52 protein-coding genes and 4 tRNA genes (2 of these 56 running past the window's edge) are annotated in these 57,671 nt (G+C 39.6%); 34 read left to right on the plus strand and 22 right to left on the minus strand.

Annotated elements, in window-relative coordinates:
* The 3 genes in view from NH454_RS07945 to NH454_RS07955 are tightly spaced (at most 20 nt apart) and all read right to left on the minus strand, a layout consistent with a single transcriptional unit that may run on beyond the window.
* A protein-coding gene (locus NH454_RS07945; protein WP_235382394.1) for an alpha-hydroxy acid oxidase crosses the window boundary here: on the minus strand, positions 1-1,100 show its 5' portion. The gene continues 49 nt to the left of window position 1, outside the view; only the first 1,100 of its 1,149 coding nucleotides appear in the window; it begins with the start codon at positions 1,098-1,100; the stop codon falls past the left edge of the window.
* A 20-nt stretch (positions 1,101-1,120) separates the two neighbouring features.
* Positions 1,121-2,305, minus strand: coding sequence for a UxaA family hydrolase (locus tag NH454_RS07950; protein WP_138558462.1), 1,185 nt, complete (start codon positions 2,303-2,305; stop codon positions 1,121-1,123).
* A 1-nt stretch (position 2,306) separates the two neighbouring features.
* Positions 2,307-2,606: a UxaA family hydrolase gene (locus NH454_RS07955; protein WP_135924360.1), complete on the minus strand. Its 300-nt coding sequence runs from the start codon at positions 2,604-2,606 to the stop codon at positions 2,307-2,309.
* A gap of 317 nt (positions 2,607-2,923) precedes the next feature.
* On the opposite strand from NH454_RS07955, the gene fucP reads away from it, so the two are divergent.
* The 3 genes from fucP to NH454_RS22435 all read left to right on the plus strand — a co-directional run bounded on the left by fucP (position 2,924) and on the right by NH454_RS22435 (position 5,590).
* Positions 2,924-4,339 carry an L-fucose:H+ symporter permease gene (fucP, locus tag NH454_RS07960; protein WP_235382395.1) on the plus strand — a complete coding sequence of 472 codons (1,416 nt, stop codon included), beginning with the start codon at positions 2,924-2,926 and terminating at the stop codon, positions 4,337-4,339.
* Between the two features lies 1 nt (position 4,340).
* On the plus strand, positions 4,341-4,694 hold the full coding sequence (locus NH454_RS07965) for an L-rhamnose mutarotase (protein ID WP_235382396.1): 354 nt from the start codon (positions 4,341-4,343) through the stop codon (positions 4,692-4,694).
* Positions 4,695-4,804: 110 nt separating this feature from the next.
* A complete protein-coding gene (locus NH454_RS22435; protein WP_235382397.1) occupies positions 4,805-5,590 on the plus strand; it encodes an IclR family transcriptional regulator C-terminal domain-containing protein in 786 nt (261 codons plus the stop codon).
* A gap of 266 nt (positions 5,591-5,856) precedes the next feature.
* Here the strand turns inward: NH454_RS22435 and NH454_RS07975 are convergent.
* The 5 genes from NH454_RS07975 to NH454_RS07995 all read right to left on the minus strand — a co-directional run bounded on the left by NH454_RS07975 (position 5,857) and on the right by NH454_RS07995 (position 9,004).
* Positions 5,857-5,930 (minus strand) — tRNA-Val (locus NH454_RS07975).
* Positions 5,931-6,186: 256 nt separating this feature from the next.
* Positions 6,187-6,263: transfer RNA gene (locus tag NH454_RS07980), tRNA-Val, on the minus strand.
* Positions 6,264-6,461: 198 nt separating this feature from the next.
* A tRNA-Val gene (locus NH454_RS07985) sits at positions 6,462-6,538 on the minus strand.
* Between the two features lie 113 nt (positions 6,539-6,651).
* Positions 6,652-7,671, minus strand: coding sequence for a DUF3080 family protein (locus tag NH454_RS07990; RefSeq protein ID WP_235382398.1), 1,020 nt, complete (start codon positions 7,669-7,671; stop codon positions 6,652-6,654).
* The gene (locus NH454_RS07995; protein WP_253038682.1) at positions 7,646-9,004 is read right to left on the minus strand and encodes an MATE family efflux transporter; all 1,359 of its coding nucleotides are present in this window, start codon (positions 9,002-9,004) and stop codon (positions 7,646-7,648) included. Before NH454_RS07995 ends, NH454_RS07990 begins: the two co-directional genes overlap by 26 nt.
* Positions 9,005-9,102: 98 nt before the next feature.
* Between NH454_RS07995 and NH454_RS08000 the strand changes: the two genes are divergently transcribed.
* Entirely contained in the window at positions 9,103-9,744 is a 642-nt protein-coding gene (locus NH454_RS08000) for a riboflavin synthase subunit alpha (protein WP_253038684.1), read from the plus strand.
* Here NH454_RS08000 and NH454_RS08005 read toward each other — a convergent pair.
* Positions 9,741-9,944: a CPXCG motif-containing cysteine-rich protein gene (locus NH454_RS08005; RefSeq protein ID WP_135924367.1), complete on the minus strand. Its 204-nt coding sequence runs from the start codon at positions 9,942-9,944 to the stop codon at positions 9,741-9,743. The genes NH454_RS08000 and NH454_RS08005 overlap by 4 nt on opposite strands.
* Positions 9,945-10,153: 209 nt before the next feature.
* Positions 10,154-11,014: a fructosamine kinase family protein gene (locus NH454_RS08010; protein ID WP_135924368.1), complete on the minus strand. Its 861-nt coding sequence runs from the start codon at positions 11,012-11,014 to the stop codon at positions 10,154-10,156.
* A 112-nt stretch (positions 11,015-11,126) separates the two neighbouring features.
* On the opposite strand from NH454_RS08010, the gene NH454_RS08015 reads away from it, so the two are divergent.
* Positions 11,127-11,822 carry a DUF445 domain-containing protein gene (locus NH454_RS08015; protein WP_199526560.1) on the plus strand — a complete coding sequence of 232 codons (696 nt, stop codon included), beginning with the start codon at positions 11,127-11,129 and terminating at the stop codon, positions 11,820-11,822.
* Between the two features lie 56 nt (positions 11,823-11,878).
* Here NH454_RS08015 and NH454_RS08020 read toward each other — a convergent pair whose 3' ends face one another.
* A complete protein-coding gene (locus NH454_RS08020; protein WP_135924370.1) occupies positions 11,879-12,241 on the minus strand; it encodes a DUF3718 domain-containing protein in 363 nt (120 codons plus the stop codon).
* A gap of 355 nt (positions 12,242-12,596) precedes the next feature.
* On the opposite strand from NH454_RS08020, the gene NH454_RS08025 reads away from it, so the two are divergent.
* From NH454_RS08025 to NH454_RS08035, 3 genes are all read left to right on the plus strand, one after another.
* Entirely contained in the window at positions 12,597-13,382 is a 786-nt protein-coding gene (locus NH454_RS08025; protein ID WP_235382180.1) for a hypothetical protein, read from the plus strand.
* A gap of 112 nt (positions 13,383-13,494) precedes the next feature.
* Entirely contained in the window at positions 13,495-14,877 is a 1,383-nt protein-coding gene (locus NH454_RS08030; protein WP_135924372.1) for an amidohydrolase, read from the plus strand.
* A gap of 11 nt (positions 14,878-14,888) precedes the next feature.
* Positions 14,889-16,127 (plus strand): amidohydrolase family protein, encoded by a 1,239-nt coding sequence (locus NH454_RS08035; protein WP_135924373.1) that lies wholly within the window; start codon positions 14,889-14,891, stop codon positions 16,125-16,127.
* 57 nt (positions 16,128-16,184) lie between these two features.
* Here NH454_RS08035 and NH454_RS08040 read toward each other — a convergent pair whose 3' ends face one another.
* Positions 16,185-17,384 carry an Nramp family divalent metal transporter gene (locus NH454_RS08040; protein WP_235382179.1) on the minus strand — a complete coding sequence of 400 codons (1,200 nt, stop codon included), beginning with the start codon at positions 17,382-17,384 and terminating at the stop codon, positions 16,185-16,187.
* Between the two features lie 294 nt (positions 17,385-17,678).
* Between NH454_RS08040 and NH454_RS08045 the strand changes: the two genes are divergently transcribed.
* Positions 17,679-18,095: an MAPEG family protein gene (locus tag NH454_RS08045; protein ID WP_135924375.1), complete on the plus strand. Its 417-nt coding sequence runs from the start codon at positions 17,679-17,681 to the stop codon at positions 18,093-18,095.
* A 62-nt stretch (positions 18,096-18,157) separates the two neighbouring features.
* On the opposite strand, the gene NH454_RS08050 is transcribed toward NH454_RS08045, so the two are convergent.
* The 3 genes from NH454_RS08050 to NH454_RS08060 form a co-directional block, all read right to left on the minus strand.
* The gene (locus NH454_RS08050; protein WP_235382177.1) at positions 18,158-19,450 is read right to left on the minus strand and encodes an Ig-like domain-containing protein; all 1,293 of its coding nucleotides are present in this window, start codon (positions 19,448-19,450) and stop codon (positions 18,158-18,160) included.
* A 22-nt stretch (positions 19,451-19,472) separates the two neighbouring features.
* Positions 19,473-19,985: a porin family protein gene (locus tag NH454_RS08055; protein ID WP_235382176.1), complete on the minus strand. Its 513-nt coding sequence runs from the start codon at positions 19,983-19,985 to the stop codon at positions 19,473-19,475.
* Positions 19,986-20,156: 171 nt separating this feature from the next.
* The gene (locus NH454_RS08060; RefSeq protein ID WP_138556876.1) at positions 20,157-22,004 is read right to left on the minus strand and encodes an ABC transporter ATP-binding protein; all 1,848 of its coding nucleotides are present in this window, start codon (positions 22,002-22,004) and stop codon (positions 20,157-20,159) included.
* Positions 22,005-22,163: 159 nt separating this feature from the next.
* Here NH454_RS08060 and NH454_RS08065 point away from each other — a divergent pair, with 159 nt between their 5' ends.
* From NH454_RS08065 to NH454_RS08080, 4 genes are all read left to right on the plus strand, one after another.
* Positions 22,164-22,994: an alpha/beta hydrolase family protein gene (locus NH454_RS08065; protein WP_135924379.1), complete on the plus strand. Its 831-nt coding sequence runs from the start codon at positions 22,164-22,166 to the stop codon at positions 22,992-22,994.
* Between the two features lies 1 nt (position 22,995).
* The gene (locus NH454_RS08070; protein WP_328247073.1) at positions 22,996-23,394 is read left to right on the plus strand and encodes a VanZ family protein; all 399 of its coding nucleotides are present in this window, start codon (positions 22,996-22,998) and stop codon (positions 23,392-23,394) included.
* Between the two features lie 61 nt (positions 23,395-23,455).
* Positions 23,456-24,358 (plus strand): GGDEF domain-containing protein, encoded by a 903-nt coding sequence (locus tag NH454_RS08075; protein ID WP_135924380.1) that lies wholly within the window; start codon positions 23,456-23,458, stop codon positions 24,356-24,358.
* A gap of 182 nt (positions 24,359-24,540) precedes the next feature.
* Positions 24,541-25,938, plus strand: a complete 1,398-nt coding sequence (locus NH454_RS08080) for a M28 family peptidase (protein WP_135924381.1) — start codon at positions 24,541-24,543, stop codon at positions 25,936-25,938.
* Here NH454_RS08080 and NH454_RS08085 read toward each other — a convergent pair.
* Positions 25,931-28,087 carry an ATP-binding protein gene (locus NH454_RS08085; protein ID WP_138556879.1) on the minus strand — a complete coding sequence of 719 codons (2,157 nt, stop codon included), beginning with the start codon at positions 28,085-28,087 and terminating at the stop codon, positions 25,931-25,933. The two genes, NH454_RS08080 and NH454_RS08085, sit on opposite strands and share 8 nt — an antisense overlap.
* 224 nt (positions 28,088-28,311) lie before the next feature.
* Between NH454_RS08085 and NH454_RS08090 the strand changes: the two genes are divergently transcribed.
* The 3 genes from NH454_RS08090 to gdhA all read left to right on the plus strand — a co-directional run bounded on the left by NH454_RS08090 (position 28,312) and on the right by gdhA (position 32,420).
* Positions 28,312-30,501, plus strand: a complete 2,190-nt coding sequence (locus NH454_RS08090; protein ID WP_253038686.1) for an LruC domain-containing protein — start codon at positions 28,312-28,314, stop codon at positions 30,499-30,501.
* A 2-nt stretch (positions 30,502-30,503) separates the two neighbouring features.
* Positions 30,504-30,986: a hypothetical protein gene (locus tag NH454_RS08095; RefSeq protein WP_199526550.1), complete on the plus strand. Its 483-nt coding sequence runs from the start codon at positions 30,504-30,506 to the stop codon at positions 30,984-30,986.
* Positions 30,987-31,067: 81 nt separating this feature from the next.
* Complete coding sequence (gene gdhA, locus NH454_RS08100) at positions 31,068-32,420, plus strand: NADP-specific glutamate dehydrogenase (RefSeq protein ID WP_235382174.1); 1,353 nt, start codon at positions 31,068-31,070, stop codon at positions 32,418-32,420.
* A 150-nt stretch (positions 32,421-32,570) separates the two neighbouring features.
* On the opposite strand, the gene NH454_RS08105 is transcribed toward gdhA, so the two are convergent.
* From NH454_RS08105 to NH454_RS08115, 3 genes are all read right to left on the minus strand, one after another.
* Positions 32,571-34,286, minus strand: a complete 1,716-nt coding sequence (locus tag NH454_RS08105) for an AMP-binding protein (protein ID WP_235382173.1) — start codon at positions 34,284-34,286, stop codon at positions 32,571-32,573.
* 214 nt (positions 34,287-34,500) lie between these two features.
* Positions 34,501-34,947, minus strand: coding sequence for a DUF3010 family protein (locus tag NH454_RS08110; protein WP_135924387.1), 447 nt, complete (start codon positions 34,945-34,947; stop codon positions 34,501-34,503).
* Between the two features lie 64 nt (positions 34,948-35,011).
* Positions 35,012-36,025: an endonuclease/exonuclease/phosphatase family protein gene (locus NH454_RS08115; protein WP_235382172.1), complete on the minus strand. Its 1,014-nt coding sequence runs from the start codon at positions 36,023-36,025 to the stop codon at positions 35,012-35,014.
* A 247-nt stretch (positions 36,026-36,272) separates the two neighbouring features.
* Here NH454_RS08115 and thrS point away from each other — a divergent pair, with 247 nt between their 5' ends.
* From thrS to NH454_RS08165, 10 genes are all read left to right on the plus strand, one after another.
* Complete coding sequence (thrS, locus tag NH454_RS08120) at positions 36,273-38,183, plus strand: threonine--tRNA ligase (protein ID WP_135924389.1); 1,911 nt, start codon at positions 36,273-36,275, stop codon at positions 38,181-38,183.
* Between the two features lie 57 nt (positions 38,184-38,240).
* Positions 38,241-38,804, plus strand: coding sequence for a translation initiation factor IF-3 (gene infC / locus NH454_RS08125; RefSeq protein WP_082389338.1), 564 nt, complete (start codon positions 38,241-38,243; stop codon positions 38,802-38,804).
* Between the two features lie 211 nt (positions 38,805-39,015).
* Entirely contained in the window at positions 39,016-39,216 is a 201-nt protein-coding gene (gene rpmI / locus NH454_RS08130; protein WP_054554888.1) for a 50S ribosomal protein L35, read from the plus strand.
* A gap of 15 nt (positions 39,217-39,231) precedes the next feature.
* Positions 39,232-39,591 carry a 50S ribosomal protein L20 gene (rplT, locus tag NH454_RS08135; protein WP_036968189.1) on the plus strand — a complete coding sequence of 120 codons (360 nt, stop codon included), beginning with the start codon at positions 39,232-39,234 and terminating at the stop codon, positions 39,589-39,591.
* 198 nt (positions 39,592-39,789) lie between these two features.
* Positions 39,790-41,586, plus strand: a complete 1,797-nt coding sequence (locus tag NH454_RS08140) for a M14 family metallopeptidase (RefSeq protein WP_235382171.1) — start codon at positions 39,790-39,792, stop codon at positions 41,584-41,586.
* Position 41,587: 1 nt separating this feature from the next.
* Entirely contained in the window at positions 41,588-42,229 is a 642-nt protein-coding gene (locus NH454_RS08145; protein WP_235382170.1) for an MBL fold metallo-hydrolase, read from the plus strand.
* A 97-nt stretch (positions 42,230-42,326) separates the two neighbouring features.
* Positions 42,327-42,785, plus strand: a complete 459-nt coding sequence (locus NH454_RS08150) for an Lrp/AsnC family transcriptional regulator (RefSeq protein ID WP_036968198.1) — start codon at positions 42,327-42,329, stop codon at positions 42,783-42,785.
* A 145-nt stretch (positions 42,786-42,930) separates the two neighbouring features.
* Complete coding sequence (locus NH454_RS08155) at positions 42,931-44,487, plus strand: SulP family inorganic anion transporter (protein WP_235382169.1); 1,557 nt, start codon at positions 42,931-42,933, stop codon at positions 44,485-44,487.
* 155 nt (positions 44,488-44,642) lie between these two features.
* The gene (locus NH454_RS08160) at positions 44,643-45,716 is read left to right on the plus strand and encodes a histidine kinase (RefSeq protein WP_135924393.1); all 1,074 of its coding nucleotides are present in this window, start codon (positions 44,643-44,645) and stop codon (positions 45,714-45,716) included.
* A complete protein-coding gene (locus tag NH454_RS08165) occupies positions 45,713-46,537 on the plus strand; it encodes a LytTR family DNA-binding domain-containing protein (RefSeq protein WP_135924394.1) in 825 nt (274 codons plus the stop codon). Before NH454_RS08160 ends, NH454_RS08165 begins: the two co-directional genes overlap by 4 nt.
* A gap of 74 nt (positions 46,538-46,611) precedes the next feature.
* On the opposite strand, the gene pyk is transcribed toward NH454_RS08165, so the two are convergent.
* Entirely contained in the window at positions 46,612-48,045 is a 1,434-nt protein-coding gene (gene pyk / locus NH454_RS08170; protein ID WP_135924395.1) for a pyruvate kinase, read from the minus strand.
* Between the two features lie 425 nt (positions 48,046-48,470).
* On the opposite strand from pyk, the gene gndA reads away from it, so the two are divergent.
* The gene (gndA, locus tag NH454_RS08175) at positions 48,471-49,844 is read left to right on the plus strand and encodes an NADP-dependent phosphogluconate dehydrogenase (protein ID WP_054553937.1); all 1,374 of its coding nucleotides are present in this window, start codon (positions 48,471-48,473) and stop codon (positions 49,842-49,844) included.
* 40 nt (positions 49,845-49,884) lie between these two features.
* Here gndA and ansA read toward each other — a convergent pair whose 3' ends face one another.
* Together ansA and sppA are read right to left on the minus strand one after the other, a co-directional pair.
* Positions 49,885-50,895 (minus strand): asparaginase, encoded by a 1,011-nt coding sequence (gene ansA, locus NH454_RS08180; RefSeq protein ID WP_135924396.1) that lies wholly within the window; start codon positions 50,893-50,895, stop codon positions 49,885-49,887.
* A 59-nt stretch (positions 50,896-50,954) separates the two neighbouring features.
* Positions 50,955-52,820, minus strand: a complete 1,866-nt coding sequence (gene sppA / locus NH454_RS08185; RefSeq protein ID WP_253038688.1) for a signal peptide peptidase SppA — start codon at positions 52,818-52,820, stop codon at positions 50,955-50,957.
* 198 nt (positions 52,821-53,018) lie between these two features.
* On the opposite strand from sppA, the gene NH454_RS08190 reads away from it, so the two are divergent.
* The 7 genes from NH454_RS08190 to NH454_RS08220 all read left to right on the plus strand — a co-directional run.
* A complete protein-coding gene (locus tag NH454_RS08190) occupies positions 53,019-54,980 on the plus strand; it encodes an NADPH-dependent 2,4-dienoyl-CoA reductase (RefSeq protein ID WP_135924398.1) in 1,962 nt (653 codons plus the stop codon).
* A gap of 61 nt (positions 54,981-55,041) precedes the next feature.
* On the plus strand, positions 55,042-55,752 hold the full coding sequence (locus tag NH454_RS08195; protein WP_235382167.1) for a DoxX family protein: 711 nt from the start codon (positions 55,042-55,044) through the stop codon (positions 55,750-55,752).
* A 63-nt stretch (positions 55,753-55,815) separates the two neighbouring features.
* Positions 55,816-56,364, plus strand: a complete 549-nt coding sequence (locus NH454_RS08200) for an NAD(P)H nitroreductase (RefSeq protein WP_235382166.1) — start codon at positions 55,816-55,818, stop codon at positions 56,362-56,364.
* Positions 56,365-56,562: 198 nt separating this feature from the next.
* Positions 56,563-56,940 (plus strand): hypothetical protein, encoded by a 378-nt coding sequence (locus tag NH454_RS08205; protein ID WP_135924401.1) that lies wholly within the window; start codon positions 56,563-56,565, stop codon positions 56,938-56,940.
* 74 nt (positions 56,941-57,014) lie between these two features.
* Positions 57,015-57,105 (plus strand) — tRNA-Ser (locus tag NH454_RS08210).
* A 52-nt stretch (positions 57,106-57,157) separates the two neighbouring features.
* Positions 57,158-57,556: a hypothetical protein gene (locus tag NH454_RS08215; RefSeq protein WP_235382165.1), complete on the plus strand. Its 399-nt coding sequence runs from the start codon at positions 57,158-57,160 to the stop codon at positions 57,554-57,556.
* Between the two features lie 72 nt (positions 57,557-57,628).
* Positions 57,629-57,671 carry the beginning of an FKBP-type peptidyl-prolyl cis-trans isomerase gene (locus tag NH454_RS08220; protein ID WP_135924403.1) on the plus strand. 575 nt of this gene lie beyond the right edge of the window, so the window shows 43 of its 618 coding nt (coding positions 1-43); its start codon is at positions 57,629-57,631; its stop codon lies off the right edge, out of view.

Raw genomic sequence — 57,671 nt, forward strand, 5'->3', positions numbered from 1 at the left:
TGGTTCATTATCTGCGTTACCTGCATCATCAATGCATTAATGGTATGAATGCCTCCTTTATCACCTAATGCGCCAACGCCATATACAAAAGGTCTACCCAGAAAAGTAAAATCTGCTCCACTTGCTAGGGCACTCACAATATTAGTGCCGCTTCGTAAACCGCTATCCATAAATATCTTTATGTCTTTTGAATACTTAGATGCGATAGTTTGTAGTGGTTTTACTGGTGATTCACCTGCATCAAGTTGTCGACCACCATGATTAGAAATTACGACAGCATCAGCGCCAAGTTCTATAGCCGATTTCACATCTTGTTCACTAATTAATCCTTTTATTACTAATGGCCCTTGCCACATATCTCGTATAGGCTTTAGTCCCTCAATATCTACACGGCCCATAACTGTTTTATTCATAAATGCTGCAAGTTCATCGGTTGGCATGTCTTTAGGCATATAGGGTTTTAGGGTTTGCATTTCAGGCTTGCCAGCAAGCGATGTTTCGTAAAACCAACGGGGTCTACTTAGCATTTGCATGATGTTTGAGAGTGTCATTTTAGGTGGCATCGCCAAACCATTGCGGATATCTCTTGGGCGATAGCCAAATGTTGGCACATCAACTGTGACAACCAATACAGGGTAGTGTGCTGCTTTTATGCGACTTAATAGATCTTTACGAATGCTCTCATCTGTTGGGTTGTATAATTGGAACCAAGCATGACCCTCAGACACTTCTGCAATACGCTCAAGGCTAGATGACGAAACAGTACTTAATACATAAGGGATGTTTTTTTCAGCGGCAGCTTTAGCCAGTATCTCAGGCGCTTTTGGCCACATTAGGCCTTGCAAACCAACGGGTGCAATTCCAAAAGGAGCAGAGTAGGTGTGGCCAAATAGTTCAACTGATTGATCGCTGCCAGAAAAAGGCTTTAATAATGTACTACGCAATTGTACAGCATTGATCTCGTCTCGATTTCTCTGAACACTTCGCTCTTCCATACAGCCACCTTCAAGGTAGTCAAATGCAAAGCGTGGTATGCGTTGTTTGGCTTTTTTCTTGAGGTCCGATATATCAGGGTATTTATGATTAAAGTAATTATTCATGATGATGTCCTCTGCTCACATTAATTCAAGCAAGCAGGTCCTATGCTGTCGAATGTTTTATAAGTTAACAAAAATTCCTGATGTCCCATTTGTTCAGATTTACTTTGTTCACCACTTGCAATGCGGACAATAAGATCAAAGATTTCATCTCCCACTTGCTCTACCGTTTTCTGACCTTCGATAATACTTCCAGCATTTATATCCATGTCATCACTTAAGTTTTTGTATGTTTCAGGGTTTGCGCAGATTTTAATTACTGGCGAAATAGCTGAACCAACAACGGAGCCACGACCGGTTGTAAATAATGTGATGTGGGCACCTGATGCAATCATTTCGATGATTTCTTGATTATCAGAAATGTTTGGAAATCCAAATTTAGGGTCTCCATCAGGGACTACATCCATCAAGAATAAGCCTTTTTTGTGAGGCTCTTCACCCGGTTTAATAATGCCATTAATTAACGAGCCACCTGACTTAGCATAAGCTCCCATTGATTTTTCTTCTTGTGTTGTTAAGCCACCCTCTGCATTACCCGGAGCAAAGCTGCCATAGCCCATTTTCGTGTAATATTTCTCAGCCTTAATTACACAAGATACAAGCTTGTCTGCAAGGTCTTTCGATTCGGCCCTTTGCGCCATTATTTGCTCGCAGCCCACAAGTTCGCCGGTTTCTTCAAAAATGCAGGTTGCATTTTGCGTAATTAAACGGTCGAAACACTTACCAACAGCAGGGTTTGCGCTGATACCACTGGTGCCATCTGAACCACCACAAATTGTGCCAATAACTAATTCATCAACTGTCATATCAACAACAGGGCATGAAGAAATTTGTTCTAGCATAGCCGCAGCTTCTTGAACCCCTTTATCAATGGTGTTTTTTGTTCCGCCGTTATTTTGAATAACAAGCGTACTAACGGGGCGACCAGACTGACTGATAGCTTCACTTAAGTGTTCACGGTTGAACCCTTCACATCCCAAAGAAACGAGTAACACACCGCCAACATTAGGGTGGGTACACAGTTTAGTCATCATAGAAAGTGCATAATTGTTTGGATAGCAGCCAGGAAAGCCAATAAGTTGGATGTCTTGGTTATTTGACTTATTAACGATTGTTCTTGCCACATGGTGTGCACATTCAACTAAGTAGGCTACAACCACAGTGTTACGAATACCTTTTTTACCATTACTTCTTAAATAGCCCTGCATATTAATCTCCACTAACTGAGTGCCTAGTGTGGCTTGCTATATAGTCACTCTTCATATTGTGAAGGTGCACATGCTGTCCTTTTTCAATATCGTCAGTGGCAGATCCGATAGGCACACCGTATTTTAAAATTTGTTCGCCTTTTTGAATTGCACGGCAGGCAACTTTATGACCAACAGTGACATCTGTATTTAGCGTTAGCTCATCATTTGCAATGGTGATCGCTTCACCAAGGTATGCAGCCTGACAACAAACAATGACGTTGTCTTGTTCATGCAGTAACACAAATTTATTTCCAGACATTCAATCCTCACAATTAAAGTTTGTTGGTACATTAGTAATTTATTTTAAGTATGAATTATTTTTTCATATTTAAAATATTTGTAATGATTTAACAAGTCAACATCTTTCTTTTGTCTCTAGCCACTGTCATTTGTTGCTACAGCCAGGAACCTTTAAAAAAATAGTAAATAACCAATTGTTTTTAATAGACATATTCAAAATAATATTTTTCTTATATGAAATTTAATTGTATATATGAATTTATCGTGCAATCTTTTAAACATGAACTGTACTAAGCAGTTCGTATTAACAGCATCTAACTAAGAGCGTAATTAACAATGAACACATATCAATTAGGTACAAAAGAGGGAGGGGAAACTGCACCATTAATCGCAACGGATATGCTGATACCTTTTATTCTGGTTGCAGCACTTTTTCCTCTTTGGGGCTTTGCAAATGACATTACCAACCCGCTGGTAAAAGCGTTCAAAGATATTTTTCTAATTTCAAATGCACAGAGTTCTCTTGTGCAATTTGCTTTTTACTTAGGGTATGGAGTGATGGCTATTCCTGCCGCATTGTATATTCGGCGTTATTCTTATAAATCTGGGATACTACTTGGACTTGGGCTATATGCACTGGGTGCATTACTATTTATTCCTGCCAGTTATTACATGGAATTTAATTATTTTTTGGCTTCTTTGTGTATTTTAACCTGTGGATTGGCACTCTTAGAGACAACTGCAAATCCTTATATTTTATCGATGGGAGATGAGCGGACAGCCACAAAGCGGTTAAATTTAGCGCAAGCATTCAACCCTGTTGGTTCGTTGATGGGCATGTTTGTTGCCTCAACTATGATTCTAAATAAGCTTGAAATAGAACAGTTTAGAGCTGAAGAAAAATTACAACATCCAGAATATGCACATTGGCTCCCCGCAGTTGTTGATGAAAAGCTTACCGAAGCACTTTATACCTTTTCAAAAGAAGAACCATTTAATCATATGGCGATGCAGGCAGCTGATTTGGCGACAATACGAGACCCTTATGTGGTAATTGCTATGATTGTCATTGTCTTATTTTTTATCTATTTATTTTATCGCTTGCCTAATACACAGGCTGTTAAAGTAAATCAAAGTGACAATAGCGCGAAGGAGGTTTTTGTAAAACTTATTAAAAATAAGCGCTATGTTGAAGGTGTGATTGCTCAAGTTTTTTATGTTGGTGCACAAATTATGTGCTGGACTTTCATTATCCATTACGGGATGACTGAAGTAGGCTTAACCGCTTCTGAAGCGCAGAATTACAACATTGTTGCTATGTGTGTTTTTCTGGCCAGTCGCTTTATTTGTACGTTTTTACTTAATTGGGTTAACGCCGCATTACTGCTGATGATCTTTGCAATTGCTGCAGCGAGCTTGACGTTTGCTGTCATTTTTACCGGGGGCATGCTCGGATTGTATTGTCTTATTGCTGTTTCGGGGTGTATGTCTTTAATGTTCCCAACAATTTATGCTATCAGTTTAGGCGGTTTAAAAGCCGATGCAAGTATCGCATCCTCAGGGTTGGTCATGGCGATTGTTGGAGGAGCGCTAATGCCACCTCTACAAGGGCAGATGATTGATGCAGGACCACTGATAAAGTCACTAAGTGCAGTACAAACCTCTTTTTTACTACCTTTAATTAGTTTTATGGTGATAGCTGTTTTTGCTTATCGCGTTATCTATATACATAAAACATCAGTGGAGAAATGAAATGCAATATTGCTTAACATTAGAGCTAGAAAACAACGATGATTTAATAGCCGAATATGAGAAATACCATGCCCCGGGAAATGTATGGCCTGAAGTTGTTGCGGCAATCAAAGAAGTGGGTATAACGAACATGGTGATTCATCGGCTAGGCACACAATTAATTATGATACTTGATACCAGCGATGATTTTAGTTTTGAACACAAAGCCAGATTCGATGCTCAAAATAGTAAAGTTCAAGAATGGGAAGCATTAATGGAAAAGTTTCAAAAGGTTGATACGTCATCCAGTAAATCTGCTAAGTGGAAGCTTGTTGAGAGGATTTTTTCACTGGATGAACAAATAGCAGCTTATTAAATGGGTATGGCGCTTTTTCTCATAAATGAAACTAATGTATACTTTTGTAATCTGAGGAAATTTTATAACTAGTCTCAAAAAACTAGTGAGTTATATTAAGGTGAATATCAGTGGAAAAAGAAACGGATTCTAAATCACGGAAAAAAGTGTATTCAGCTCCTGCGCTTGAAAAAGGATTGGATTTGCTTGAATTGCTGTCAAGTGAAGTAGACGGTCTCAATATCACGGATATCACAGCACGACTCGATCGTTCGGTCGGCGAGTTGTTTAGAATGTTGGCGGTATTAGAGCAACGCGGCTATATTGAAACGCCAGCGGGAAGTGATAGGCATAGATTAACCTTAAAGCTCTTTGGGCTAGCCAATCGGTTTCCACCTATTAAGCGTTTAACATCGCTAGCTAACCCTTTGATGCACAGATTATCTTATACCATAGAGCAATCTTGCCATTTAGTGATCTACTACGAAGGTAAAGGTCATGTTGTAGTGCAGCAAGATTCACCTTCGGCGCGTATCTTTAGCGTTAGACTTGGCGCTGAAGCACCCTTAGTAAATACCTGTTCAGGGCATTTATTGTTGGCGTTTTCTGAACGAGAAAAGCGTGATTTAATGCTAAGTCGTGTGCCAAGTGACCACCCACAAGCAAATTCTGAACAACTCGAGGATATAATCAATCGCGTTAAAAGTCAGGGTTATGAGAGTGTAATTAGTGCGCAAGCTCATGGAGTAAATGATATTGGTTATCCAGTGTTTGATGCCACAGGTCAAATCGCAGCGGCGTTAGTTGTGCCATTTATTGATTTCACTGATGGCTCTCATACAACTGATATGGCAATGATCCACGAAAATATGCAGGTAACAGCTTTAGAGTTGTCGAAGCTATTAGGGTATGAGTGATCCCAATTATCAAATTAGAATATTTAGAATTGGTACGACTGAGTGGATTCGAACCACCGAGCTTTGGAGCGGGTCATAAAGAGTGGTAGTGCGCTAAGCGACTGAGCTTTATGCTATAGGATATTTAGAATTGGTACGACCGAGTGGATTCGAACCACCGACCTTTGGAGCGGGTCATAAAGAGTGGTAGTGCGCTAACCGACTGAGCTACAACTTTACAATTCAGATTATCGGGTAATATCTTTGAAAGGTTGGAATAAACTTGCTTCGACCGAGTGGATTCGAACCACCGACCCCTACCATGTCAAGGTAGTGCTCTAACCAACTGAGCTACGGTCGTACAGAAGTGTCAAAATCAATAGTGGTACAACCGAGTGGATTCGAACCACCGACCTTTGGACCGGGCCATTAAGAGTGGTAGTGCGCTAACCGACTTAGCTACAACTGTACAATTCAGATTTTCGGGTAATATCTTAGTAAAGGTTGGAATAAATTTGGTACGACCGAGTAGATTCGAACCACAGACCTTTGGAGCGGGCCATCAAGAGTGGTAGTGCGCTAAGCGACTGAGCTTTATGCTATAGGATATTTAGAATTGGTACGACCGAGTGGATTCGAACCACCGACCCCTACCATGTCAAGGTAGTGCTCTAACCAACTGAGCTACGGTCGTACAGAAGTGTCAAAATCAATAGTGGTACAACCGAGTGGATTCGAACCACCGACCTTTGGACCGGGCCATTAAGAGTGGTAGTGCTCTTTCCTTTGGTTATACCTAAATCGTGGTACAACCGAGTGGATTCGAACCACCGACCTTTGGACCGGGCCATTAAGAGTGGTAGTGCTCTTTCCTTTGGTTATACCTAAATCATGGTACAACCGAGTGGATTCGAACCACCGACCCCTACCATGTCAAGGTAGTGCTCTAACCAACTGAGCTACGGTTGTATTTTGATTTAAAAAGTTGTCAGCTTGGCTAAACAACGGAGGCTAATATATAGCGACTGCTTGTGTGAATCAAGCAGCTTTAGCTATTTTTATGTTAAGTGCTGGTTTTTTACTCATAACGGACTAATTTCGCACGCTCGATAAAAACCTTGCCACCAAGTTACATGGCTTTTAGCAGAGCGCTTAAGATTACGTAAAATTGCCTCATTACTTTCGCTATCTACTAATGGGCTCATTTCAGTGTCACGCCATATTTGATGATAAAGTGGTTGTAGGGTTTCTAATCTTCCCACCAAGAATGATTGATAAGGTTGTAACTGCTCCAAATAAAACTTTTTAAACACATTACTTAGCGTTTGTGCTTTTTGTTTATTCTTGTTGGCAGGACAGAGTTCATCATTTGTGTACTGCATAAGCAGCTCTGTTAATTGTTGATTGTAATGTGTTTGGGCTCGAGCCGCCGAAATTAACAGCTTGTTGTATTTAAAACGGTTTAACACTTCAAGTTGGCTGATGATTTTATCGGGCTCCATATCGTTTATTTTGCTGGTAGTAATTTGATTGTTTAATTTAGCAATCTGCTCCAATGCGCTCACGGTTTCGCTAAAACCTGACGTATTTTCATCAATATAAGTCGAACTTAGTTGCCAGCTTTGTTTAAACTCGGTTTCGTTGAACAGCATAGCTTTAAAGTAGTTGGCTAAGTTTGCTTGTTTTTTTGCTGCGGTGAGTTTTATTTTTTCAGAAAGTTCATCTTGTTCATCAATGCTTTCTAAGCATTTATTTGCGCTTTGTATAAACTTAATTTGATAACTCAAAACATTAGCGGGTGTTGCCGTTTTGCCAAGCTGGTTATTGTGCTCAGCAATCAGAGTTGCAAGCTTACACTGACGTAACTGGGCAAGTTCAAGCATGCCGATCGTTGTTTTGTCTTCATCGTCATAAGAGAAGTGCTTAACAGTTAGTGTACTCGGTTTAGATAGCTTAAAACCTTCGGTTTTAAGCACGTTATTTAGTCTTTGCGCATAGGTGTGATTTACATCACCAGAAGAGGGTGTGCAGGCAATAAGTGCCACACACACTAGAGCAATAATAGAGTTTAGAAGGCTATTGGTTTTGCAAAAATGGTGCATGTTTAAATCGCCTATGAACAGTGAACATCAACATAATCGCTGCGGCACTTAACCCCACAATAATGCCTATCCAAAAGCCATGAGGGCCCATTGCTGGAACAATTAAATCTGTACGAGCAAGTACGAATCCAAGCGCAAATCCGATCAGCCAATATGAAACAAATGTTATGTAGCCAATAGGGGCTGTGTGCTTTAATCCACGTAAAATGCCGTTAGCTGAGACCTGCAAAGCGTCTGGCAATTGATAGATGCAAGCCAATACCATAATTGAAGAGGCAAGTGCTAATACCTCAGGATTATCTGAATACAATTGGCTGATGATATCACGTGCAAAGAAAGTAATACTGGCTAGCATAAATGCAATTACAGCTGCCAGAATATAGCTAGTTCTTACTGCATTTCTTAATTGCTCAAAGTGCTGCTGACCAAATAAATTGCCAATACGTATACTTATCGCAATTGAGAGACTTAGTGGCATCATAAATAGCAAGGTGGTTACACTGGCTGCAATCTGATGGCCAGCGACTGCGACAGCACCTAAATGAGCTATAAATAAAGGAATACAAGCAAATAAGGTTACTTCAAAAAAGGTAGCAAGTGAGATAGGAATACCTACTTTGGTAATGATCCACATTGTTGAGAATTTTGGTAATGCAAAATTAGCGAGGAGTTCTCTAGCGTTCACTTTTTTACTGAAATGACAGTAAATGACTTGAGTTAGTGCCATAGAAGTAAATACAAGTGCTGTGGCTATACCGCATCCGGCACCACCGTAGGCATCAAACCCTAATTTACCGTGGATAAACACATAGTTTGCAGGAACATTTACAGCTAAACCGATTAGACTGATATAGAAGGCTGGCTTTGTCATACCCATACCCTCAGTAATATTGCGATACACGCTAAATAGCAAAAAGCCCAGCATTCCCCATTTAACAAAGTAAATATATTGCTCAGCCAGAGAAGTAATCGCAGCGCTGGTGTCCAGTTGATTTAATACGCTATCAGCAAAACCTGCTACTAAGACACCTATGAAACTGAGTATCAGTGATAAATATAAGCCTTGTTGAAAATAATGACTAATTCCTTGTTTATCATTTGAACCTGAAAATTGCGCAATAATTCCTGTAAGCGCAAGTAAAATCCCTTGAAGGGCAAGCATTAATGGGTTCCAGATACCAGTTGCAATTGATAAAGCAGCTAAGTCAGTTGCGCTTACTTGACCTGCCATTACTGTATCAACCACAGTCATTAAAATAAGTGTAACTTGCGCCAAAAACACAGGGATGGCTAAAGAAATTAAGCGCTTGGCTTCCCAACTACAAAAAAGCATAAAAAACACACAACTAAAAAAACAGACAAACATTGTAATCTATTCATAGATCAATAAAAATCGCAGTTATCTATTTAGTGAAGAAAAGAAGTGTTGCTATGTTTACCGGAATTGTACAAACCCAAGCTATTGTAAAAAAAGCGATTCACGAAGGTGGAATTTTACGACTCACTTTACAGGTAGCTAATGACTATGCTGCTAACTTAACTGTGGGGGCGAGTATTGCTATTAATGGCTGTTGTTTGACAGTCGTGAGTTTTGAAAAACAATCAGCAGAGTGCAGTTTTATTGATTTTGATGTAATAGATGAAACACTAAGACTAACTAATTTAGGCGCATTAACTGAGCATGACACAGTAAATTTTGAGCGTTCAGTTACCTTTGGCACAGAATTAGGAGGGCATATTGTTTCTGGTCATATTCATTGTATGGCAGAAATTATTGCAATTAATCATGATCAAAATAATTGTAAAATGCACTTATCACTAGCAGCTGATTGGCAAAAATACGTACTCTACAAAGGTTTTGTTAGTGTGAATGGCGCAAGTTTGACCGTTGGCGAAGTTGATGAACAGGGCTTTTGGTTGCACCTAATCCCTGAAACACTCGCAATCACAAATTTAGATAAGTACAGTGTTGGTGATAAGCTTAATATCGAAGTTGATCAACAAACCTATACCATTATAAACACCGTAGAAAATTACCTATCCCAACAAGAACATAGCAAACGAGCAAATTAAAAAATTTGCTCGTCGTCGCTGTCAACGAAAAGTTCTAGTTTGTTGTGTGCGTAATCAATATGCATATTTAAGTGGATCGGGTTACAGCATGCGCTGCAATCTTCGTAGTAATCCTGGTCACCGTCGCTTGCATCAAGAGCAACATGTATATGGTGGCCACAATGAGGGCATGAAATACGTTGTGTGAAATGTTCTTTCATCAGCTTTTACCTTAATCAGGCATGCCTGAGTTCGTTAAATTGCAATCAGAATTAAACCTTAACCCATGAAAAATGAATCTAGATTTAATCAGATTGGTATAACTTACTAACCGCTAAACAAGCGGCTAGCACCTGTATCTGAACGCGTTATAAGTAAACTATAGCCACGATTAACGGTTTATGACATTCGTTTTACAACGATTTTAATGTTATTTAAGGAGTAATTCGATTTGTTGTTTTGCTTCAGTAAGATAGTGTCCTGCAAAAATGTTTGCATGGTTAAGAACAGGGTAAAGTTGATAGATGAGTTTTCGTTGCTCATATCCAGATTGTAATGGGTATAAGGCGTTGTATGCCTCGTAAAAGGCGTCTGGCAGTGGAGCAAATAATTCGCTCATTGCGATATCACATTCCCGATCACCATAATAACAAGCTGGATCGAAAATACTGGGTACGGTGTTATAAAACCCCATATTTCTTCGCCAAAAATCACCATGGAGTAGAGATGGTTCCACTACATGGCTATGCAGTGCATCTTTAATAAAGGCGATGAACATTTCTTGGTTTACTAACTCAATGCCTTTTTCTTGTAACAATTGCAGTTGCCAGCCTATTCGTTCCTCTGCAAAAAAAACATCCCACTTTCTGTGCCATCGATTGGGCTGAACAGTTGGACCTAAAAAGTTATCATTATCAAATCCAAACATGGCTTGAGTATGTTTTTGATGAAGCATGGCTAAATGTTCACCCATTTGATACCAATTTGAATGTGGTTGCTTATCAAGTTCTAACCATTCTAGAACGATGAATGAATACTCAATGTTACAACCTGTAGTGATGCAATCGGGTATCATAAATAAACTCTCTTGCGTGAGCAGCTCTAAATTAAAAGCTTCACATTCGAGTCGCTCTAAATCACTTAAGTGAGCTACCTTAACAAAGAAGTGGTGTAGATCATCACCAATATGGAAGTATTTATCGTTATTGGGTGATTGTAACTGGCGTTTAAAAGTATGCTTAAACTCAAAATGCATCGCTTGGCTTATCTGCTCATTCACCGAATTCCACATAATTCTGTTCACCTTTTAACCATATAATTAAACTATGGCAAAAAGACGGTGAATTAACAAACCCATGGCGTTAATATTATTAAAGTTTAGTAATTAATTTACGAGGATTCAGATGAATAAAAGTCTCATCACTAATTTAGTGGCAGTTGCCTTAGTATTAGTCGGATTTTTATTTGATCAAACAGTTGTCTTAACGGTTGGTTTATTTGCCTTATCTGGGGCTGTAACAAACTGGCTTGCAATTCATATGCTGTTTGAAAAAGTCCCTTTTCTTTACGGATCAGGCGTCATTACTCTTAAATTTGCCTCTTTTAAAGTTGCTATACGTAACTTAGTTATGACCGAGTTTTTTGCAGAAGAGAAAATTGATCAAGTCATGGCTTTAGCGAAACCTAATATTGATCTTGAGCCAGTTATTAGTGAAGTTAATTTAAGTCCGGCTTATGATTCTTTAATTGAGGTCATTGAAAACTCACAATTTGGTGGCATGCTGTCTATGTTTGGTGGCCGAGATGCGTTAGAGCCTATGCGTGAACCTTTCATTGAAAAAATGAAAGCGGCGGTGATTGATATATCAAAGAGCGACGAATTTAAAACGATTCTTGATGAAAAGCTATTTGCCAACTCTCATCTAGGTGGGTCATTACATGGTACAGTTGAGCGTTTAGTTGATGAGCGTTTAAATGAACTTACGCCAACTATGGTAAAAGATATTATTCAAACCATGATCAAAGAACATTTAGGTTGGTTAGTGATCTGGGGCGGGGTGTTTGGCGGCTTATTTGGTCTTATCGCTGCGTTAATATAATAGGGGTAGGGTGTGTAGCAGGCCGGTATCGGCCTACCACTTATAATTCATCATAATTATTTAGAACCAGCAATAACAATGACTGTATCGTCAGATACTTTAGCAATATCTTGGATACTGGTTTTTGTTGTTGTTTCAAAATTTAAATAACTTGCTGATTTATTAAACCCATAGGTGCTAGCAAACTTTTCAGTGCTCATTTCGTTACACTGTAGCTTTTCTGTCATAACCCGTTTGCTTAAGCGTAAATCACGCATTGTGTTTATTACGTTTAATGGTTTGTTCGAAGCAATTGCCATACACGCTTGAGTACCAACATTGTCATCTGCTGCTACAAATTGTGCGGCGTTTGTTTCTGTTGCTACTAATGAAGAACCTAAAATTAATGCTGTACCGAGTGCTGTTGTTAACGTATTCATCTTTCTCTCCAGTTGTTTGTCCATGTGACACGTCATATGTGCTACCTCGCTTTGGATACTGCACACTTCCTATTTGCTGGGCACAGTTAAAGTATGCGCTAACCGAGAGTAATTGCTGTTAATGAAAATCGACAAGTTGTAAGTAAGTATGTAGATGTGAACAACAAAAAATAACCGCTTGATAAGGTATATTTTTAAGTGTGAACTTTGACACAATTCGAGAAATATTTTTCTATTTTTATTATTAAAAAATCTTTATTGGCTAGTATTAAAGGTTTGGTTTTTACGTAATGGTTACATTTACGTTTTAACTCTACATTTTTTAGTCGCGCTATTTAAAGTATAAGGAGTACCAGTGGCCACGAAATTAGCAGACTATTATCAACAAGCTTATGCATCTGAATCAAAACATTTTAATCAATGCTTCTATTGCGGTTGTGAAGCCACTGAGCGAGATTTTTGCCCACCACTACATATGCTACAAAGCATTATAGATTTAGGTGAAGACGCAGAATTTATATCTATTCCAGCATGTTATGAATGTTTTGCGTTACTACATAACGAACGGATACTGACCATTGATGGGCGAGTGACAAAGCTTAAAAAGAAACTTTCAGCAAAATACGCTAAAGCGTTGAGAATTTATCACATGTGGCATGAAAGTGAGCTTCACGATATGAGTGATGAATTTGTACATAGCATTAAAGCAGGTATGAAGTTAGGTGCAGAGGCTGCAGAGCGGCTTGCATTTCAAGGTTATAGTTATGCAACAGAAGAGGCCAGTGTAACTATTCGTCAAAAGCGTGCCGAATTTGATGTGCAAGGCAAAGTCTTTTATGACTTTAAAGACGCGCTAAATTACTGCATTAACGATTTGAACGTAGACAGAACAGAATTCTATAAGCTGGTGGTTGAAGATTATAACGGTGATTTTAATCGTGCTTTAAGCCAATATCGCCATCGCCACGAGAAGGTAACAGCAGCAAACGATGCTGATTCACTGATCAAAAGTTTTGCGAAGCAGCATAAACAAAATTCAGACTTTGTAACTCGCACTGTGAAGCATTTTATTAACAAAGATCCGAGTTTAACTACCGAAGGTGCTTTAGAGCAGCTATATAACAATTACATTAAAAAATAGAGCAAAACAAAACAGGTAATTCGTCCCAATAAACTGCTACTTGCCTCGTTTGTTCGCATTGAAATTAACATTTGGTTAAAGTGGTTCAATAATAAAAAGGAGAAACAACATAATGCAAAAATTTGCTCCATCCGTATTGGTCATGGCGCTTGGTGTCGCGTTAGCGGGATGCCAAGACAATGGCCCTCAAGATCCAAAAGTAACTATAAATAAAAACCCATACCCAAGCACCTATAAGCCTCTTGCATCACAAAGCACATTGATCACAAATGCAACAGTACTAACTGGCACAGGTGAGCGCTTAGATGATGCAGATGTTTTCTTTGTTGATGGCAAAGTACAGCAAGTTGGTAAAGATTTATCAGTTCAAGCTGATAAAACGATTGATGCACAAGGCAAATGGGTAACACCAGGTATTATTGATGTGCATTCACATCTAGGAGCATATCCAACACCATCGGTGGCATCTCACCAAGATGGTAACGAAATGACAAGCCCTGTTACAGCTGAAGTGTGGGTTGAACACTCTGTCTGGCCACAGGACCCAGGTTTTAATCGTGCTCGTGAAGGGGGCATTACGTCTTTACAAATTCTACCAGGTTCTGCAAACCTGATTGGTGGTCGTGGCGTAACGCTTAAAAATATTCCTTCTCATACGATGCAAGGGATGAAGTTTCCTGATGCACCATATGGTTTAAAAATGGCATGTGGTGAAAACCCAAAACGTGTTTATGGTAGTAAAGGTGTTTTACCATCAACGCGTATGGGTAATATGGCCGGCTATCGTACAGCTTGGATAGAAGCAGCAGAATATAAGCGTCAATGGGAAAAATACGAGAGCGATTATGCTGCGGGTAAAAATCCCGAAGTACCGCATCGTGATATCAAGCTTGATACCTTAGCGGGTGTTCTTGATGGCGAGATACTCATTCATAACCACTGCTACAAGGCAGAGGAAATGGCTATGATGATCGATCTTGGTAAAGAATTTGGCTATCACTCAGGTACATTCCATCATGGTGTTGAAGCTTATAAGATTGCTGATCTATTAGCTGAAAATGGCAACTGTGCAGCACTTTGGCCAGATTGGTGGGGCTTTAAAATGGAAGCCTACGACATGGTTCAAGAGAACGTAGCAATTGTTGATGCAGTTAAAAATTCATGTGCAGTGGTTCACTCAGATTCCGACACAACAATTCAGCGTCTAAACCAAGAAGCAGGGAAAGTTATGTACCGTGCGAATGATGTTGGTTATAACATTTCTGAACAACATGCAATCAAGTGGATCACATCAAACGCTGCGAAATCACTAGGTATTGATGACAAAACAGGTTCACTAGAAGCGGGTAAACAAGCTGATGTGGTTATTTGGAATCAAAACCCATTCAGTGTTTATGCGAAAGCTGAACAAGTGTTTATTGATGGTGCCAAAGTTTATGATCGTAATGATGATAAATATCAAGCACAAAGCGATTTCATGCTAGGTCAAAAATAGGAGTAACATTGATGACAAAATTAACTCAATCATTAAAACTGTCTCTCGTTGCTGCTAGCCTGGTCTCGGCAACTGCGAGTGCTGCATCTGTAGCGATTGTTAATGCAACACTGCACACGTCAACAGAACAAGGCGTTCTAGAAGGCGCGAGCGTCGTTATTGACGAAGGTAAAATTGTTGCAATCAACCCTGCATCTATTGATGCTGATACAACTATTGATGCAAAAGGTCAAATTGTAACCGCTGGTTTTATTGGCACAATGAATCAATTAGGTTTAGTGGAAGTGGGTGCTGTTGCTGGCTCTCGTGATGGTGGGGATGATAAAGCAGGAATTGATTTCGATCCTAGCCTTGCATTTAACCCGCGTAGTAGCTTAATTCCTTATGCACGTAAAGGCGGCATTACTCAGGATCTAATCGTACCAAACGGTGGTGAAAGTATCTTTGCAGGTCTTGCCTCTGTTGTTGATTTATCTGGTAGCTTTGACAGCGTAAATAAAAAGCAAGTTGCACTTGTTGTTCACTTAGGTGAAAAGAGCAAAGGTTCCCGTGCTATGTCGATGAAAACACTTATCGACAAGTTAGAAGGTCAAAAGTCAGCCAAAAAGGATGACAAAAAAGACGACAAAAAAGAGCCTTCGACTGAACAAAAAGTGTTAGATGCAGTGCTAGCTGGCGAAATGCCTCTTATTGCAAGCGTGCAGCGCGCATCAGACATCTATGAACTTGTTAAGTTAAAACAAAGCTATGGCATTAATTTAGTGATTCATGGTGGTGATGATGCGGTTGTTGTGGCTGATACGCTAGCTAAAGCTAATGTACCTGTGATCATCAGTTCAATGGCTAACTTACCGGGTAGCTTTGATTCATTACATGCAAACCTTGCTAACGCAGGTAAGCTTGAAAAAGCCGGTGTAAAAGTCATTATTGGTGTAGCGGGCGATTCTAGCCACAATGTATACCAGTTACGCTTTGATGCGGGTAATGCTGTATCTTATGGTATGAGCCAGCAAGGTGCACTAAGCGCTGTTACAAGTAACATTGCTGATGTATTTGGTTTAAACTCAGGCGCAATTGCGACGGGTAAACGTGCCAATCTTGTAATGTGGTCTGCAGATCCATTTGAGCTTAATTCACACGTCAGTAAAATGTGGATCAACGGTGAAGAGGTTTCAACCGAAGCGCGTCAAGATAAACTACGTGAACGTTATACAACTGATTCAGCGATGCCACGTGCTTATACAAAATAAGCGCACGAGCACTTAGAGAAAAGGCCGCGATTGCGGCCTTTTTTGTATTTAAAGTGTTTAAATTACCAAGTTTACAAGCTTATAGAGGCTTAGCCCGAATATCAGCAATAATACAGGCACAATCACAAGGTTAACTAACATCGAGTTGGTATGCTTTTTCATTACAGATTTTTGATTCACTAACCAAACAAGGTAACAAGTAACAATAGGTAATAATAAACCATTGGCAGCTTGCGCGAAGATGATCACCGCAACAGGATCAAGCCCTAGCGATGCGACAAAAGCACCAAAAAGCAAAATAACAATAGCGACAAGCTTAAACCGTGTATCGCTCATTTGTGTTGACCAGCCAAGCATACCACATACCGCATAAGCACCTGCGAGTGGGGCGGTGATGGCACTTGTAAGGCCTGCGGCACACAAACCGATAGCAAAGAAATAATGAGCCATACCCCCAAGCAGAGGCTCAAGTTGCACGGCCATATTAGCAGCTGATATTTTACCTGCGTCAGTCCCGTAAAATGCCACTGAGGCCGTTGATAAAATGGCTAAAGTGATTATGCCACCTAAAGTAATTGAAATACCGGTATCAAGGTTCGTTTCTTTAATAACTTTATCGATGTCTTGTGAGCTATCGTGTTTTTCAGCAAGTACCCCTGAATGTAAAAACAGGTTATAGGGAACGATAGTTGTACCAATTAAGGCAAGCACGGTGGTGAGAGAATCATCAGGTAGACTAGGTATAAAACCCTTCATAACTTGGCCAAGAGGCGGTGCCGCCATTACCAGTGTTGAAATAAACACCAAGCTCATTAAAACAACTAAAACAATCAGTGCAGTTTCAATTACTTTATGTTTACCTGTGTATAATAATGCAGCACTTAATAGCGCAATAAGTGGTGTCCAGATCAATGGGTTTATTGATGGGATAATTTCTTGTAACCCCATACTTGCACCAGTCAAATTTCCCGCCTCGTAAGCTGCACTACCAATACCAATCGCACTGATCACTAATATCGCAGCAAGGGCTTTAAAGATCGGTGTTTGAATAGTGGTTCTAAGTGCAGTTGCTAAATCTTGACCAGTAGCCACACCAAGACGAGCAGCCATTGATTGCAACAAAATAGTCGCTATAACAGAGAATAATAACGTCCAAATAAGAGCAAAGCCAAAATTAGCACCTGCAACACTTGCAGTGGTGATTGTACCTGGGCCAATAAAAGCGGCGGTGACAAGAAGTCCGGGACCTAAACGCATGACAAAACCTTTTATTATTATTTTTAGTGCATTAACAGTTTAAACAAAGCAGATCTTAAGGGTATAGAGAGTATTTGCAAGGGTAAAGTAAAAGAGATGAGTCGTTTAGCGTTAGTGTGTTGAACTTATAACTATTCCACACTGTAATTTTTATACACTTTACGTAGTAATGGCACAGCATGTTTAGCTTTTAAATATGCTTAATTATTATAAATCAGGCAGTTATATTAACTGGAGTATTGGTTGGATTATTGCAAGGTATAAGTATATTTGTTATCAGCAAAAGGAAATAAAATGCCTGAACTCACTTTTTCAGCTTACGCGGCTGTGTATGTTTATCTAATTATGTTGACTATTCAGTGGATAGTTGCGGCTGTGACTAAAGCAAAACAACCCAATGCGGTGCCAGGTAAACTCGACAGTTCCTTAAGTCATGATAGCTTTGTGTTTCGCGCGCATCGCACCTTTATGAATAGCCTAGAGAATAGCCCATTATTTTTAGCCACTGTGTTTTTAGGTTTTTTTCTTAACTTGAATAGCATGGCATTTGCTTTGTGTATCTGGATTTATGTAGCTGCGAGGCTTATCCATATGATTCTGTATTATGCGATAGCAACAGAAAAGAACCCAAGTCCACGCAGCTATTTCTTTTTGATTGCAGCAATGGCTAACATGGTGATGTTGGTATTAATAGGCTTACGTTTATTGTAAAAGTGTGGTGAGGTATTGTGATTCAATGCCTCACCTGAGATTTATTTAAATTGACAAAGTCACTATTCGATATTTATTAAAACACTGCTAATTTCTGTGTCATATTGAACAGTGATCAATACCGTTCCTAATGTATTTGAGGTACTTGTAACTCTGTAGCCGGCTTGAGCTGTGCCCGCATTCACTAATTTAGTCGTTACTAGGTTACTGTTATTAATACTCCAATTAGCAAATTCAGTTACATTTAAAGATGATTGATTTGAGCTGTAGTTAGCGAACAATTTGAGTTCAATCGTTCCTAAAGGAGAAATTGAATACTCGCTAGAGCCATCATTAATTTCTAAAGAATCAAGTTCAGCATCACCTTCAATTTGTACTGTTGTAATCTTTTGCTTAGTACCACAATCGGCTAACAGTTGCGTGGTACCAGGTTTAAGTGCAAGAAAACTAGCTGTCGAATCACTATCGTCAATACTTTTTGGTGTTAAACCAATAAAGTTACTGTTGATTGCTGACCACTTGATACTTGAGCTAATGTCTTCGGTTTGCTCTGAATTGCCATTTTGATATACCGCTTTGGCAGCAAGTTGGATTCGATCTCCAACACTGATGTTTAACTCATTGTCTTGTTCAGAATTAAACGACACATTAATTTCTTTTAAATTGCTAGGATCTGCAACAACAGATAATTGATCGGTAACATTGCCAATTGCAGCTGTAATTACAGTGCTTTCAACAGCTGCAGCAGATGTATATACAAAGCCTTGCTGATTGATTTTGGCAGTTGTATTTTCATCGACACTTAGGTTTATATCTCTCAAGCTATTTAATGCAGTATATCCATCAACGTAGGTTATATCGGCCGATACTCTCCCAGGCGTGCATGTATTGATAGAGCCTGTTGCAGGAATGACTTGTTTTAAATTAATTGATTCTGCCGCCACATCTGCAATAGATATTTGTTTTTCATCACTAATATCATTTATAGTCGTCGCGGATATAGTAATTAACCCTTGGCTAGATGGCGAATTTTTTAGAGCAGTTAACAAGCCATTACTATTGATTTTAGCAATACTCTCGTCACTTGTTTTCCAGGTTATTTCATTGGTTACGTCTCTAGATTCACCATTTGAATCTATACCTGTTACTTTCAATTGATGGGTGTCACCTTCTTTTAAACGAACTTGGTAGTTTTCAATACTAAGTGACTCAATGATAGTGCCTTCTTGGCGTAACTTTTCAAGTTCAACTTCTTTTGCTAACTGAGTTGAGTCAGTTTCAGATCCGCAACCCAAAATAGCGCTAACAATTAAAGAGATACTGAAAAGTTTTGATACGTTCAACTGCGTGTTCATGAAAATCCTTGCGATTAGCTATTTAAAAATGGTAAGTAAGGCCAAGTGTTACACCACTGATTTCTACGTCGTCTCCTTTAAATAAAGATTGGTAGGCTAATCTCACTTGTGTATTTTTGATATAAGGTATCTGCTGGTGAACTGCCACTCCCCATGCAAAGCCATCATAATTATAATTTGTGGGGAGCTTTTCTGATGCTGAATTAACGATCATTTCGTTTTTTGCATAGCCTAATGAGATATCAAGTCCAAAGCCTTTAACCACATCAGATTGCATAACAAAAAAGAGTGCGGCGCTTTTTTCAAGTTCAAACTCTAAATTGTAAATATTGTCGTCATCACTTGATATTAAGTACTGTGCCTCAAATGCCATATTATTGTTGCTGGCGCCTGCTCTTAAGAAGGTAGCAGTTGGTTTAGCACTTTCACTACTAATTTCAATATCACTGAGCATATAGTCAGCACCTAGATAGTACGTATCTGCCTTAGTCTGAAAACTAGCTGCAAATATAAAAAGCAAAATATACTTTTTCATAATTTAATTTCTTGTGTTTATATTAGGGTCGATACTAGCGTTTAGTATTAGTGGAATCAAGCAGCGTACTTGTTAATTTACATACAACTGGTTGAATTATATTTGAAACTGTAAATAACTAGCTTGCAGATACAAGTACCAGTTCGCTAGTTAAATACAGCAAAAACTAAGTTACTCAACACCAATAAAACCACCGGTTTGATGTGACCACAGGGCAGCGTAGATGCCACCTTGTGAAATTAATTGTTGGTGAGAACCTTGTTCAACCACGCCACCTTCATCAAGTACGATGAGTCTATCCATTTGTGCAATTGTTGATAAGCGATGCGCAATTGCTATAACCGTTTTACCCGTCATTAAATCGTCTAAGCTGGTTTGAATTGCCGCTTCTACCTCTGAATCAAGGGCACTAGTTGCTTCATCTAATATCAAAATTGGAGCATCTTTTAGAAGGACTCGTGCAATAGCAATACGCTGTCGCTGACCACCTGAAAGCTTCACACCTCGCTCACCGACTTGTGCAGCAAAGCCTTTATTACCTTTGCTATCTTCTAAGTCTTCGATGAACTCAAGTGCCTTAGCTTGCTTTGCAGCAGCGAGCATTTCTTCTTCAGTTGCATCTGGCCTGCCATAAAGAATGTTGTCTTTTACAGAGCGATGTAACAGCGAGGTATCTTGCGTCACCATCGCAATATGTTTACGTAAACTTTCTTGGCTTACATCAGCGATGTTTTGACCATCAATACGAATAGTGCCCGAGTCAACATCATAAAAGCGCAGTAATAAGTTCACTAAGGTCGACTTACCAGCGCCAGAACGACCCACTAAACCAATTTTTTCACCTGGTTTTATATCAAGGTTTAAGCCATTGATAACAGGGCCGCGATGGGTTTCGTTAGCTGCTTTACCATAGTTAAATTGTACATTCTCAAAGCTTATCGACCCTTTATCAACGTTAAGGGTGCTCGCATCTGTTTTATCATCTACTTCAATCGGCGTTGATAGGGTTTTCATACCATCAGCAACAGTACCAATGTTTTCAAACAGGCTACTGATCTCCCACATGATCCATTGTGCCATACCGTTTAATCTAAGAGATAAACTCACTGCAATAGCGATAGCCCCAACACTGATGGCACTAATAGACCACAGATACAATGACAAAGCGGCAATGCTAAATACCAGCAAATAATTAAGAGTATTGATAGAAAAGTTCAAGCTGGTAACTAAACGCATCTGCTTATATACCGGCTGTAAAAACACATCCATGCTGTCTTTTGCGTATTGCTCTTCACGCTGCGTATACGAGAATAATTTGATTGTTGAAATGTTAGTATAACTATCAACCACACGTCCGGTCATTTCTGAACGCGCATCTGCCTGCGAGCTGGCTACTTTTTTGAGTTTGGGTACAAAATACATCTGAATTGCAGCATAAAGGACTAACCAAACTAACAATGGCAGCATCAAACGCCAGTCAGATTCAGCGACTAAAAATACCATGGCACCAAAGTAGACTACGATATACATTAGTACATCGAGCAGTTTCATCACTGACTCACGAACGGCTAATGAGGTCTGCATGACTTTTGTCGCAATACGACCGGCAAATTCATTTTGATAAAAGCTAACACTTTGACGAAGCAAATAACGGTGCGCTAGCCAACGGATAGACATAGGGTAGTTACCCAGTAGCGCTTGATGTAACACTGCTGAGTGAAAAAATACAACTATGGGCAATACTACCAGCAGCACAATTGCCATTTTTGTAAGCTCAGCCTGCTGCTCAACAAAAAGGGTATCAGGGGTGTATTGACCGAGCCAATCAACTAATTGCCCCATATAACTAAAAAGCGAGACTTCTAAAATAGCAAGTGCAGCTGCGCTTAAAGACATCAGTAGCAATGAGAGTTCCATGCCACGGGTATAATGACGACAAAATGCAAATAAGCTATTAGGTGGTTGAGATGGTTGCTCTTTCGGAAACGGATTAGTCATCCGTTCAAATAAACGATACATAGACGACGCTTTTTAAAAATCAAAGTAGTACTACTATATCATTTGAGTGGTTTTTTAGCAGTTCATTTAGCTCAAAAACTCCGATCAAAATCTATCCTCTATTCAGTTATTTACATCTTCTGTGAGAAGTGAAAATATAATAAGAAAAAGGAATTAATTATGAAAAAGTTGCTCTTTACACTTTCGCTTGTTATTAGCTTACCACTTTGTGCTTATCAAACCGAAACCCATACATTTAAGGGTAAACAAACCGCCATTGAGAAACCCGTTACGGTAACGTTACCGGATGGCTATCAAGAATCTAATAATTACAATGTTATTTATGTATTACATGGCTATAGCGGCAACCATACTGATTGGACAAAACTAACAGATATCGAAAAACTTGCCGATCAATATAACGTCATTATCGTTAATCCTGATGGAAACTTCGGCTCTTGGTATCTCGATTCTGACATCGACAAAAGTTCGCAATACGAAACTTACATCGCTGAAGATTTAGTCAATTATATAGACACAACCTATTCGACCAATCGGTCTAAAAGTGGCCGTGCAATAACAGGTTTATCGATGGGGGGATTTGGTGCTTTGCATATTGCCATTAATAACCAAACTCGTTTTGCCGCAGTATCGGGAATCTCGGCAGGTGTTGATGTAAGACCGTTTAGTGCTGAATTTGGCCTTGCAAAAGTATTGGGTGGCTATGCCGATAATCAAGAAAAGTGGGATAACATTGCCATTATTAATAACTTACATAAAATAGCTGCAGGTAACACAGCGTGGAAAAAAGGCGCTGATACTCTCGCTATCATGCTCGATATAGGTGTAGATGACTTCTTTGTAGAGCAAAACCGAGCGCTGCACCAAGCTATGCTTAAGCTGCGAATTCGTCACGATTACATAGAGCGTCCGGGTTCTCACGATTGGCATTACTGGAATAAAGTAATCCCTTATCAGTTTCTGTTTTTAACAACACATATGGGGCAATAAGATGATGTTGCAACGACTGCTGTTTTTAATGGCGCTTAGCTTTTTTGGATTTATTGGTTGGGTAATTTATTTAGCAAATACGGGGCAAAAATCACTGCTTTTTGATTTAGTTGCTGCAATTCCTTATGGCGATAAACTGGGCCATTTTTGCCTGTTTGGTTTGCTGACTTTATTCATTAACCTTGCGTTTAAATTTAAAACTATCAAACTTGTTGGACATGAAATTTATTTAGCGGTGCTCATTGTTTCCACGTTCGTTGTATTAGAAGAATTTAGTCAATATTTTGTGGCAACACGTACTTTAGATGTTTTCGATTTAATTGCAGATTTCTTAGGGATTGCTGTATTTAGCGCAATATCACTTTGGCTTAGTAAAAAGTTATACCCAGTTAAGCCCTAAACTTTCAGTCACTTGCTTGGTTTCGTCTATACTTATTGCAAAGCAAACAATTTAGTCGCGTATGAACCAAGAAACATCGGAATATTTATCTGATATTATCACTCTCTTATTAGATGCTGTTTGTGTTGTAGACTCGAAAGGTACTTTGCTTTTTGCAAATCCAGCCTTTGAATCTATTTTCGGATACGCACCAGAAGAGGCTATTAATAGACAGATGCTCGACTTTGTTTATCCAGAAGACAGAGCAAAAACAATTCAGGCTATCAACAAAATAGTGTCTAGCAATGATGATCCACGTTTTGAAAATCGTTGGGTAAGAAAAGATGGCAGAATAGTCCATGTTTTGTGGTCAGTTTATTGGTCAAAAGAAAAACAAGTCAGAGTGGCAATCGCTTATGACATTACTGAGCAAAAAAAATTAGAACAAAAATTAATTTATATGGCAGGCCATGACTCACTTACCGATTTACCTAACCGTCATTATCTGACCACACAATTAGAAGAATCTTTGTCAATTGCGAATACCATTTCAACAGTAATAGGCGTGTTATTTATTGATATTGATGGCTTTAAGCAAGTTAATGATATCCATGGTCATGGAGCGGGCGATAAGCTGTTAAAAACAATTGCCATGCGTATTCGCCATGTATTGAAAAAAGGTGACTCAGTAGGCCGTTTAGGTGGAGATGAATTTGTCGTGGTATTGAAAAGCGTTAAGAATAAAAATGACGTGATAGAAGCCGTTGATAAGTTAAAAGCAGAAATCTGTAAACCACTTATCTATAATGATGCAGAGCTTATTTACTCGCCAAGTATTGGTGCTGTGTTATTTCCAGAACATTATGGCGATGCAGAGTATTTAATTCAGTGCGCTGACAAAGCCATGTATAACGCAAAGTACGCGGGTGGCAATCAGGTGGTGTTTTATAATGATACGATGACATTACCAGGTACAAAATCATAGTGTCACTTACAACTGAGCAGTTACCTTCAATTCCTACGATTCTTACTTATTTTAAACTTCACAGCACCTAGACAAAAGATAAACTCAGATTATTCAACCTAATAATTTGTTTTCTAACTCATAACTATTGCGTGAAATGAAATATTAGTTAGCCTTGAATTATTCATTGAAGGAGTGAAACTATGTTAAAGCGTAAAATAATAACAACAACGGGTGCTTTGTTTAGCTCATCGCTGTTTTTGGTCTCGGCAGCTCAAGCCACAACACCTCAATATAAAGATCAACAAGCTTTGCATGATATTGCAAATGCAGTTTCAAAAACGCGTATAGAGCAAGATATACAAACGCTGGTTGATTTTGGCACTCGCCATACTCTTTCTGAGACGAAATCAGATACACGTGGTATTGGTGCAGCAAGACGTTGGATCAAGTCTGAATTTGAGGCGATTTCTAAAGCGTGCGGAAATTGCCTAGAAATCATCGAAGTAAAAGACACTATTTCCGGTGAAAAGCGTATTCCAAACCCGGTAGAGGTTGTCAATATTGTGGCTATTCAGCGCGGTCAAGTTGATGCGAACCGAATGGTTATGATGTCGGGTGATATTGACTCGAGAGTGTCTGATGTAATGGACTATACCTCAGATGCGCCAGGGGCTAATGATAATGCATCTGGTGTGGCTGGCGTGCTGGAATCTGCGCGTGTTTTATCAAAGTATAAATTTAATGGCTCAATTGTTTATGCAGCTTTATCTGGTGAAGAGCAAGGCTTATTTGGCGGTAAAATTTTAGCTAAATATGCACAAGAGCATAATTGGCGTGTTCATGGTGTTTTAAACAACGACATGATTGGTAATTCAACCGGCATTAATGGGGTAACAGATAACACAACTGCACGTATCTTCTCTGAAGGCACTCGCGTTATTGAAACCAAAGAGCAAGCCCATAAACGCCGTTTTACCGGTGGTGAGGTTGATTCTGCAAGTCGTAACCTTGCGCGTTACATAGATACAATCGCAGATCGCTACATTGAAAATCTGGATACCATGTTGGTATATCGACTCGATCGTTTTGGTCGAGGAGGGCATCACCGTCCATTTAACGATGTTGGCTTTGCAGCTGTGCGTATAATGGAAACCAACGAAAATTATAACCAACAACACCAAGACTTACGTGCTGAAAATGGTATTACCTACGGTGACACCATTGATCATGTTGATTTTGCCTATGCAGCGAAATTAACGTCACTAAATGCAGTGACGATGGCATCAATGGCATGGGCGCCTGCACCACCAACAGGGGTCAGTATTTCAGGTGCTGTAAAGCCAAGTACAACCTTGGCGTGGCATGAAAGTGATGACCCAACTGTGGTTAGTTATAAAATCTATTGGCGTTATACCAGTGAGCCACAATGGCAATTTAGTCGTGATGTTGGCAAAGTCACCGAAGCAACACTGAAAAATATTGTTATCGATAACTACTATTTTGGTGTTGCTGCTGTGAACAAAGATGGAATTGAATCACCGGTTGTATTTCCTGGTGATGTTGGTGCATTTGAATGGCCAGACAAATCACCTAAATAGCAATCGTTAAGTCATAGCGGACACCACCGAGTTCGCTATGGGCTGCCGTTATACGCCAATTATGGGCTTCGACAATTTGTTTTACTATCGCAAGCCCAATCCCTGACCCTGATTGTTTAACTGTATTTAAGTCTGGCACTCTATAAAGGTGGTCAAAAATCTTTGTTAAACTTTCATCGCTCACGCCAGGGGCTGAATCTTCATAGCGGATCAATAGCTGTGTTTGGCTTTGGCTAATCGTTAAATTAATCTTACCGGGCTGATGCGTGTACTTAAGCGAATTACTGATTAAGTTTGCAAATAACTGTGAAAGCCTTGTTGCATCACACTCTAATGTTAATTCATCGGCTATGTTTTGTGTGAATCCCACTTCAAATTGATCCAGCTGGATCACCATATCTGCGTGTAAACTTTGGAAATATTCAGCAGCATTAATTGCTGTTAGCTTGAGCTGAAAACTACTTTGTTCTAAAAGAGAGATTTTATTTAAATCAGCAACTAAGGTCGCCATGTCGGTGATTTTTTGGTTGAGCTTTTCGTAGGTAAGCTCATTAAATTGAGTAAGACCAGCTTGCAGAGTTTCAAGGTGTAAGCGCAACCCTGTTAATGGACCACTTAGTTCGTGGGCAACTTGTGATAATAACTTACTACGTTGGCTGATTTGTTTATCTAGATAATTCCGGCGTTGTTCAATCAGTTGTTTTCTTTGTTTTACTCTTAATAATGCGATGCCCATTACAGCTAAAAGCAAGCTAAATAATAAAATGCTGTATAAGATTGTTTGACGCTGTGAGGCTATGGCTTGGCTTTTTTCATGGTCTTGCAGTTTTAAATTTTGAATGGCCAAATCTCGGTCGCGAATAGCAATTGAGTTTTGTAACTCTGCTAAACGTTGATTGTAGTTGTTATGGGCAAAGTTTTTTTCAAGCTCCGTGATAGTGCGTTGATACGACAATGCTTGTTGATAATCAGCTTGCTGTTGTGCAACTGTAATTAGATGTTCAAGGGCAAGGATCTGCTTTTGCAGCCTATTTTTTTGATTACTTAATTGAAAGGCTTGTTGTGCATAATGTTTAGCTTGTTTAAGCTCAGTCGAGCCAATGTATAGTTTTGCTAATGTAAGTAACACATCAGTATATAAGTGATCGTCTTCTTTCAGTTCAGTGATTACTTGTTTTTCAATTGCTAATGCTTGATCAGCTTTATCAATTTCAAGCAAATTTATTGCAATATTATGCTTAGCCCAAGCGGTATTTCTTGTGCTGTTATAACTAGCAAATACTTGCTGAGCATCTTGTGCGTATTCAAGTGCTTTAGTGTAATTGTGTAGCCCATATTCGCATTGTGATAACTTAACTAAGCTATGTCCGATATCTGAAAGTGACCCCGTTTGTCTATCAAAACTAAGCGCTGTAATAAACTCGCTCTTTGCTTTTTCGTATTGGCCTAAATCTAAATAACTTTGAGCAATCGAATAGGTTATGCCTGCTTGTAATGAAATAGACGGTGACATCTGCTGAACTAGCTCACGGCGTTTTAGTTTATACTCCAGAGCAAGCGTTAACCGGTCTAACTGCTCAAGATTACGTGAGTAACCATGGTAGAGCATTTCTTTTTGCTTTAAGGTTAATTCGCGATTGTTGTCGTGAATATAAACCTCAAGCAAGTTCAAGGCGGCTTGATACTCACCAGCATTATGATAGGCACTGACAAGGCTCGCCACGGCGTCAATTTCATAATCGCTAAGTTGCAAACGCTGAAATAGCGCGACATTTTGTTGAGATAACGAAATTGCGGTTTCTAAGTCACTTTTTCTGTAGGCCAGTCGTGCTTTAGCAAGATACAACTCGCTGTATATAGGGGAGTCGTTTTTGTATTTTGGGCCTGCTTCAAGCTCATCTATTATTGTTTGCGCCTGCTGAAACTGCCCCAGCTGTATATGAACGTGAATTAATCTAACGTTAAAACTGATTCTTTCTGCAAGGCTTGCCGATTCTAAAAGTTGTTTATCGATACTTAATAAATACTCATATCGTTTTTGGTAATCACTGATTGCTCTGGCTTCGTCAATATGGTTTTGCAATGATGATGCAAAAGCACAGTTCATTGATAAGGCAAAATACAGAAAAACAGCGGCTTTAAGTTTCATAGTAGGGTTTATTATTTTTTTAAATCCCAACTAGTCTAGCATGTCATACTTTTAAATGGGAATGATTTGCTTTTATAGCTAAAAGGAATTGCATTATGCAATTATTCTTCTCGCAACTTGCGAATAATATTGGCTAGATTTTTATAACGCATTGTTAAAAGGCTATTTATTTTTTGGAATGGTTGCTGCTTTAAGTAATTACACACCCAAAGGAGAGTGTAATTATGAAAATTAACATGTTCATTTACTTAACAGCGGCACTTGCTAACGGCTTGGTAAGTGCAGCACCATTTGAGCAGTGTCCAAGTAAAGCATTTTTAATTCAGGGTTCGCCCGCACAGATGTATGGTGTTGATTTAGTATCTGCGAAAACGACAGTGCTTGCAGCAGCAATGGATTTTGCAAGCGAAGCTAATAACGACAGTGTTAATGCGGTGGGCTTTAATTACCAAGACCAATACATGTATGGTTTTAGTAAGCAAGCCCCTAAAAGTGTGGTACGCATAAATAACCAATACATGTTAGAGCGTTTAAATGTAAGCGGCTTACCAGATACGAACTTTTATGTGGGTGATATTTTAGTTGATGAGCAGCAAAACAAGGCTGTGTATTACTTATATCATCCGCGCTTTGGCCTTTACGCCATTAATTTAACAGCACAAAATGAACAATACCAAGCTGAATTAATTCCAGGCTCTGCTAATTGGAATCTCACTATTTATGACTTTGCATTTCATCCGCACAGTACTCTTCTTTACGCTGTTGAATCAAACGGCGACTTATATGAGATCAACGTTGAAAATGGTGGCCCTGTTTTTATTACAAATCTCGATATTGCAGGTGATACAGGCGCCAATGGCGCAGCTTACTTTGATTTGCAAGGGCAGTTTTATTTTAGTAACAATCGAAGCGGTAAAGTCCATAGGGTTAATTTAAACATCAGCCCTGTGTCGGGTTATACACCAACTGCGTATGTGTTTACATTGGGCCCTACATCTAACCAAAATGATGGGGCACGTTGTGCTATAGCAGAGGTAAAAGTTACAGATAACTCGATTGATTTTGGTGATGCGCCTAGACCTTATCAAACAACGTTAGAAGATAGCGGTGCAAGACACTTGTTCGATCCTAATGAAGACCAATCTAACCTTGTTTATCTCGGCGCAAGTGTTGATGGAGAAAACCTAAACACTGCCAGTGATCTTCTCCAGTCATCAGTAGATAGCTCTGACGATGGGGTCAAGTTTGTGACTGATTTTGTTGCCGGCTCAACAAGCCAAATTATTGTCACATCACCAAATGATAATGGCTATTTATATGCTTGGTTTGATTGGGACCAAAATTACCAGTTTGATGCAGACGAAATCACAGTGAGTAAATACCGCCTTAATCAAGGGGATAACAGTGTTCTTGTTGATGTACCAAGTAATGCTGTTATGGGGGCAACATGGGCACGTTTTCGGGTTACAGACGGTAGCGAAGCAAATCCAATAACTGCAACAGGTGGGGTTACAGGCGGAGAAGTTGAAGACTATCCCATTAATACCTACGGTAGTCTTGCTTACCCAAGTGAGAATGGCTGGGTAACTCTGGCTTATGAAGACCAATGGCCCTTCGCTGGTGATTATGACTTTAATGATTTGGTTATGAATTACCGTACAAAGTTGATTGATAAAGATGGACAAGCGCTTGGTTATAAAATTGAAGGAGATCTTGTAGGAATAGGTGCCACTTTTCACAACGGGTTTGCAGTTCGCCTTTATCAATCTAGCCCCAGTGGTATAAACAAACGCATTTTACGCAGTCAAATAGACCAAGCATCAATCAGTTTAATCATTAATGGCGAACAGCAAACACATACGATCCTTGAAGAAGGAACAGAAGACGCAATTTTTATTGTGATGCCAGACACATGGGCCTATGCAAGTAAAGACTCTAGCTGTAGTTTTTTCAGAACAGAAGCGGGTTGTAACATTAATAATAAAGTTAGCTTCACTTTAAGTGTGTCATTAAATACTTATATAGCGAGTGTTGATGCACCTAAATATACACTGGACCCATTTATTTTTGCGGCAGAAGGTCATTACCACGGTACTTTTTTAGATGGCTTGAATCCTCGCGGATGGGAAGTGCATATTAAAAACCAACCGCCGACAGAAAAATTTAATCAAAGCTTGTTTTCTTTAGTAGGCAGTGATGATGCAACTAATACTCAGTTTGGGTATTACTTCCAAACGCCATCTGGATTACCTTGGGCCATTGAAGTGGGGTCGTCATGGGCGCACCCAAAAGAAAGTGTTGATATAACCCAAGCCTATAGTGAGTTCCAAACATTTGCTGAATCTGATGGCAGAGAAAGTCCAATGTGGTTTAACAATGCAACAACATCTAAAGTGATTTCGGGAGCACAGTAGCCATGAAACATCTATTAATTACAATGATTTGTTTAATTCTTACAGCGTGTGGTGGAGGCGGTGAAGGTGATGCTGTTAATGAAAACTCAAATACTTTGGCAACATCGGCAACAACCGCCACTACAGAAAACGAAACAGCAACTGAAACAACAGTACAAACGGATACAATGACTGATTTAACTATTTCTCCAACGTTTGATTTGTCTAGTAAAGTGTTACTTTATGTTGATGTTGATATAAATATGGGCAATCCACGTGCGTATATAAATATCTGCCTTAAAGGTGAGGATAACAAAGCGGATTACTCCGAATGTTTGTTACGCTCTTCACTTGTCGAGAGTAAGTTGAATTCGGATATTATGCTTGCAAACTCAGCGGTTGAGCTAGTGGCTGAGATATGGTTTTACGATGGCCAGCATGAACCAATGCGCTATTTTTGGCACTTTGATGCTTCGCAAGAGTCTCAACGGTTTGCGATTCGTTAAACTAAGTGATCGTTTAAGGCTGTTTAGAAGTTTAATAGTAATTAAGTGAATACAATATTTTCAATAGCTTGAGGAGTTAATATGCAATATCTACAAGATGTACTTAACCAAGTAAAGGAAGCAAATGCAAACGAACCTGAGTTTTTCCAAGCTGTAGAAGAGGTATTTCACTCGCTAGAACAGGTTGTGCAAGACGGGTCCGATTTTCAAAAACAGGCAATATTAGAGCGATTAGTTGAACCTGAAAGGCAAATTATTTTTCGAGTACCTTGGCATGATGATAAGGGCAACCTTAGAGTAAACCGTGGGTATCGAGTCGAATTTAGTTCATCACTTGGCCCCTACAAAGGCGGTTTGCGATTTCATCCAAGCGTGAATCTGAGTGTCATTAAGTTCTTAGGTTTTGAGCAAGTTCTTAAAAATGCACTAACAGGGTTACCTTTAGGTGGAGCGAAGGGTGGCTCAGACTTTGATCCTAAAGGTAAAAGCGACAATGAGATCATGCGCTTTTGTCAGTCATTTATGACTGAGCTTTACCGTCACATTGGCGAAAATACAGATGTACCAGCCGGTGATATCGGGGTTGCTGGTCGGGAGATTGGTTACTTATTTGGCCAGTACAAACGAATCACCAATCAGTTTCAAGGTGTGTTGACAGGCAAACCTGAAATAATGGCGGGATCTGCTTTGCGAACAGAAGCGACTGGCTACGGAGTAGCGTATTTTTTAAGTGCTATGCTTGATGCCAAAAATGACTCATTACGTGGTAAACGTTGTTTAGTATCAGGCGCTGGTAATGTGGCGCTCTATTTAATGGAAAAACTAGCGCAGCATGACGCGGTTGTGCTTACCTGTAGTGATTCGCAAGGCACCCTATACTGCAAAGATGGATTAGATGTTGAGTTAGTCAAACACCTAAAACAAGAAAAAGGTGCGAAGCTTCGTGATTATTTAAATGAACACCCAGATGCTGAATTTACCCCTGTAAATCAGTACCCGAGTGATGCCCATCAAGTGTGGCAATATGAGGCTGATATTGCTTTACCATGTGCAACACAGAACGAAATAACTCAAAAGGATGCAAAAGCACTTGTTTCAAACGGCTGTATGACCGTGTGTGAGGGCGCTAACATGCCAACGACTGCAGACGCACTTGCTGTCTTTAAAGAGCATGATGTTTACCTAGGGCCGAGTAAGGCTGCAAACGCTGGTGGAGTTGCGACCAGCCAATTTGAAATGGCTCAGAATGCCAGTATGCAGAAATGGCGCCCACAGCAGGTCGATGAAAAACTTCAACAAGTTATGAAAGAAATTTTTGATCGAGTATCATCAACTGCAAAACAATACGACCATGAAGGTGATTTATTGTTAGGGGCTAATGTTTCAGGGTTTGAACGTGTTTCACAGGCTATGATCAAACAAGGCGCTGTTTGATATCACACACTGCTAGCGCAAACCTTAAAATAGCTAACCATAACTCCACCAAATAGTTGATTGGGCGTTAGAGCTCAATAGTACTGCAAATAAGTTAAATTGAATTAAACGAGTTAAAGCTCAGCATGGCTGAGCTTTAATACTGAATGCTTACGAAAATGCGTTTTCTTTAAGAAGCTCTTGCATTTGCTCGCGCATTTTAAATTTCTGCAATTTACCAGTTACAGTCATAGGGTATTCTTCAACGAAGCGAATGTGCTTTGGTACTTTAAAATAGGCCAGCTTATCTTGTAGGAAATCACGTATAGCATTTTCATCAAGCACTGCGTCATCTTTAGGTTGGATCCACGCACAAACTTCTTCTCCATACTTTTCATCACTTATACCAAAAATAGCGGCATCTTGAATACCCGGGTAACTATAAAGCACTTCTTCTATTTCGCGAGGGTATATATTCTCACCGCCACGGATGATCATATCTTTAATACGACCAACAATAGCAACAAAGCCTTCTTCATCCATTACACCTAAATCACCGGAGTGTAACCAACCTTCGTTATCTATGGTGGCATTGGTTTTCTCTTCATCATTCCAATAACATCGCATAATGCCTGCACCACGGCTGCAAACTTCACCAGGAACACCGATTTGTTGAATATCCCCAACTTCATTAATAATTTTAACTTCTGTATGTGCTAGTGCACGCCCTACAGTCGTCACTTGCTTTTCAAGAGGTGAGTCAGTTTCAGTTACATTGTTGATAGGGCTACACTCAGTTTGACCATAGCCTATTACTACTTCTTGCATATGCATTAATGAGTGAACTTTACGCATCACTTGTTCTGGACATGTCGAACCGGCCATGACGCCTGTTCGTAAGCTTGAAAGGTCATAACTGCTAAACTCTTTTAGTTCAAGTTCAGCGATAAACATGGTAGGAACACCATGTAAACCCGTGCAGCGCTCTTTTTCTACTACCTCTAGTGTTGTTTTAGGGTCAAAAGAATCTCCTGGGAAAACAGCTGTAGCCCCTTTACTTATACAAACCAAGTTGCCTAGTACCATACCAAAGCAATGGTACAAGGGCACGGGGATACACAACTTATCTTGATGAGTAAGCTTCATCGCTTCGGCCATTAAAAAGCCATTATTTAGAATGTTCTTATGGGATAAAGTGGCTCCCTTGGGGTTACCCGTGGTACCTGAAGTAAATTGAATATTGATATCCTGATCGCAATGCAAAGTGGCAGCGATAGCATCAAGCTCAAGTTTATGGGCTTCTGTAGGGCGTTCCATTACATCAGTAAAGCTATACATACCAGGAGATTTTTTGTCGCCAATTCGAATAATATTTTTTAAATGCGGTAATTTTTTTAGGTTTAATCCATCTGCAGGTAAATGGCTTAATTCAGGTGCAAGTTCATTAAGCATTTCAATATAGTTACTAGACTTAAATTGACTTGCAGTTATCAACGTTGAACATTCAACACTATTTAACGCGTACTCTAATTCACTCGGACGGTAAGCGGGGTTAATACAGACCATAATGGCACCAATTTTCGCTGTTGCGAATTGGGTTAGACACCACTCAATATTATTTGGTGACCAAATACCAACTCTGTCTCCAGGTTTAACCCCTAATGATAATAACCCCATTGCTAATTGGTTAATTTGTTGTTGGTATTCTTTGTAGGTAAGACGAATATGTTGATGATGAACCACAATAGCAGGGTGGTCAGGGTAATTGTCGACAATATTATCAAGATACTGACCAATAGTCTGTTCGATTAAGGGTACATCGGTGCAACCTTTAAAATAGCTTTTCGAAAGTGGAAGATTATTGTTTGGTGTGTTCTTTGTCTGCATTGTTTTCTCCGTGTCCGGCTAGTTAGTTGTCATGGACTTGATGCAATGCGTAATGAGGTAATCAAAAACTTGATTCTCAAAACGTGCGTTCGTATCTAACTAAACACAGATTGTCGACAAAGAAAAGTTTTTTAAGACTAATGTATATGTTGGTTTTTTATGAGTAATACTTAATGGGCAATAAAAAACGTGCCGTAGCACGTTTTATTGGAAGTTATTGTTCGTCTTGTTTGTAGGTTTTGCGCATAAGGTAAACGTAGGCGCTAATAAAAGCATTTTCTTGAAATTTCTTTAACCCAGTATCTTCGAAATCAATAGGAATTGGATTACGTTTAAGTTGCTCTTTAATTGTCGTTGCACTAAAAATTTGTACATCTAACTCGTCAATAAGCTGAATAGCAGTTTCCATTTTAAACCCTTTAGCACTGCCAGCAAATTTCCCTTTTGGTTGACGCTCTTTAATTGCAACAGAGTCAATTTGGTAATCTTGCATCAACTTCCTAAAATCAAACTGAAACTTACGCATTACTTCAGTGTCATTGCCATCACCTAAAGTGAAGCGTGTTTGTCTGACATCACGGATATCAAATACGTCATTGTCTTTGGTTAAAATACACAGTAGTACATCACTACCCGTAATTTCTACACCGCATGTTCTCATGGTCATTCTCTAAATAACTTAATTTGCGCAATTATAGCAAGTAACGTCATGAAAAACAGTTGCTTTAAAAATGAATTTTTATAGCAATTGCGCTGTGGTCACTGACACTGATGTCTTCAGTTGATTGTGTAGGGGTTAAATGCGCTGCATAGCTTTCATATTCCAGCAGTTTAACCTTAGACATCTGGCAGTCAGGATTAAAGTGAGCAGAGGCCAATATATAATCAAGTACATTCCCTTTACCATGAAAGTAATGACTAAACGGTTTTTCTTGTTGCTGATGAAATGATGCACTGAACTCATAGCTATCTGTTAACCCAACAACGGGTTCATTGTGCTCAATGCAAGGTTCACAGCGGGTAGGGTGAAAGCCTTGTGTCATAAACGAAAGGGTTGGGCTGGTAAGTGAATCATTAAAATCCCCCATTACTAGCGTGGCGCATTGCTTTTCTCGTTGAGTTTTTAAGGCATCATAGTAAACAATCGATGCCTCTAGTGAACGAGATATCTGTGATTGCATAGCCCCAACTGTTTGGTGTAGTAGTTGTAAAAGTGGATCTTCAAGATTATGAATATTTAATATATGTGCCATAGACTGCACACGTTGTGATTTAAAATGCACAACATAACAGCATACATCGCCAAACTCAGGGAATGAAAACAAGCATTTTATTGGAGTACGGTTAAATTTAAATTCATTTTGATTATTTAAGTACTCAAGCATCTCTGGGCATGGGCTTAATGCTTCAGCTTTTTTAAATGGAAACTTACTGGCGATTGCAACAATTGGGTTAAATAAAACTTGTGGGTATAGGGCATCTTGAGAAGGAGAATCCACAGTTTTAAAATAGTCGTAGCCCGCTTCTTTGCACTGTACCTCTAAAGCATGAGCACTAAACACTTCTTGAAAAGCAACAACATCGGCGTTTGTAGTTGATAAAAAGTCAGCGACAAATTGTTGTTTTTGTTGCCATTGAGTATTGTTGTAACGCTCGTGTAACTGATAAAAAGAATAGGGCGGCGCAGTATAATTTAGCAAGTTTAACGTAGCAAACTTGAGCGTATGCATGTGTGGCATTATGGTAACCTTCGAAGTACAGACCTCCTAATTATGAAATGAGTTAAGTAATTGTCAATTTGCTCGCATAACTACTTGTATTTAAGTGCTTGAGCAGCGACAATGGCCGCTTGTATTTGCGAAGACTCAGTAAATGCATGCTTAATTAGCAATGCTTATTCGTAAAAGCGTTGCAGAGTTATTCAATTTTTTTAAAAAATACTACATGTGATGCATTGTAGGCATCACCACTGTATAAGGATTTATAATGCCAGTTATTACCCTCCCTGACGGCAGTCAGCGTAGTTTTGAAAACCCAGTAAGTACTTATGATGTTGCAAGCGATATCGGTCCAGGTTTAGCTAAAGCAACCATCGCTGGACGTGTTAATGGCACACGTGTAGATGCATGTGACTTAATTACTGAAGATGCGCGTTTAGAAATTATCACAGCAAAAGATGAAGACGGCTTAGAGATTATTCGTCACTCTTGTGCGCACCTTATTGGTCATGCAGTTAAGCAACTTTTCCCTGAAGCGAAAATGGCTATCGGTCCAACCATTGATAACGGTTTTTACTACGATATCGATATGGATCATTCTTTAAGCCAAGATGATTTAGATGCAATTGAAAAGCGTATGCTTGAACTTGCTAAAACAAACTACGATGTGGTTAAAAAGACCGTAAGCTGGCAAGAAGCGCGTGATACATTTGAAGCACGCGGTGAAACTTACAAGATGGAAATCCTAGACGAGAACATTGCAAAAGATGACCGTCCTGGTTTATACCATCACGAAGAATACATCGACATGTGTCGTGGTCCACACGTACCAAACATGAAGTTCTGCCAACATTTCAAAATTATGAAAGTGGCAGGTGCATATTGGCGCGGTGATTCAGAAAACAAAATGCTGCAACGTATTTACGGCACAGCATGGGCGGATAAAAAGCAACTTAAAGCATATTTAAAACGCTTAGAAGAAGCTGAAAAGCGTGACCACCGACGTATTGGTAAAGCACTTGACTTATGGCACTGGCAAGAAGAAGCGCCAGGTATGGTGTTTTGGCATAACGATGGCTGGAGCATTTACCGTGAGCTAGAAGACTTTGTTCGTGAAAAACTACGTGAGTACGATTACGAAGAAGTAAAAGGCCCATTGATGATGGACCGTGGTTTATGGGAAAAATCAGGCCACTGGGATAAATACGCAGATGCAATGTTCACAACTGAATCTGAAAAGCGTGAATATGCAATTAAACCAATGAACTGCCCAGGTCACGTTCAAATCTTTAATCAAGGTTTAAAATCGTACCGTGATCTACCATTACGTATGGCTGAGTTTGGTTGTTGTCATCGTAATGAACCATCAGGCGCTTTACACGGTTTAATGCGTGTACGTGGCTTTACCCAAGATGATGCACATATCTTCTGTACAGAAGAGCAAATCATGGATGAAGTATCATCATGTATCAAAATGGTTTACGATACATACGAGACGTTTGGTTTTGAGAAGATTGTTGTAAAACTATCAACTCGTCCAGAAAAACGTATTGGTGAAGACGCAATGTGGGATAAAGCTGAGTTAGCGTTAGCCGATGCATTAAAAGCGAACAACATTGAATTTGATTACCTACCAGGTGAAGGCGCATTCTATGGCCCTAAAATCGAATTCACGCTTTATGATTGCTTAGACCGCGCTTGGCAATGTGGTACTGTACAGCTAGACTTTGCATTACCAGGCCGTTTAGGTGCGACTTATGTTGCAGAAAACAACGAACGTCGTACACCAGTGATGATTCACCGTGCTATATTAGGCTCGATTGAGCGTTTTATCGGCATTCTAACTGAAGAATACGCTGGATTGTTCCCAACATGGCTTGCACCAAAGCAAGTTGTGATTATGAACATCACCGATAAACAAGCTGATTATGTGCAAGAAATTGTACAAAAATTAAATAAACTTGGAATTAGAGCCGCTGCTGACTTGAGAAATGAGAAGATTGGCTTTAAAATCCGTGAACATACGTTAAAACGTATTCCATATTTACTTGTTGTTGGCGATAAAGAAGTTGAACAACAAGAAGTGGCAGTACGCACTCGCACAGGTGAAGACCTAGGCAAATTTAGTGTTGATGATTTCATTGCAAAAGTAAGCGAAGAAATTAAAAATCGACAATAAATCATGAGCGTGTAGGGCAAAACAAACAGCCAACTACACGCTTTTTATTTTATATTCTTGGAGGATCGTACCATTAGAGGCGGCAAGAAAGGGCAACAAACAGCTCAAAAAAATCGTATCAACGAAGATATTACAGCTAAAGAAGTTCGTTTAATTGGCATCGACGGCGAGCAAGCTGGCATCGTGTCATTAAAAGAGGCGCAAGCTATCGCTGATGATGCGGGTGTAGATCTTGTAGAAATCAGTCCTAATGCTGAGCCACCTGTTTGTAAGGTTATGGACTACGGTAAGTTCATCTTTGAAAAAAGCAAAGAACTAAAAGAACAAAAGAAAAAGCAAAAGCAGATCCAGGTTAAAGAAATCAAGTTCCGTCCAGGTACGGATGAAGGTGACTACCAGGTTAAGCTTCGCAACTTGCGTAAGTTCTTAGAAGCGGGTGACAAAGCTAAAATCACCATCCGTTTCCGTGGTCGTGAAATGGCTCACCAAGAAATTGGTATTGAATTATTAAACCGTGTTAAAGCCGATTTAGAAGATGTTTCACAAGTTGAATCATTCCCTAATCGTGTTGAAGGTCGTCAAATGGTTATGATGATGGCCCCTATTGCTAAAAAGCAATAAACAGGTTATATTACGCACCGATTTTATTTCAGGTCTGCAAGTAACAGTTTACTGTTCACCTGAAATAACCGGTTTAAAGTAAGGTTGCAAAGCAATAGCAATGAACCTTCACCGGATTATGGCAGTAAGTTAGGCCTTATAAAGTAGAGCTATTTTATATATCTCTCGCCTGCTTGCTAATGTTTTAAGCAATACATTTGGAGTTATTGCAATGGCTTATAAGCTAAAAACTCACAGAGGCGCGGCTAAGCGTTTCAAGAAAACTGCTTCAGGCGGTTTCAAGCGTAAACAAGCGCATCTTCGTCACATTCTGACTAAGAAAACTTCTAAGCGTAAATTACACTTACGTCCTAAGATGATGGTTCATAAGAATGACCATGGTCTAGTTTCACGTATGTTACCATTCGCTTAATAGGAGTCTTCAGAAATGGCAAGAGTTAAACGCGGTGTTATCGCACGTGCACGTCACAAAAAAGTTTTAAAACAAGCTAAAGGTTACTACGGAGCACGTTCACGTGTTTACCGCGTAGCTTTCCAGGCAGTTACTAAAGCGGGTCAATACGCTTACCGTGACCGTCGTGCTAAGAAACGTACTTTCCGTCAACTTTGGATTGCACGTATCAATGCAGCAGCTCGTCAAAACGGTCTTTCATACAGCCGTTTTATCAATGGTCTTAAAAAGACATCTGTAGAAATCGATCGTAAGATCCTTGCAGATATCGCTGTTTACGACCAAGTTGCATTCGCAGCGCTTGTTGCAAAAGCAAAAGAAGGCCTAGCGGCTTAATTTCGCTTTTAATACAGTTTAAAAAGGAGCCTAGTGCTCCTTTTTTTGATCCTGAAAATCACTCATTACTTCATTATAGATGCTAGCTAGCATGTCATTTGCTCCATTTTTTTGTTGAATCACCGCAGTTTACGCAATCCATAATAATTAGTTGGTATAATTTCAGGTATTAGAATAAGTTCTGCACTTGAGAGTGATATGTTTGCGAGTTTAGTGTTTTTATCTGCTGTAGTAACGTTAGACAGCCACTTACCCCCATTAATGCCATGGCACGGAAACAGTGTGTCATTACTACAAGAAAAAGGGCCATTAACGACAGAGTTCGAGTTAAGTGATGGTACTTTGTCTCCTAATTATGATGAGACAATGGCATTTGTTGACCGTTTAGTTGCTGCTAACCCAACTCAATTTAAATTAAAGACTATCGCTACTAGTAGTGCAGGTCGTGCAGTGAAAATGTTAGTCGCAAATGAGCAGGGGTTATTTGATGCAGAGCAGCTAGTTGCAGACACTAAACCTACGATTTTTATTCAAGCGGGCATTCATAGTGGCGAGATTGACGGCAAAGATGCCATGTTTATGCTGCTACGCGATATTGCCACGGGTAAACGTCGCGATATCTTGAGCAAAGTTAATATTCTGTTTATACCGATTTTAAACGTAGACGGTCACGAGCGTAGTAGTCAATTTAACCGTATTAATCAGCGTGGCCCAGTAGAAATGGGTTTTAGAACAAACGGTCTAAATTTAAACTTGAATCGTGATTACACAAAGCTTGATACCCCAGAAGTTCGTGGTGTGATGAAGGTGATCAATCAGTTTAAGCCAGATTTATACGTTGATGTTCATGTAACCGATGGTGCTGATTATCAATACGATGTCACGTATGGCTATAACCCTGTATTTTCAAGTGAATCACCAAGTGTATCTGAGGCATTAGATAATCTGTTTAAGCCTGTAATAGATGCGAAGCTTGAAAAGGCAGGGCACATACCAGGACCTCTTGTGTTTGTGATGGATAAGCGCGAATTTAAGAAAGGGCTAGCTGGCTGGGTTGCCACACCACGCTTTTCAAACGGCTGGGGTGACTTGCGTTCATTACCTACTATTTTAGTTGAGAACCATTCATTAAAGCCCTATAAGCAGCGTGTGTTAGGTACTTATGTTTTCATTGATGGTGCAATTGATGCCTTAGCTGCAAACGATAAAGCACTAAATGAGGCGGTTAGAAAAGAGCTTGATTTCAAACCAACGCAATTAGTTGTTGAACGTGGATATGCAAAACAACCAGACACTATTGAATTTAAAGGAATTGCGTACAGTCGTTCAGAAAGTGCACTTTCTGGTCAATCTGAGGTCAAGTATTTAGGTCAGCCTAAAGACTATGACGCGTTACCTATTTTTTGGCAAAAAGAAGTTAAAAAGACTGTTAATGTGCCAAGCGCGTTTTACATTCCACCTGCGTACAGTCACATTATTGAAAAGTTAAAGTTGCATGGTATTAAGGTTGATAAAGTTACTGAAAACGTATCTGTGCCGTTAACTCAAGCAATTGTGAAAGATTACAGCTTTGCCAAAGCGCCTTTTGAGGGACGTTTTAGGGTTGATGCCAGCTTTGATTATACCAAAGTAGACAGCCTAAATATGTTAGGTTGGTATAAAGTATCGACTGAGCAACCATATTCTGAACTTGCTATTCACTTACTGCACCCAGAAGCGCCAGATTCATTCTTTTCTTGGGGAGACTTCAATACTATTTTTCAGCGGACTGAGTATGTTGAAAATTATGCATTGATGCCTTACGCAAGACAGATGCTTAAAGAAAAGCCTGCCTTGGCGTTAGAGTTTGACCAAAAAATACGTGAGGACAAGCAGTTTGCAAATGACCCACAAGCGCGCCTAGATTGGCTTTATGAGCGTACGCCATTTTATGATCAAGCTTATTTAAAATACCCAATTCTTATGAGCTTTGAGCAATCTGAACAAGGACAGTAATATGAAAGTAGTGACAGTTCCGGTGACTGGTTTTGCACAAAATTGTCGTATTATAATTTGCACCGAGAGTAATCAAGCTGCATTAATTGATCCCGGCGGTGATAAAGAAAAACTTATCACTGAGCTGACGAAATTAAAATGTAAACTGGTTGCGGTATATCTTACTCATGGGCATTTAGACCATGTTGGCGCCGCTAAAGAACTAGCAGAGCATTATGATGTTGAAATTATCGGCCCGCATATTGATGATCAATTTTGGTTTGATGCACTTCCTATGCAAGCACAAATGTTCGGTTTTGATGCTATCGAACCATTTTATCCTACTAAGTGGTTATGCCACGGCGATACGATAGAGGTGGGTCAACTATCGCTTTCTGTTCGCCACTGCCCAGGACATACACCAGGCCATGTTGTGTTTTACCATGAACAGTCACAGCAGGTAGTTGTCGGCGACGTAATTTTTCAAGGTTCAATTGGACGTACTGACTTCCCTAAGGGTAATAGCAGTCAGTTAATTGAATCTATTCAGTCACAAATACTTACGCTGACTGATGATGTTGTTATCTTAGCGGGGCATGGTCCAAACACTACGGTAGGCCATGAGCGAACAACAAACCCTTTTATCAGTGGTAAGTATGGCTAAAATTGCAATTTCATTGCATAAGTAGTAGAAAATAAGCAGACTGTTTTTTAAATCAGTTATATAATTTAACCCATAATCTTAAAGAAAAAGAAATAAAATGTCTCTTAACCAAGTAGATCGCCAAATTTTGGCATTATTACAGCAAGATGCTAGCTTATCAACGGCAGAGATTGCCGATAAAGTTGGTTTGTCTCAATCGCCATGTTGGCGTCGTATTGCTAAGCTTGAGCAAGATGGCTACATCAAAGGTAAAGTTGCTTTGCTTGATGAGAAAAAGCTTGGCTTTGATATGTTAGTCTATGCCCATGTTCGTTTATCAAATCACGGCAGAACAAATTTAGCTGAGTTTGAACGATTAATTATGAGCTACGACGAAGTCACTGAGTGTTACAGTATGGCTGGTACAATGGACTTTATGCTTCGTATTATCTCTAAAGGTATTGAAGGCTATGAGCAATTTGTTCGCGATAACCTGTTAAACCTAGAGTTTGTACAAGAAGTTCATTCTAATGTCACTATGACGTGTGTTAAACGTAGTACGTCTTTACCACTTTAGTTTTTATTTACTACGATTGATAACAGTTAAAAACGGTTAGTACTTAACAGTACTGACCGTTTTGTTGTTAATAATTGTTAACTTTTCTGCTTTTTGCTAGAATTGCGCGCCTTGCCGAAACGTATTCACTACAAAGAGGAACTTAATGTTTAACTTACTCAGCAAAGCGCCAAGCTCTGCTAAAAATGATATTTTATCTGGCTTGACGGTCGCACTGGCATTGGTGCCTGAAGCTGTTGCATTCGCTTTTGTTGCTAATGTAGAGCCTTTAGTCGGTTTGTATGCTGCCTTTATTGTTGGTTTGATCACCGCTATTTTTGGTGGCCGTCCAGGTATGATTTCTGGTGCTACCGGCGCATTAGCCGTTGTAATGGTAAGTTTAGTATTAGATCACGGAGTAGAATATTTATTTGCGACCGTGCTTTTAATGGGCATTCTGCAGGTCTTAGCGGGTGTCTTTAAACTTGGTAAATTTATTCGCATGGTTCCGCATCCCGTTATGCTCGGCTTTGTTAATGGTCTAGCTATTGTTATTTTCTTAGCACAATTAGGTCAGTTCAAAGTACCTGATGGCATGGGAGGGCAGCAGTGGATGGAAGGTCAAGCCTTGTATATTATGCTTGGCTTAGTGGCACTTACAATGGCAATTATCCATTTTTTACCTAAACTGACTACGGCTGTGCCTTCTTCATTAGTTGCAATTGTCACAGTTACAGCATTGGTAATTGGTTTTGACTTAGAAGCGCGTACCGTTCTTGATTTCTTAAAAGGTATGACGGGTAATGAGCAAGCAACTATTGCCGGTGGTTTACCACAATTTCACATCCCTATGGTGCCATTTAACCTAGAAACATTAAAAATTATTTTCCCTTATGCGCTTGTTCTTGCGGCAATTGGTTTAATCGAGTCATTACTAACATTAACCTTAATTGACGAAATAACAGAAACACGTGGTCACAGTAACAAAGAGTGCATCGGTCAAGGTGCTGCGAATATTACCTGCGGTTTCTTTGGAGCGATGGGCGGTTGTGCGATGATCGGTCAGTCAATGATTAATATTAACTCTGGTGGTCGTTCACGTTTATCTGGTATCAGTGCTGCATTATTGCTGCTAGCGTTTATTATTTTCGCTGCAAGTCTAATTGAAATGATCCCACTGGCTGCACTTGTCGGTGTTATGTTTATGGTTGTTCTTGGTACGTTTGAATGGGCAAGCTTTAAGATGATGAAGCGTGTGCCTAAGTCTGATGCCTTTGTGATTGTTCTTGTATCGGGTGTAACGGTAGTTACTGACCTTGCTATTGCGGTATGTGTTGGTGTTATTGTATCGGCACTGGTATTTGCTTGGCAGCATGCAAAACATATTTACACAAACAATTATATTGATGAGCAAGGCTCAAAAGTATACGAACTTCATGGTCCATTATTCTTTGGTTCAGTGAAAAACTTCGCTGAGTTATTTGATGTTAAAAATGACCCTGAAGATGTGATCATCGAATTTAAGCATAGCCGAGTAGCAGATCACAGTGCGATTGAGGCAATTGATAACTTAGCAGATAAATATGCTAAAACGGGCAAGAAATTGCACTTACGCCACTTGAGTCCTGATTGTATCCAACTTCTACATAATGCGCGTGATTTAGTTGAAGTAAACGTGATTGAGGATCCGCATTATAAGGTAGCTTCTGATAAGTTAGCTTAAATAGACAATGTTTAAAAAGCGAAGGCGGCTGTCGTCTTCGCTTTTTTTATACCTGAATTATGCGTTAAGGCTATAAAAAATTAAGATAGGCGGCAGTGCTTTGTATAACTGTCTATCGGTATAATAACTATAAGTTTGTAAGGTAACTTGATATTTTGAATTGGCAATCATTAGTTGATAATCGACAACGTTTTTTCTGGGTTTTGCAAATTGCAGGCTGGATAGGGTATGCGTTAGTTAATTACATCGGCTCTAAAGTATTTGAAATGCGTGATATTTACGTGTTTGTTATTGTATTAAATGCTTATGCTGGTTGTTTAATGACAGTGCCTTTACGCTACATGTATCGCAAAGTGTGGAATGCTTCGCCTTGGGTACTCATGTTAGTGGTATTTGGTGCCTCTTATTTAACGGGCACACTTTGGGCTGTAGTACAAAAATTTAATTTATGGGAGATATACCGCCATGGTTATCGCCCAAATGAGTGGTTTTATTACTTTCAGCAAGGTTTAGATTCAGTTTATATTATCCTTTGTTGGAGTGGATTATATTTTGGTATTAAGTATTACCAGTTATTGCAAAGTGAACGTCAAAAGGCTTTAAAAGCGACAACAATGGCTCACGAAGCACAACTTAAGATGCTACGCTATCAGCTTAATCCGCACTTTTTATTTAATACGCTTAATGCAATCTCTACACTTATTTTGGTTAAAGAGAATAAAGATGCTAATTTAATGGTGTCTAAATTAAGTGATTTCTTGCGTTATACACTCAATACAGATCCAATTAAAAAAGTTCCATTAGAGCAAGAAATTCATGCATTAATGCTGTACTTAGAAATTGAAAAAGTACGCTTTGATGAGCGTTTACAAATTAACGTTGATGTAAGCGAACAAGCAAAAAAAGCCTTAGTACCAAGTTTAATTCTCCAGCCGTTGATAGAAAATGCCATTAAGTATGCGATAGCACAACTCAACGAGGGCGGGGTCATTGATATTAAGGCACAAGTTTTTGCAAATGAATTATTATTGGAAGTAGGCGATAATGGTCCTGGCACTGAGCTTAAAAATGGTCAGCTTGTTAATTCTCAAGGGGTTGGTATAGCTAACACTCAGGATCGATTAAAAACACTTTATGAGAACAACTACTCGTTTGTTCTCTCTGACAATACGCCAAGTGGATTAAAAGTAAATCTGCGCGTTCCGTTTGAAAAGGCTGTTAAGAAATGAGCAAAATTAGAACTTTGATCGTTGATGATGAACCGCTTGCAAGGAAAGGCTTAGCCGTTCGACTTTCTGAATTTGAAGACATAGAAGTAATTCGTTTATGTAGCAATGGTCAAGAAGCAATAGATGAGTGCTTATCAGGGAATATAGAACTGGTATTCTTAGATATTCAAATGCCAAATATGAATGGTTTTGAAGTGGCCCGCGCTTTAAGCGAAAGTGTTAATCCATTGCCTGCCATTGTGTTTGTAACTGCGTTTGATCAGTTTGCGGTAAAAGCATTCGAGATTCATGCATTGGATTATATTCTTAAACCAGTCGATGACAACAGACTAAAACAGGCGGTAGAAAAAGTGCATACTTATTTAAAAACACAACAAGATAACGCCCATAAGAAGAAACTAGCAAGCTTTGTGGCTGGTATTACTGGCAACAATTGTGAAGAGATTTTGAAAAAGCTTGCGACAGGCGATAGCCTTGCAGATCGTCGTTATCCTGAATCACTGGCAGTAAAAGAGCAGGGCGAAATTGTTCGTGTTCCTGTTGTTACAATTCAATGGGTTGATGCTGCAGGTGACTATATGTGTTTACATTGCCAAGATGGCCAAACTCATATCTTACGTAAAACCATGAAAGAGCTAGAGCAAGAGTTAGATCCGCAACTGTTTGTTCGTGTTCACCGCAGTGCCATTGTTAACACCAAACAAATTAGTAAGCTCGTCACTCAGGTGAGTGGGGAGTACTTGTTAGTTCTCGATAATGGACAAGAGTTAAAAGTTAGCCGCAGCTATCGTGACAAAGTAAAAGCTGCACTAGCAAGTTAATAAGCTTTCATAATCAGTTAAAGAAAAAAAAGGCGCAATCAATGCGCCTTTTTTTAATCAGTGATTGCAACAGTTTAAACTGTCACAATCTTCATTGTATTGGTAGCACCAATAGTTTCCATCGCATCACCGTGCGTTAAAATCACAGTATCTCCGGTGCTTAAAGAACCAAGTTCTACTAATGTATTGAGTGCTTCGCGAACCATATTTTCATCTTCACACTTAGTTGAATCAAAAAACACAGGGTAAACACCGCGATACAATGCAGTTTGACCTAAAGTGCTAGCGTGACGTGATAATGAGTAAATTGGTAAGCCAGAGCTAATGCGCGACATTAACTTAGCTGTGCTACCTGATTCAGTCAGTGTCACAATCGCTTTTACAGAATCAAGGTGGTTGGCTGCATACATAGCAGACAGTGCAATTGATTCAGCATTAGATGAAAAGCGGCTGTCTAAACGGTGCTTAGAAACGTGAGTTTCTTTTTGAGACTCAGCACCTAAACATACGCGGGCCATAGTAGCAACGGTTTCTTCAGGGTAGTCACCAGCTGCTGTTTCAGCAGATAACATTACTGCATCAGTGCCATCTAGAACTGCATTTGCAACGTCCATAACCTCAGCGCGTGTTGGCATCGGGTTATCAATCATTGATTCCATCATTTGCGTTGCTGTTACCACAGTACGGTTTAGTGAACGTGCGCGGCTAATAATTAGCTTTTGTTTACCAACGAGGGCAGCATCACCAATCTCAACACCAAGGTCGCCACGAGCAACCATAACAGCATCAGAAGCAAGTACGATATCATCAACTGCTTCAACTGTTTCTACAGCTTCTGCACGTTCGATTTTGGCAAGAAGCTGCGCGTTAGAACCAGCAGCTTCTGCTAATGAGCGAACATAGCGCATGTCATCGCCACTACGTGGGAATGATACTGCAATATAATCAACACCAATTTCTGTGGCTGTGATTAAATCTTCTTTGTCTTTATCTGTAAATGCCGGAGCCGTAAGACCACCACCTAAGCGGTTGATACCTTTATTGTTAGAAAGTACACCACCCACAGTGACTGTGGTGTGAACTAAATGACCATCTACGCTATCAACAGTCAGTTGGATAAGGCCATCATTTAATAACAGTAAGTCACCTGATTTAACATCGTTTGGTAACTCTTTATAATCGATACCTACAGCATTTACATCGCCTTGGCCTTTTTCCATTTTTGCATCTAAGGTAAATTTAGCGCCAACTGCTAAGTTTACTTTACCGTCTTTAAACGTAGATACGCGGATTTTTGGACCTTGTAAATCAGCAAGAATTGCAATGTGCTTGCCTAAACGCTTTGCAATATCGCGAACTGCTTGTGCGCGGTCTTTGTGATCTTGTGCTACGCCGTGTGAGAAGTTCAAACGAACCACATTTGCACCTGCACGAATGATTTTTTCTAAGTTGTTATCGCGATCGGTTGCCGGCCCAAGTGTCGCAACAATTTTAGTGCGTCTTAGCATCAAATTCTCCTGTGCGCTTAAAAATATTAAGCGAATTGATGGTTATCTATTAAAATGTTGTGCTTATTTAATAGCATATAAATGAATCAAATTAAGCTTAATGCAGAATTCATAAGTAAAAAATCATTGTTTTTACGTATGAGTATCTGGCTCTTAGTATTAAATACAGAGTTTACAAAGCATTAATGACGCTATTATGACACCGGTGTCAGGTAGCGTCAATACACATACCTTTTTAAAGGGTATTATAAAAATCTGGTCCGATGCCCTTATTAATTTGATATACTAACCCCAGCTTGCTGCGTGCCTTTTATAGATTTATAGCAAGTTAGCTCGGAAGCTCGCATTTTTGGGCTGCTTGGGTATAATGCGCGCGTATTTATTTTGATTAACTAACCAATAGTTGTTACCGAGGAGGACACTAAATGCAAGTTGCATTAGTAGGGTTAGGCGTTATGGGTAAAAATCTTGCCCTCAACCTGATTGAAAAAGGGCTGACATTAGTAGCTTATGATAAAAACCCAGATGCGGGTGCCGAGTTACTAAGCTGTGCGAAAGCACTAGGTTTGGCAGACCGTTTACATATTGTGTCTGATTTAAATGATATGGTTAGACGCTTAGAGCCGCCTCGTTCGATTCTACTTTTAGTTCCTGCTGGTGAATTGGTTGATAAAGTATGTACAGAGCTTGCAGAAGCAGGCGTTGACTGTGATGACATTATCGTAGATTGCGGCAATAGTAACTATAAAGACGGCATAAGCCGTAAACTTAAATATCAAAACAAATTTGAATTTGCCACTATGGGTATTTCTGGCGGTGCCGAAGGTGCTCGTCACGGCCCAGCTATGATGGCAAGTGGTTCAGAAGGCGGCTGGGAGCGTGTTGAGCCGTGGTTTGAAAAAGTAGCTGCAAGCTATAAAGGTGAGTCATGCTTTGCCCGTGTTGGCCAATCTGCAAGTGGTCACTTTGTGAAAATGGTTCATAACGGTATCGAATATGCGTTAATGCAATTAATTGCAGAAATGTATCAACTATTACGTTTAGGTACTAATCGTTCACCAAAAGAAGTGGCTGACATTTTCAATGAATGGTCTGAAGGCACATTAAATAGCTACTTACTGTCAATCTCAAGCCATATCTTGAGCCTCGAAACAACAGAAGGTGAACCGCTAGTTGATTTAATCGACAACAAGGTTGGCGCTAAAGGCACTGGTTTATGGACTGCGCAAAATGCGCTAGAGCTTGGTATTGCTGTACCATCATTAGTGGCAGCTGTTCAAGCACGTCACTTAACAAATACTTGTGATACGCATGCTGCTAAAGAAATGACTTACGCTGCTAAAGCAACTGACACAGTTGATTTAGACTTAGCTGAGCTAAAAGATGCATTCACTCTGGCAAGTTTACTTGCTTATCGTCAAGGTTTAGCACTTATCAAAGGTGCATCACGCGCTCATCAGTGGAAAGTTGATCTTTCTAAAACGCTACAAACATGGCGCGCAGGCTGTATTATCCGTGCTGATTACTTAGACAACGTTGCTGAAGGTGTAGAATTTATTGATTCTATGCAGCGTGAGTCAGCAGCTTTACGTAAAGTGACAGGTGCAGCGGTTGCTTCTGGTCTTGCTTTCCCTGTATTAACAGCAACGCAAACTTACATTGCGACGTTAACAACACCAAGCAATGGTCACCTTGTGCAAGCACAACGAGATTACTTTGGTGAACATGGTATTAAAACCCACAGCGGTGAAATATGCCATTTAACTGACTTAGTTGAGATTGACGAAAAAGTTCGTTAATCATCAAAAAACGAAAAAAGGCACCAATTGGTGCCTTTTTTTAACGGCTTAACTCGCCGCGAAGGTTATCTTGCATCAAGTGTCGAATTGTTTCTACTTCAAGTTTTTGACTAAATAAGTAGTGCAACTTGGTCAAACAGGCTTCTAATGTCATATCATAGCCGCTAATAACACCGCAATTAAGCAAAGCATTCCCTGTGGCATAGCCGCCCATATTCACTTGGCCTTTTAAACATTGCGTTAAATTAACAATCACCATACCGCGCTTACTTGCATCATTCAGAATATCTATAAATGCAGAGTCTTGTGGCGCATTACCCACACCAAAACTCAAGAGTACCAAGGCCTTTATATTGTCGTTTACTAAACTTTTTACCACTTCAGGGCTGATACCCGGATATAAGTAAAGTACACCAATAGGCTGTGGTGTAATATTGGAAACTTGCAGTGCATTATCAACGTAAGGACTTAGCTGGCCTTTGATAAGTTGAATATTAATTCCTGACAATGCTAAAGGTTCAAGATTCGGAGAGGCAAATGCATCAAAGCCATCAGCATGGGCTTTTGTTGCACGGTTACCACGGAATAATTGGTTATTAAAGAATAGGCTTACTTCTGCAATTGGGTAATTAGCTGCTAAATACATTGCATTGAGTAAGTTGACTTGGCCATCAGAACGAAGCTGCGAAAGCGGAATTTGCGAGCCTGTGACAATTACAGGTTTTGTCAGGTTCTCAAACATAAATGACAGGGCAGAAGCGGTATAAGCCATAGTATCTGTACCGTGCAGAACCACAAAGCCATCATAGTCTTGGTATTTACTCTTAATATCGTCAGCAATTAGTTGCCAGTGGGCAGGTGACATATCTGAAGAATCAATCAGTGGACAATATTCGTGAATATCAAACAAAGGCATTTCGTCACGATTAAATTCTGCATTATTGACCACAGTTTCGGTTAAAAAACCTTCAGCCGGTACATAGCCTCGGCTCGATTTTTTCATCCCGATGGTACCACCTGTGTAGGCGATATATATACGTTTACGTTTCATAAAAAAGGCCCAGTTAAATAACTGGGCCTAGTATACCTAAAATTGAATTGCTAAGTAACTTATTGAATTACATTACACACCAAACAACGAGCGTATACGCCTTGTGGATCGTTGTAATCTTTAAGATTGTCAATTTCACTACTTAGTTGCTTGATCAGGCTCTGTAAATTAGCTTGTGTAGCCAATACTGATTGTGATGAATCAGACTTAGCAAAGAAGCTTTTAACTGCTGCTGTACCAAAGATATCTTGAAGCATTTGCTCTTGCAGTGTAAGCGATTGTTTGATGGTTTTAACATCATAATGCTTAAGTTTAGCTAGTTCAGCGGCAGCTTCAATTGCATCTTGCTTGTCACCCAGTTTATCAACTAAACCAAGCTCTTTTGCTTGTGTTGCAATCCATACACGACCTTGAGCAATTTTATCTACTTGTTCAGGTGTCATATTGCGCGCTTCAGCCACAACATCTAAAAAGCGTTTATATGCATTTTCAACACTTAGTTGGATAATATCTGCCATTTTCTCATCAAGCGGTCGCGCAATTGAGAAGCCTGCAAGATCTGTTGTCGCAACACCATCTGAATAAATACCCAGTTCAGCCATAGTATTTTCAAATGTCATGAACGTACCAAACACACCAATTGAACCTGTAATTGTGCTAGGTGCAGCCCAAATTTCATTGGCGGCAGAGGCAATCCAGTAACCACCCGATGCTGCCACCGAGCTCATAGAAGCAATAACCGGTTTACCAGCAGCCTTCAGAGCTAAAACTTCAGCTCGAATAACTTCAGATGCGAACATACTGCCGCCGCCTGAATCTATACGTAATACCACTGCTTTTACTTTGTCATCTAAACGAGCTTTACGAAGTAGGGCAGCTGTAGAATCACCACCGATTTCACCGGCTTTACGTTCGCCATCGACAATAGTGCCTTTAGCAACAACAACCGCTACTTTTTCAGTGATTGGGTTGTCAAATTCAACAGGTGGTTTTACCAATGATAGATATTCACGGAAACTGACTTGCTTAAAGGTTTTACCGGTTTCTTCTGCACCGACTAATTCAATCAGTTGCTGGCGAATTTGCTGTGATGTTTTTAAAGAATCAACCCACTGATTGTTCAAAGCGTACTGACCAGAGTTACCGTCAACGGCCTGCATTTTAGCTAAGTACACATCCATATCTTCATCAAAATTGCTTTCATCGAATGGGCGGCTTGCAGCAACATCTGTTTTATATTCTTTCCAAAGTGCTGTTAACCAAACGCTGTTCGCTTCTTTAGCTGCATCAGACATGTCGTTGCGAATAAATGGCTCGACTGCTGATTTATAAGTACCAACACGGAAAATATGCTGTGTTACTTTTAGCTTTTCTAATGCTTCTTTAAAGTAAAGAGGGAACATGCCATAGCCTTCGATACTCACACCACCGTATGGATGCATTGAGATTTCGTCAGCATGAGCTGCAATATAATATTGTGCTTGAGTGTAATAATAGCCTGTAGCAATGACTTGTTTACCAGCCGCTTTAAACTCATCGATAGCTTTAGTAATTTGCTTAAGCTTATTGATGTGTGCACTAGGCATTTTTTGTAGGTCAAGTAGCATTACAGTGATGCGATCATCATTGGTTGCTTCGTTGATAACTTCGATTACATCATCAAGTAAAATTTCTGATGGTGCTTCTTTACCCATAGTTGCGTCATTAATCGCAGCTTCTACAGGATCAACGTAAGTTTTTTCTTCAACTATTGGGCCATTTAAGTTGAGGCGCAACACAGTTCCGTCTGCTACTTTTACTTTGTCTTCTTCACCTGTTATTGCAACGAAAAAGAGTATTACTAGTAATAAAAATAAAATGTTTAGGACTAAACGGCGGGAGAAGTTAATCCCAGTCCAAATGCCTTTAAATATCTTTGCTAGCAAAATAAATCCTTAATTCAATACAGCTTTGTAATGACTCATCTTAGCTTAGATTAACTTTAAATTTAACTGTTAAATAGTAACAGAGTGTTTAAAAAGACAATTTGCTACAGAATATTTACTAGCGAAAAGTTGATTATTCTAAGTTATTACCGCAGAATCTATTTCAAGTAGAGGTTCGACCAGTTAACGGGGCACACAATGTTAGAACAAAAATTACAATTACAGCATACCGAACTTCGTAACCGTTTGGTTATGGGATCAATGCATACCGGCTTAGAAGAGGGATGGCACAACCGTAAACGCTTGCGCGCATTTTATGAAGCACGTGCAAAGGGTGGCACTGGATTAATTATAACTGGTGGTTACAGTCCAAATTTACGAGGTAAGCTATCGCCTTTCGCCTCAACGTTTAACTCGTTTTATGATGTGATTAAACATCGCGCATATACGGATGCAGTGCATCAACATGGCGGAAAAATTTGCTTACAATTATTACATGCTGGCCGTTATGCATATCATCCATTTAATCAAGCACCAAGTGCTATTCAAGCACCTATTAATCCTTATAAACCTAAAGAAATGTCGTTAGGCTCAATTAAAAAGACTATTAAAGACTTTGCAAACTCAGCAAAACTAGCTGAAAAAGCAGGTTACGATGGTGTTGAAATAATGGGGTCTGAAGGCTATTTGATTAATGAGTTCATGGCTAACCATACTAATAAACGTACGGATAGTTATGGAGGTAGCCTTGAAAATCGTATGCGTTTAGCTATTGATATTGTAAAAGCTGTACGCGCTAAAGTAAGTGAAAAATTTATTATTGTATTTCGCTTATCTGTAATGGATCTGATCCCAAACGGCTCGACACCTGAAGAAGTTAAACAGCAAGCGCTTGCACTTGAAAAAGCGGGTGTTGACATCTTTAACACGGGGATTGGTTGGCACGAAGCACGTGTTCCAACAATAGCGAGCATGGTACCACCGGGTGCCTTTAAAGAGGCATCAAAACGTTTAAAAGATACAGTATCGGTACCGGTAATCGCAGTAAACCGCATTAATACACCTGAAATAGCCAATGGTATTTTAGAGGCGGGTGAGTCTGATCTAATTTCGATGGCGCGTCCTTTATTAGCTGATCCTGAGTTTTTTAATAAATACGTAAATAACAAGTCAGAGCAAATCAATATCTGTATTGGCTGTAATCAGGGTTGTTTAGACCATGTATTTAAAAACAAACGTGCGACTTGCTTAGTTAACCCACAGGCTGCTTTTGAATTAGACTATAGCCTTGAAAAAGCGTCATCTTCTCGTTTAGTGCTTGTTGTTGGTGCAGGCCCCGCTGGTCTGGCTGCTAGTTGCTATTTAGCAGAAAAAGGTCATAAAGTGACTCTAATTGAGCGTAAAGAGCAGATGGGCGGTCAATTTAATTTAGCAATGCAAGTACCTGGTAAGGAAGACTTTAACCATACTCTTAATTACTTTACTAATGAGTTAAAACGCTTAAATGTTGATTTAAAGCTAGGCACTGAATTTACAGAAAACATGCTAAACCAATACGATGATGTTGTGTTTGCAACAGGTGTAAGACCTCGTGAAGCAAAAATTGAATGTAACGATGGCAAGCGTGTGTTTGCCTATGATGAAGTGATCCGCGGTGAGGTAGAGCTAGGTAACAAAATAGCGATTCTAGGTGCCGGCGGTATTGGTTTTGATATGGTTGCCTTTTTAAGTGAACACAAAGGGCAGACTATTGAGCAATTCAAAACTCAATGGGGTATTGAATGTGAAGCTGCACCTGAAAAAGATAACCGCCAAATATACATGCTTAAGCGAAGTGCAGGGCGTTTTGGTAGTGAACTGGGTAAAACAACGGGTTGGATCCATCGTCAAGTTGCTAAACAGCATGGTGTAAAACAAATTGCTGAGTGTCAGTACCTTAGCTTTGACAACCAAGGTTTGAAAATTACTGTTAAAGGTGAAGAGCAAATCTTAGATGTTGATACTGTGATTGCTTGTATTGGTCAGGTTTCAAATACAGAAACATTCGAAAAACAAACAGAAAACGCCAAAGTTCACGTTATTGGTGGAGCCAAACTAGCTGCCGCTATTGATGCGAAACGTGCGATTTTTGAAGCGCTACAAGTCGCTCGTAAAATTTAATTGAAAGTAAACTAGAAAACCCGCGGTCTGTGTGATTAATCTAATTAGTCACGAGACCGCAATGTTGATCACACACTTATTACCTCTTTACCAACGCATCTTAACTAAACTTCAGTTTTTAGATGGACTACCCAGCCTATTTATTCGCTTAATATTAGCCCCAGTGATGATTATTGCCGGCTTTAATAAACTTGCCTTAAGCGGTGATGTTACCCATTTTTATCAATACTTTTTACCCTCTGATGATATCGTCGCTTGGTTTGGCAATAGTGAATGGGGGTTAGGCCTACCAATGCCCTCTGTACTGGCCTTTTTAGCAGCATGGACAGAGTTTTTAGGCGGCATTTTGCTGTTATTAGGTCTGTTCACACGTTTAGTAGCAATCCCCTTAATGATAACTATGCTTGTTGCTGCAACGACTGTGCACGCAAGTAATGGCTGGTTTGCTGTTACCCCAACAGATGCGAGTACCAGCCCTGCAAGAGTCCTCAGTTGGCTTGCAATTCCTGCAAGTGAAGCCAGTTTGATTAATTCAAAAGAAGCGGGTGAGAGACTATCTAAAATGCGCGAGTTATTAGAGACTCATGGTTATACGGAATACCTGTATGCTAAAGGGAAACCTGTGATTTTAAATAATGGTATTGAGTTTTCAGCGATCTATTTCGTGATGCTACTGAGCTTATTTTTTTCGGGGGGAGGTCGCTATTTTAGCCTCGATTATTGGCTTGTTAGAAATCGCACTAAGCTCTTTATTGCAAGTGAATATAAATGATAAGCTAGAACTTTAATGCCTTTATAAAATGAGGCGCTGTATTAATGTTTTAATAGGAATTAAATGGACGCTTTAACTCTTTTACAAACTCGACAATCAGATCCACGTCTTATTGCTCCGGGTCCATCAGAAGAACAGCTTGAGATTATTCAAAGAGCTGCAATAAAAGTACCGGATCATGGTTGCCTTGCTCCTTGGCGTTTTATTGTTGTTGAAGGCGATGCTCGGCATGCATTAGGTGATATTTATCATCAAGCTGCAGTTGCTGAACATCAAGATGAGCGCACGGTTAATCGTGCAAAAGAACTACCACTTCGTGCGCCTATGATTATCATTGCAATTGCTGATGTAAAAGAAAACCCTAAAGTGCCACGTATTGAACAAGTTCAAAGTGCTGGTTGTGCAGTGCTTGCCATGCAGCAGGCCGCTTTTGCCCAAGGATTAGGTGGGATCTGGCGCACAGGCTATTTTGCTCAAAGTGAATCAGTCAAAAAAGCTTTAAATTGTAAAATTGATGACGAGATAGTTGGCTTCTTATATTTAGGTACTCCTGAAGTTGATATTAAAAAGCCTATTAGGCATAAACCAGATACTTTTTTTGAGAGACTTTAAAAATTAGGAACTTTTTTATATTTATGCAGTCAGATGCTATTAAGCTTGCATGTGTTAGTTTAATTAATTTAGGCTGCAGTGTAAGAATTATTAGGATGCAAAAAACAAAATAATTATTCTTCAGTGTGTTTTTTAATCGGTTGTTTTTTGTTAACGTAGGGATAGTCTTAAAAAATAACGATAAAGAAGACGAGGACAATGGGAAACTTATTTTTACGAGAAAAAGAAAATTGGTTCGCTTGGTCAATATGGGGCATTATAGGTGCTGCCGTCACTTTCTTTGTGGCTATCTCAACTAGAGCGCCACAATTTCTAGGCTTATCTGCTATTGGGTTTTTGTTGTTACTTACGTGGTGGATGCACAGTACTAAGCGGTTTGATTTTGGTCGCGCTTTTAAAGTTTGTTGTTATGTATTGACCTTAACCTGCTTACCCGCATTTTTATTAGTGATAGTACCGAATAACAATTTAAACAAAATAGACGTTATTGTTCAGGGGGCAGGGTTTGCTCTTATCAGTTTAATTGTCTGTTTTGTCTGCTCAATGATTGCACGTCGACCTAAACAGTATTACTAAATATGAGTTTTTATTGTTTTTTTACAATTAAGGCTTTACATCGACCACGGTAACTAATATTATGCGCGCCGTACGGAGAGATGGCAGAGTGGTCGAATGCACCGGTCTTGAAAACCGGCAGGGGTTTGTAGCCCCTCTAGGGTTCAAATCCCTATCTCTCCACCATTATTTAAAAAAACCGCCTACAGGGCGGTTTTTTGCTATCTGGAGATAAATAATGTCAGCAAGCACACCTTCTACGCCTATAAGAATGATAAAGCATGTTTTACTTTGGTGTATCTTCTCTTATTTTTATCATAGTGGCATTAATGTACTTGTTGCTATGGCTCATGATGCACAACCAGATTACGGATTGTTATCCTCAATTGCGTATGGCATTGGTTTCAATGTACTCGTAGGTCATTTAATTGGTAAGTACGACAAACATTGGCCTGTTATTGCGGCAATATTTATCGCTGTAGTTGGGCTTGTTGTAGTGCCTTTAATATTAATGGGGCAGGCGAGTTTAAAAGATACATATTTTATTTTTGCTATGGTGATAAGTTTACCGGTTGCAACATTAGTCATTGAGAAAATAAAGCAACGAATTAGTTTAAACACTGAGCAAACGCAATAAACTAAGCGATATTCGTTGTTTTTTTATGTTAGTATGGGCACGTCTTTTAACTAAATAAACGTGAATTTAAACATGTCAGATAATTTTACAACAGACGCTGAAAAAGCAAGTTACG

This window comes from Pseudoalteromonas sp. Ps84H-4, assembly GCF_024124645.1.
GTDB classification, from domain to species: Bacteria; Pseudomonadota; Gammaproteobacteria; order Enterobacterales; family Alteromonadaceae; genus Pseudoalteromonas; species Pseudoalteromonas lipolytica_C.

Excerpts from the sequence above, each read along its gene's own strand:
- NH454_RS08155 (WP_235382169.1), top strand. The coding sequence starts at position 42,931 with ATGTTTAACTTACTCAGCAAAGCGCCAAGCTCTGCTAAAAATGATATT.
- NH454_RS08200 (WP_235382166.1), top strand. The coding sequence starts at position 55,816 with ATGGACGCTTTAACTCTTTTACAAACTCGACAATCAGATCCACGTCTT.
- NH454_RS08110 (WP_135924387.1), bottom strand. The coding sequence starts at position 34,947 with ATGAGAACATGCGGTGTAGAAATTACGGGTAGTGATGTACTACTGTGT.
- NH454_RS08080 (WP_135924381.1), top strand. The coding sequence starts at position 24,541 with ATGTTAAAGCGTAAAATAATAACAACAACGGGTGCTTTGTTTAGCTCA.
- NH454_RS08090 (WP_253038686.1), top strand. The coding sequence starts at position 28,312 with ATGAAAATTAACATGTTCATTTACTTAACAGCGGCACTTGCTAACGGC.
- NH454_RS08205 (WP_135924401.1), top strand. The coding sequence starts at position 56,563 with ATGGGAAACTTATTTTTACGAGAAAAAGAAAATTGGTTCGCTTGGTCA.
- NH454_RS07990 (WP_235382398.1), bottom strand. The coding sequence starts at position 7,671 with ATGCACCATTTTTGCAAAACCAATAGCCTTCTAAACTCTATTATTGCT.
- NH454_RS08040 (WP_235382179.1), bottom strand. The coding sequence starts at position 17,384 with ATGCGTTTAGGTCCCGGACTTCTTGTCACCGCCGCTTTTATTGGCCCA.
- NH454_RS07995 (WP_253038682.1), bottom strand. The coding sequence starts at position 9,004 with ATGCTTTTTTGTAGTTGGGAAGCCAAGCGCTTAATTTCTTTAGCCATC.
- NH454_RS08035 (WP_135924373.1), top strand. The coding sequence starts at position 14,889 with ATGACAAAATTAACTCAATCATTAAAACTGTCTCTCGTTGCTGCTAGC.
- ansA (WP_135924396.1), bottom strand. The coding sequence starts at position 50,895 with ATGAAACGTAAACGTATATATATCGCCTACACAGGTGGTACCATCGGG.
- NH454_RS08055 (WP_235382176.1), bottom strand. The coding sequence starts at position 19,985 with ATGAAAAAGTATATTTTGCTTTTTATATTTGCAGCTAGTTTTCAGACT.
- gdhA (WP_235382174.1), top strand. The coding sequence starts at position 31,068 with ATGCAATATCTACAAGATGTACTTAACCAAGTAAAGGAAGCAAATGCA.
- NH454_RS08105 (WP_235382173.1), bottom strand. The coding sequence starts at position 34,286 with ATGCAGACAAAGAACACACCAAACAATAATCTTCCACTTTCGAAAAGC.
- thrS (WP_135924389.1), top strand. The coding sequence starts at position 36,273 with ATGCCAGTTATTACCCTCCCTGACGGCAGTCAGCGTAGTTTTGAAAAC.
- NH454_RS08140 (WP_235382171.1), top strand. The coding sequence starts at position 39,790 with ATGTTTGCGAGTTTAGTGTTTTTATCTGCTGTAGTAACGTTAGACAGC.
- fucP (WP_235382395.1), top strand. The coding sequence starts at position 2,924 with ATGAACACATATCAATTAGGTACAAAAGAGGGAGGGGAAACTGCACCA.
- NH454_RS08095 (WP_199526550.1), top strand. The coding sequence starts at position 30,504 with ATGAAACATCTATTAATTACAATGATTTGTTTAATTCTTACAGCGTGT.
- NH454_RS08195 (WP_235382167.1), top strand. The coding sequence starts at position 55,042 with ATGTTGATCACACACTTATTACCTCTTTACCAACGCATCTTAACTAAA.
- NH454_RS08050 (WP_235382177.1), bottom strand. The coding sequence starts at position 19,450 with ATGAACACGCAGTTGAACGTATCAAAACTTTTCAGTATCTCTTTAATT.
- NH454_RS08190 (WP_135924398.1), top strand. The coding sequence starts at position 53,019 with ATGTTAGAACAAAAATTACAATTACAGCATACCGAACTTCGTAACCGT.
- NH454_RS07955 (WP_135924360.1), bottom strand. The coding sequence starts at position 2,606 with ATGTCTGGAAATAAATTTGTGTTACTGCATGAACAAGACAACGTCATT.
- NH454_RS08215 (WP_235382165.1), top strand. The coding sequence starts at position 57,158 with ATGTCAGCAAGCACACCTTCTACGCCTATAAGAATGATAAAGCATGTT.
- NH454_RS08150 (WP_036968198.1), top strand. The coding sequence starts at position 42,327 with ATGTCTCTTAACCAAGTAGATCGCCAAATTTTGGCATTATTACAGCAA.
- NH454_RS07950 (WP_138558462.1), bottom strand. The coding sequence starts at position 2,305 with ATGCAGGGCTATTTAAGAAGTAATGGTAAAAAAGGTATTCGTAACACT.
- rpmI (WP_054554888.1), top strand. The coding sequence starts at position 39,016 with ATGGCTTATAAGCTAAAAACTCACAGAGGCGCGGCTAAGCGTTTCAAG.
- NH454_RS08030 (WP_135924372.1), top strand. The coding sequence starts at position 13,495 with ATGCAAAAATTTGCTCCATCCGTATTGGTCATGGCGCTTGGTGTCGCG.
- NH454_RS08000 (WP_253038684.1), top strand. The coding sequence starts at position 9,103 with ATGTTTACCGGAATTGTACAAACCCAAGCTATTGTAAAAAAAGCGATT.
- NH454_RS08020 (WP_135924370.1), bottom strand. The coding sequence starts at position 12,241 with ATGAATACGTTAACAACAGCACTCGGTACAGCATTAATTTTAGGTTCT.
- NH454_RS08065 (WP_135924379.1), top strand. The coding sequence starts at position 22,164 with ATGAAAAAGTTGCTCTTTACACTTTCGCTTGTTATTAGCTTACCACTT.
- NH454_RS08060 (WP_138556876.1), bottom strand. The coding sequence starts at position 22,004 with ATGTATCGTTTATTTGAACGGATGACTAATCCGTTTCCGAAAGAGCAA.
- NH454_RS08145 (WP_235382170.1), top strand. The coding sequence starts at position 41,588 with ATGAAAGTAGTGACAGTTCCGGTGACTGGTTTTGCACAAAATTGTCGT.
- pyk (WP_135924395.1), bottom strand. The coding sequence starts at position 48,045 with ATGCTAAGACGCACTAAAATTGTTGCGACACTTGGGCCGGCAACCGAT.
- NH454_RS08070 (WP_328247073.1), top strand. The coding sequence starts at position 22,996 with ATGATGTTGCAACGACTGCTGTTTTTAATGGCGCTTAGCTTTTTTGGA.
- gndA (WP_054553937.1), top strand. The coding sequence starts at position 48,471 with ATGCAAGTTGCATTAGTAGGGTTAGGCGTTATGGGTAAAAATCTTGCC.
- NH454_RS08010 (WP_135924368.1), bottom strand. The coding sequence starts at position 11,014 with ATGTGGAATTCGGTGAATGAGCAGATAAGCCAAGCGATGCATTTTGAG.
- NH454_RS08075 (WP_135924380.1), top strand. The coding sequence starts at position 23,456 with ATGAACCAAGAAACATCGGAATATTTATCTGATATTATCACTCTCTTA.
- NH454_RS08005 (WP_135924367.1), bottom strand. The coding sequence starts at position 9,944 with ATGAAAGAACATTTCACACAACGTATTTCATGCCCTCATTGTGGCCAC.
- NH454_RS08165 (WP_135924394.1), top strand. The coding sequence starts at position 45,713 with ATGAGCAAAATTAGAACTTTGATCGTTGATGATGAACCGCTTGCAAGG.
- NH454_RS08115 (WP_235382172.1), bottom strand. The coding sequence starts at position 36,025 with ATGCCACACATGCATACGCTCAAGTTTGCTACGTTAAACTTGCTAAAT.
- NH454_RS08015 (WP_199526560.1), top strand. The coding sequence starts at position 11,127 with ATGAATAAAAGTCTCATCACTAATTTAGTGGCAGTTGCCTTAGTATTA.
- NH454_RS08045 (WP_135924375.1), top strand. The coding sequence starts at position 17,679 with ATGCCTGAACTCACTTTTTCAGCTTACGCGGCTGTGTATGTTTATCTA.
- rplT (WP_036968189.1), top strand. The coding sequence starts at position 39,232 with ATGGCAAGAGTTAAACGCGGTGTTATCGCACGTGCACGTCACAAAAAA.
- NH454_RS08085 (WP_138556879.1), bottom strand. The coding sequence starts at position 28,087 with ATGAAACTTAAAGCCGCTGTTTTTCTGTATTTTGCCTTATCAATGAAC.
- NH454_RS07965 (WP_235382396.1), top strand. The coding sequence starts at position 4,341 with ATGCAATATTGCTTAACATTAGAGCTAGAAAACAACGATGATTTAATA.